The sequence below is a fragment of the Amycolatopsis sp. NPDC026612 genome (assembly GCF_040638285.1).
Classification (GTDB): Bacteria; Actinomycetota; Actinomycetes; order Mycobacteriales; family Pseudonocardiaceae; genus Amycolatopsis.
Window position 1 is genome coordinate 1 of sequence record NZ_JBEZYB010000033.1, and the last position, 56,275, is coordinate 56,275.

Below are 56,275 nucleotides of genomic sequence, written 5' to 3' on the forward strand. Positions count from 1 at the left end.
CTCCCCTCCCGCACCCCCCCCGCCCCCCCTGGCGCCCCCCCGGCCCCCCGCTCCATCCCCCCCCCGCCCCCCCCCCGCCGCCCCGGCCCCCCCCATTGGGCCATTGGGGGCGCTCGGGGCCAGGGTAACCGGGTGTCTGGGATACCGGACAGAACCACTCGGTGGGGTGCCCCACCAGCGATTCCGAGGGGGTCCAATGGGTCCATGCCGGAAAAAGTGCTCCTGGGCTCCGAACCACTGACCGCCGCCCAGGTCGTCGACGTCGCCCGCGGCCACGCGCCCGTCGGGCTCACGGACGCGGCCGAAAAGACCCTCGCCGCGACCCGCCGGCACATCGAGGACCTCGCCCACGCCGTCATGCCGACCTACGGCGTCTCGACCGGCTTCGGCGCGCTCGCCACCCGGCACATCCCGGTCGAGAGCCGGACCGCGCTGCAGCGGAGCCTGATCCGCTCGCACGCCGCCGGTGCCGGGCCCGCCGTCGAGCCCGAGGTCGTCCGCGCGCTCATGCTGCTGCGGCTGCGGACCCTCGCCAGCGGCTACACCGGCGTCCGGCCGGGCACCGCGCAAGCGCTTGCGGCCCTGCTCAACGCCGATATCACGCCGATCGTGCACGAGTACGGCTCGCTCGGCTGCTCCGGCGACCTGGCGCCGCTGGCGGCCGTGGCGCTGGCGATGATGGGCGAGGGCGAAGTGCTTCACGCCGGTCAGCTGAAGCCCGCCGCGGAGGCGCTGAAGCAGGCCGGGATCGAGCCGGTCGTCCTCGCCGAGAAGGAGGGCCTCGCGCTCACCAACGGCACCGACGGCATGCTCGGCATGCTCCTGCTCGCGGCGGCCGACCTGCACCGGCTCTTCGACATCGCGGACCTCACCGCCGCGATGAGCGTCGAAGCCCTGCTCGGCACCGACCGCGCGTTCGCCGCCGACCTCCAGGCCCTGCGCCCGCACCCCGGCCAGGCGCTGAGCGCCGCCCGGATGTTCGAGGCGCTGCAGGGGTCGAAGATCGTCGAGAGCCACCGCGGCCCGGACTGCAACCGCGTCCAGGACGCCTACTCGCTGCGCTGCGCCCCGCAGGTCCACGGCGCCGCGCGCGACAGCCTCGCCCACGCCGAGCTGGTCGGCGCGCGCGAACTGATGTCCGCTGTGGACAATCCGGTCGTCCTCGCCGACGGCCGCGTCGAGTCCAACGGCAACTTCCACGGCGCGCCCGTCGCCTACGTGCTCGACTTCCTGGCCATCCCGGTCGCCGACGTCGCCAGCATCGCCGAGCGCCGCACCGACCGGATGCTCGACAAGGCGCGTTCGCACGGCCTGCCGCCGTTCCTCGCCGACGACCCCGGCGTCGACTCCGGCCACATGATCGCCCAGTACACGCAGGCCGCCATCGTCAGCGAGCTCAAGCGGCTCGCCGTGCCCGCGTCCGTCGACTCCATCCCGAGCAGCGCGATGCAGGAGGACCACGTCTCCATGGGCTGGTCGGCCGCGCGGAAGCTGCGCAAGGCCGTCGACGGCCTGACCACCGTCCTGGCCGTCGAGCTGCTGACGGCGGCCCGGGCGCTGGACTTCCGCGCGCCGCTCGAGCCGTCCCCTGTCACCGGCGCGGTCCGCGCCCTGCTCCGCACGAAGGTCGCGGGCCCCGGTCCCGACCGGCACCTGGCGCCCGAAATCGCGGCCGCCGAAGAACTCGTCCGCTCCGGCGCCGTCCTCGACGCCGCCCGTCTGGAGGTCTGATGTCCCGCGTCGTCCGTGCCGCCCGCGGCACCCAGCTCACCGCGAAGTCGTGGCAGACCGAAGCCGCGCTGCGGATGTTCCACAACAACCTGGACCCCGACGTCGCCGAGCGGCCCGAGGACCTGGTCGTCTACGGCGGCACCGGCAAGGCCGCCCGCAACTGGGCCAGCTTCGACGCGATCACCCGCGAACTGACCACTTTGGACATCGACGAGACGCTGCTGGTGCAGTCGGGCAAGCCGGTCGGCGTGTTCCGCACGCACGAGTGGGCGCCCCGCGTGCTCATCGCGAACTCGAACCTGGTCGGCGACTGGGCGACCTGGCCCGAGTTCCGCCGGCTCGAGCAGCAGGGCCTCACGATGTACGGCCAGATGACCGCGGGTTCGTGGATCTACATCGGCACCCAGGGCATCCTCCAGGGCACGTACGAGACGTTCGCCGCGGTCGCCAAGAAGAAGTTCGGCGGGACGCTGAAAGGCACCCTCACCGTCACCGCGGGCCTCGGCGGTATGGGTGGCGCGCAGCCCCTCGCGGTGACCATGAACGACGGCGTCGCGCTGGTCATCGAGTGCGACCCGCAGCGCGCGCACCGGCGCGTCGAAACCCGCTACCTCGACGAGGTGGCCGACGACCTCGACGACGCCATCGCCCGTGTGACCAAGGCCAAGCAGGAGAAGCGTGCCCTGTCGGTCGGGGTCGTCGGCAACGCCGCCGAGGTGCTGCCGGAGCTGCTGCGCCGCGGCGTCGAGGTCGACATCGTCACCGACCAGACGTCGGCGCACGACCCGCTTTCCTACCTGCCCAAGGGCGTCAGCGTCGACGACTGGCACGACTACGCGGCGAAGAAGCCCGACGAGTTCACCGACCGTTCGCGCGAGTCGATGGCCGACCACGTCGAGGCCATGCTCGGTTTCCTCGACAAGGGCGCCGAGGTCTTCGACTACGGCAACTCCCTGCGCGGCGAGGCCAAGCTCGGCGGCTGCGAGCGCGCGTTCGACTTCCCCGGCTTCGTGCCCGCCTACATCCGGCCGCTGTTCTGCGAGGGCAACGGCCCGTTCCGCTGGGCGGCGCTCTCGGGCGACCCCGCGGACATCGCCGCCACCGACCGCGCGATGCTCGAGCTGTTCCCGGAGAACGAATCCCTCGCCCGCTGGATCAAGCTGGCCGGCGAGCGCGTGGCGTTCCAGGGCCTGCCCGCCCGGATCTGCTGGCTCGGCTACGGCGAACGGCACCTGGCCGGCCTGCGGTTCAACGAGATGGTGGCCAGCGGCGAACTGAAGGCCCCGGTCGTCATCGGCCGCGACCACCTCGACTCCGGCAGCGTCGCTTCGCCGTACCGCGAGACCGAAGGCATGGCCGACGGCTCGGACGCGATCGCCGACTGGCCACTGCTCAACGCTCTGGTCAACACGTCCTCGGGCGCCAGCTGGGTGTCGATCCACCACGGCGGCGGCGTCGGCATGGGCCGGTCGATCCACGCGGGCCAGGTCAGCGTCGCCGACGGGACGCCGCTCGCCGCGCAGAAGCTGGAACGGGTGCTCACCAACGACCCGGGCATGGGCGTCATCCGGCACGTCGACGCCGGTTACGATCGCGCGGCCGACGTCGCCGGCGAGCGTGGCGTGCGGGTGCCGATGCGGGAGGACACGTGACCGCTTCTTCGCTGCTGGACGAGATCGCCGACGTCGGGCGCGACCCGAAGCGCGGCGGCTATTCGCGGCACGCCTTCGACGCACCCGAGCATGACCTGCGCGAGTGGTTCGTCGAGCGCGCGCTGAACCTCGGACTGGACGTCGAGACCGACCGCAACGGCAACATCTGGGCGTGGTGGGGGCCGCCGGGGCGCAACGCCGTCGTCACCGGCAGCCACCTCGACTCGGTTCCCGGCGGCGGCGCCTTCGACGGCCCGCTCGGGGTCGTGAGCGGGCTCGCCGCGGTCGAGGCCTTACAAGCCAACGGGTTCCAGCCGCGCCGGCCGCTCGCCGTCGTCGTGTTCGCCGAGGAGGAGGGTGGCCGGTTCGGCGTTCCCTGCCTGGGCTCGCGGCTGCTCACCGGCACCATCGACGCCGACAAGGCGCGCGGGCTGCGGGACGCCGACGGCGTGACGTTCGCCGAGGCGGCCAAGAAGGCGGGCGTCGACCCGGCGCGGATGGGCCGGGACACCGAGCGGCTCGATCGGATCGGGCAGTTCCTCGAACTGCACGTCGAGCAGGGGCGCGGGTTGATCGACCTCGGTGCGCCGGTGGCCGTGGGCAGCACGGTGATCGCGCACGGGCGGTGGCGGTTCTCCTTCGTGGGACAGGGGAACCACGCCGGAGCGACGCTGCTCGCCGACCGCGCGGATCCGATGCTGCCCGCCGCGGCGACGGTCACGGCCGTGCGGCGGCTGGCCGCGCAGGTGCCGGACGCGCGGGCGACCGTCGGCCGGCTCGTGCCGACGCCCGGCGGGACCAACGTCATCGCGTCCATTGTGGACCTGTGGCTGGACGCGCGGGTGCCCGGCCAAGGCACGCCGGGGCTGGTCGCCGAGATCAGCCGGGCGGCCTCGGACGCAGCGCGGGAGGAAGGCTGCCGGGTCGAGGTGACGCGCGAGTCCTACTCCGGCGATGTCGTCTTCGCCGACGCTCTCCGGCGTGACCTCGGTGGGTGGCTCGGCGGGCCGCCGGAGCTGCCGACCGGCGCCGGGCACGATGCGGCCATCCTGGCGGGGTTCGTCCCCGCCGGGATGCTCTACGTGCGCAACCCGACCGGGATCAGCCACTCGCCGGAGGAGTTCGCCGAGGCGGACGACGTCGAAGCCGGGGCCGCGGCGCTGGCCACCGTGCTGGAGCGGCTGGCGCGATGACCCTCGGCCCGCGGGGGCGCCCCCCGTTTCCAGCCTATCGCTCGGCACCGACAGTTTTCTGGTGCGAACAGGCCTGGCTGCCGGGCGGGATCGCGTCGGCGGTGCGGATCGACGTCGCCGGCGGCCGGATCACCGCGGTGACGGCGGGTGCGCCCCGCGGCGGCGTGGTGCTCCCCGGACTGACGCTGCCGGGCTTCGCGAACGCGCACTCGCACGCCTTCCACCGGGCCCTGCGGGGACGGACGCACCACGAGCGCGGCACCTTCTGGACGTGGCGCGAACGCATGTACACGCTGGCGTCCCGGCTCGATCCCGACACCTATTACCGGCTGGCCCGCGGGGTCTACGCCGAAATGGTGCTCGGCGGGTACACGAGCGTCGGGGAGTTCCACTACCTGCACCACGCGCCCGGCGGGAAGCCCTACGCCGATCCGAACGCGATGGGCGCGGCCCTCCGGCAGGCCGCGGCGGACGCCGGGATCCGGTTGACGCTGCTCGACGCGTGCTACCTGGCGGGCGGGATCGGTGTCAAACCCGACGAGGTCCAGCGGCGGTTCTCCGATGGCTCGGCTTCGGCGTGGGCTTCGCGGGTGGCCCTGCTGAAGGAAGACGAGCTGTTCCGGGTCGGCGGGGCGATCCACTCCGTGCGTGCGGTACCCGAGGACGACTTGTCCGAAGTGGACTCCGGAACGCCGGGGAACCGCCCGCTGCACATCCACCTGTCCGAGCAGCGCGCCGAGAACGAGCAGTGCGAAGCGGCCACCGGGTTCACCCCGACCGGGCTGCTGTGGGACAACGGCGTGCTCGAGGACCGGCTCACCGTCGTGCACGCGACCCACCTCACCGACCGGGACGTGCGGTGGCTCGGCGAGTTCCGGGTCGGGGCGTGCTTCTGCCCGACCACCGAACGCGACCTCGGCGACGGCATCGGCCCGGCCCGCGCCCTGCGGGACGCCGGGGTGCGGCTGAGCATCGGCAGTGACAGCAACGCCGTCGTCGACGCGTTCGAAGAGATCCGCGCGCTGGAACTGAACGACCGGCTGGCCAGCGAGGAACGTGGCCGGTTCAGCGCCGAAGAACTCCTCGAGGCGGGTACGCACCACGCGACGATCGGGTGGGGCGAGGTCGGCGCACTCGCCGTGGGAGCGGGGGCGGACTTCGTCACCGTGACCCTGGATTCGGTGCGGACGGCCGGGATCGAGCCGTCGGGGGTGCTGTTCGCGGCGTCCGGCTCGGACGTCCGGCACGTCGTCGTCGCCGGCCGCGAGGTCGTGCGGGACGGCGCGCACCTGCTCATCGACCGACCGGAAACCGTTCTGGCGAAGGAGATCGAGGCACTGTGGCGGTCCTGATCACGGGCATCGGCGAGCTCACCACCAACGACCCGGCGCTGGGACGGCTGACCGATGCCGCCCTGGTCGTCGACGGCGAAAAGGTCGCCTGGGTCGGGCCGGCCGCGCAGGCGCCGGACGCCGACGAGCACGTCGACGTCGAAGGCCGTGCGGTGCTGCCCGGCTGGGTCGACAGCCACACGCACCTCGTCTTCGCCGGGGACCGCACCGCCGAGTTCGAGGCGCGGATGGCCGGAAAGCCGTACACGGCAGGCGGGATCGCGACTACGGTCGGGGCCACGCGGGAGGCGTCCGACGAGCAGCTGGCGGCCAACCTGCGTCGCCACGTCGGCGAGGCGGCTCGTCAGGGCACGACGTGCCTGGAGACCAAGACGGGCTACGGGCTCACGGTGGCCGACGAAGCCCGGAGCGCCCGGATCGCGGGTGAAGTGGCCGACGAGGTCACGTTCCTCGGCGCGCACCTCGTGCCGCCCGGCGCCGACGCCGAGTCCTATGTGGACCTCGTCTGCGGTGAGATGCTCGACGCGGTGGCGGAAAGCGTGCGCTGGGCGGACGTGTTCTGCGAGACGGGCGCGTTCGACGAGGCCCAGTCCGCGCGGGTGCTGAAGGCCGCCGCCGGGCGCGGGCTCGGCCTGCGGGTGCACGGCAACCAGCTCGGCGAAGGCCCCGGTGTCCGGCTGGCGGTCGAGCTGGGCGCGGCGAGCGTCGACCACTGCACTCATCTCGCGGACGCGGACGTCGAAGCGCTGGCGGCTGCCGAGACGGTCGCGACTTTGCTGCCCGCCTGCGACCTGTCGACCCGCCAGCCGCTGGCCCCGGCTCGGCGGCTGCTCGACGCGGGGGCGACCGTGGCGCTGGCCAGCAACGCGAACCCGGGCAGCTCGTACACGACGTCGATGGCGTTCTGCGTCGCGACGGCGGTGCTGCAGATGCGCATGACGATCGAGGAGGCGGTCTGGGCCGCCACGGCCGGTGGCGCGAAGGCGCTGCGCCGCGAGGACGTGGGGGTGCTGCGCCCGGGAGCCCGGGCGGACGTCCACGTCCTCGACGCGCCTTCGGTGACGCACCTGGCTTACCGGCCCGGCGTGCCGCTGACGAACATGGTGTGGCGCGCCGGGGAGCGCGTGCGCTAACGTCGAAAGCGAGGACGCGCGAAGACACAGTCCGGTATGGGTTAGTCCGGGCGGCTTACGCAGGCTTACCTGTGCGTCCCTTCCTCATCCGTGACGAAGGGACAGCTGTGTCCGTGATCATCATCGGTGCCGGTCTGGGTGGCCTGAGCCTCGCGCACGGTCTGCGCCGCGCCGGAATCCCTTGCCGGGTCTACGAACGCGACGAGTCGGCGGGCGCGCGCAAGCAGGGGTACCGGCTGCACATCAGCGGTGTCGGCGACGCGGCGTTGCGCGAGGTGCTGCCGCCGGAGCTGCACGAACTCTTCCGCGCCACCGCCGGCCGCGCGTTGCCGCACACGAACGTCTACGACCACCGGTTGCGGCTGCTCACGCGCCTGGAGGACGAGGGAACGCACCTCAACATCAACCGCTTCACCCTGCGGCAGATCCTGCTGCACGGCCAGGAAGTCTCCTACGGCAAGCGGTTCACCCATTACGAAACCGGTGCGGACGGCGTGACCGCGCACTTCGCCGACGGGACGACCGCGCGGGGCGACCTGCTCGTCGGCGCCGACGGCATCAACTCCGGCGTGCGGCAGCAGTACCTCCCGCACGCCCCGGTCGTCGACGCCGGCCTGGTGCACCTCTACGGCCGGATCCCGCTGACGCCGGAAACCCGCGCGCTGTTCGAGCCGGAGATGTTCGCGGTGTTCTCCATGATGCTCGGGCCGGACCGGACGATGGCCGGGTTCGCGCCGGTCGACTACCCCGAGCCGGTGGCCGCCGCGTGCGCGCGGCTGGTGCCCGACCTGCGGTTGCGCGACGACCAGCCGTACATGACCTGCTCGGTGGGTGCGCGCTGGGAGATCGTCGTCCACTCCGAAGCCGAGCTCGCCGCGATGGCGCCGGAGGACCTGCAGAAGGTGGCGCTCCGCCTGGTCGACGGCTGGCACCCCCTGGCCCGCGCGATGGTCGAGCACTGGGACGTCCCGGCGACGTTCCCGCAACCCATCCGGACGAGCATCCCGATCGGGCCGTGGGAACCGTCGCGCGTGACGTTCGTCGGCGACGCGATCCACGCGATGAGCCCGGCCGCCGGCGCGGGCGCCAACACCGCGTTGCGCGACGGTGCGGCGTTGGCGTCCGCGCTGGCCGGGGCTCCGCCGCTCGAGGCGGTGGCGGCGTACGAGACCGCGATGGTGGACTACGGGTTTGCCGCGGTGCGGGAGTCCGCCGAAAACGGGCGCCGGTACCTCGGGCAGAACCCGCTCACAACGGCAGGGTGAAGGGGGTGCACGCCGGCGCGTAGCCCGCGTCGAGCGCGTGCAGGATCAGGCCGGTGACGTTCGGGTCGATCGCCTGGCTCAGGTGCCCGGACGCGTCTCCCGCGCAGAAGTCCTGCAGGACGACGTCCGTGGTGCCGGGTTCACCGAGGATTCCGCTGGTGTAGGGCGTGACGACCTCGTCGTAGCGGCTCACGATGCTCGTGTAGGTGGGGCCGGGGACGTGGACGCCGCCGCGGGCGAGGTCGTCCAGGAAGGCCGACGGCGCGAGGTACTCGGTGCACGCGCCGCACGCCGTGCGCAGGACCGCGCCGAGCCCGGGCACGGACGTGAGCAGGGCCTTGGCGAGCGCGTCGAGGCCGCCGAGCGTCGTCCCGCGGTAGTTGGCGCCGAAGCCGACGAAGTGGGCGACCTTGGCGGCCCCGCCGTACTTCAGGTAGTACGCGGGCATCGTGCTGCCTTCGGAGTGCCCGACGATGTCGACCTTCGCCGCTCCGGTCGTGGACCGGACCCGGTCGACGAACCGGCCGAGCTGCGCGGCGCTGTCGCGCATGGACGCGAGCCCGCCGACGCCGGGGCCGAGGATGCCGGTGCCGTACGTCAGCGAGAAGACGCAGTAGCCATGGGCGGCGATCTTCGGCGCGTGGAAGAACCAGTTGACGGTGTCGTTCGCGCCGAGACCGTGCACGAGCACGACGGGCTCCGCGTGCGCGGCCGACGGACGGCAGCCCCAGTCGTTCCAGCCGCTGCTCGGTGCCGCTTCGGCGATCGACGGCGCGACCGCGCCGAAGGTGAGCGCCGCGGCGAGCACGGCCAGGATTCGCTTGGCACCGCCGTTGGTGACCCGCATTCCGTTGCCTCCAGTTACCCGTCAGTACGTGACTCGGATCATGATCGGTCACAGACCACTGGAGGCGACCTGGGGAAACGCTCAGAGTTGCCCGGCGTGCGTTGTGACGGGTGACAACGACGGCCTGCGGGCCGCGGTGACGATCCCGGCCAGCGCGACCAGCCCGCAGAGCCAGGTGAACCAGTCGCCGAAGCGGGCGTAGGGGGTCTTCCCCGGACCGAGCGGGACGTCGGCGACGACCACCGAGAACGGGTGGTCACCGGTGCGGGTTTCGGCCAGCACGTGTCCCTGGGCGTCGGCCAGCATCGGCGTGCCGCGCGCGGCGCTCCACGCCACCGAGAAGCCGTTCTCGACGCCGCGGATCAGCGCGGTGCGGCTGTGGGCCCAGCCGTCGACGTCTTCGTCGGACGCCGGGATGAGGACCAGACCGGTGCCTGCCTTGCCGTACTCGCCGCTGGGGTCGGCGAAGTTGACGTCCATGCACACCATGAGCCCGATCCCGGCGAGGTGTGCGAGCTGGGTGCCGGAGGCGAGGTTCGGCGCATCCCCGTTGTGCCACTTGCGGTACTCCACCGGCGGGCCGGACGGCGGAATCGCCAGCGCGGCGTTGAACCGGCCGTCCGGGGTCGTGTCGATGACGCCGGTGACGACGTCGAGGTTCCGCTTGCGGGCCACGTCCGCGAAGGCCTCGACCAGCCGCGGACGGCTGACCTGGTCCACCGCGAAGGTGCCTTCGGGGAGCACGGCCACCTGGACGCCGTCCGGCAGCCGGCCGATTTCGTCCACATAGGACTGGAGGCGGGTGCGGCCCTCGACCGTGGCGACGTCCAGCCCCCAGCGGCTCTGTCCCATGGCGAGCAGGGCGATCCGCGTCGGCGGCCCGGTGAGCGGCGGCGTGGTCCAGAAGGCGAGCCCGGCCAGCGCCGCGGCGGTGACGACCAGGCCGGCGAGCCGGGTCCGGCCGCGGACGCCCGGCGCGAGCGCGGCGGCCACGGCGGCCGGGACGAACAGCACCAGGAACTCCACGCCCCAGCCGCCCGTCACCGTGGCGAGCCGCAGCACGGACGGCCGGTCGGCCTGGGTCGTCATCAGGGTGCCCACCACGCCGGTCGGGTTGAGCAGCGAAACGACGTAGAGCACGGCGGTCCACAACGCCGGTGCGGCGAGTGCCGCCAGGAGGCCGTGCCCGCGCCGGACCAGCAGCCGGAAGAGCCCGGCCGACACCGCGAACAGCAGCGCGCTGCCGCCGAGGATCCCGATCGCCGCGGGGCGGGGGACCGAAAGCGAATGCCAGAAGTAACTCCAGCTGCCGGTGCTCCCCACGAGGTAGGCGGCGAAGGCGCAGGCCATCGCCGCGGCGCCGGCGACGCGCGGCGCGAGCAGCAGGATCGGCAGCGGTGCCACCCAGGCCAGTTCGGGGACCGGGGCCAAGCCCGTGCCGAAGAAGAACAACACCGCCGACAAGCTCGTCGCGCCGAGCGCCCACCCCAGCTTGGTCATCGTGGCCCCTTTCGCCCGGTTCCGATCGTTCCGGGCGACGCGGGCGGACACACTGGGCTGAACCACCCGGTGCGGGTGGGGTTTACCCCACCCCGGTTCATGCAGAGTTCGGTAAGCCGTCACCCGGCAGGGATCGGAGCGGTCCCTGCCGATCAGTAGCGTTGGCAACGAACAGCAACGAAAGTGGGCCGCCCATGGACTTCTCGCTGATCGTGCTGGTGGTGATCGTCGCCGCGCTGGCCTTCGACTTCACCAACGGCTTCCACGACACCGCCAACGCGATGGCCACCTCCATCGCCACCGGGGCGCTCAAGCCGAAGGTCGCGGTCGCCGTTTCGGCCGTGCTGAACCTCGTCGGCGCGTTCCTCTCGGTCGAGGTCGCGAAGACGATCTCCGGCGGGATCGTCGACGACACCAAGGTGACACCGGTGATCATCTTCGCCGGGCTCGTCGGTGCCATCGTCTGGAACCTGGTGACCTGGCTGATCGGGCTGCCCTCGAGCTCCTCGCACGCCCTGTTCGGCGGGTTGATCGGTGCCACCTGGATCGCCTCCGGCTCGGACGCCGTCCACTTCGGGAAGGTCGTCGAGAAGGTCCTCATCCCGGCGCTCGCCTCGCCGATCGTCGCCGGGGTCGTCGCGACGCTCGGCACCTTCCTCGTCTACCGGATCACCGCCCGGGCGAAGCAGGACACGGTGGGCCGGACGTTCAAGGCCGGTCAGATCGCCTCCGCTTCGCTGGTGTCGCTCGCGCACGGCACGAACGACGCGCAGAAGACGATGGGCGTCATCACGCTGACGCTGATCGCGTCCGGCTCGCTCGCGCCGAACTCGGGGCCGCCGATCTGGGTGATCCTGACCGCGGGCACCGCGATCGCGCTCGGCACCTACCTCGGCGGCTGGCGGATCATCCAGACCATGGGCAAGAAGCTCACGGAGATCCAGACGCCGCAGGGCTTCGCGGCGGAGACGAGCGCCGCGGCGGTCATCCTCACCTCGGCGCACCTCGGGTTCGCGCTGTCGACCACGCACGTCTGCTCGGGCGGCATCATCGGTTCCGGGCTCGGCCGCAAGCTCGCCGAAGTCCGCTGGGGCGTCGCGGGCAAGATGGTCCTCGCCTGGGCGTTGACGCTCCCCGCCGCCGCGATCGTCGGTGCGCTCGCCGCCGAGGTCTCGACGCTCGGGACCTGGGGCACGGTGCTGGTGGGCCTGGCCGGGGTCGTCGTCGCGCTGGGCATCTACCTCGCGTCGAAGCGGAACCCGGTCAACGCCGGCTCCATCCACGAGTCCGGACCCGGCGTTCCGCAGCCGGCCAACGCCTGAGGAGCGCCGTGCACATCAACTGGGGTTCCCTCGGTCTCGTCCTGGTCGTCGCGCTCGCTTCGGTCGTCGTGCTGACGAGCCTCTTCTCCTTCGGGGTGGTCGGGCTCTCGCAGCGCGACTCGGCCCGGGAGACGGGCGGTTCGGGCACCGGCCCGCTGGCCGGCGCGGTCGTCTGCTTCGCCGCCTGCGCGGCGATCGTCGGCTACGGGATCTACCTGATCGTCGCCTGAACGCGTTCCCGGAACCCCGTGGGCAGCCCGCCGAGCATCGGTTTCAGCGTGGCGCGCCGCGCGTCGCCCACGTGGTGCAGCAGGTCGAGCGCCGGCGTCCAGAGGTCCTCGTCGGCACTCGCCGCGGTGAGCAGGCTGCCGAGCCGGTGGGCCGGGAGCAGGCCGACGACGTGGTCGATGCGGTACTTGTCGTCCAGGACGAACGCGATCCGCAGCAGGCCGGGGTCGTCGATCTCCGCCAGTGCCCGCCGCACCGTGGGGTCGGGCAGGTGCCCGACGAACCGGCCGAGGGTGATCCAGTTCTCCTTGCGCGCCAGTTCGGCGGCGACCGCGAGCACGGTGTCCAACGGGATGCGGCTGATGATCGCGCTCGCGCGCCGCGGGTCGAGTTCCGCCGCCACCTCGGCCAGGAACCGGGGGCTGAGCCGCTTGGCGACGTCGACGCCGCGCCCGACGTCGACCAGCCCGGCGATCCGGGCGCACAGCAGCGGGCCGAACACCTTCTCGGCGATCTTGGCGAGCACCCCGACGGGCACGACCCTGGCCGCCAGTGCCATCCGCTGCAGCGCGGCCGCGTTGGCGTCGAACAGCGTGTCGGTGACCTGCTCGCGGAACGCCCGCAGGTCGTCGGCGTCGACACGCACGAGGTACTCGAGCCGTCCGGGCTCGACGTCGAGGACGCGGGCCAGCTTCAGGATCTCCGCGCGCGCCGCGTAGCCGTCGCTCACCGGGTCCTCGCTCACAGGCCGACCGCCTTCCGGACCGCGCCGCGCAGCAGCGCGGGAACGTACCGGAGGCCTTCTTCGCCCGCCTCGGCGAGCGCTTTCGCCTGCCGTCTGCGCGCGTCACGCAGCGCGGCGGCGAGGTCCTGCCGCTCGTGCTCGTCGAGGGCCTCGATGCCTTCGGGGAGGTAGCCGCCCAGCTGGTCGGCGAGTGTGCGCTCGGCCATGGTGGATCATCATGCAGCACCTCGGGCGCTACCGTGCGGATATGCGCATCGAGACGTCCACCGTCCGTGTCGGCGAACTCTCCGCCTACCTGGCCCGGCCGGACGGCGGGTCGGCGTCCGGGCTGCTCCTCCTGCCGATGATCACCGGGATCGGGGAGCAGGTGCGGGCGTGGGCGGGCGAGCTCGCCGGCCGCGGGTTCACGGCGCTGGTCTGGGACGTCTTCCACGGCGCCAGCACCGACAACACCTCCCGAGAAGACCTCGGCGCGAAGCTCGGCGACCTGCGCGACGAAGCCGCGCTCGCGGAGCAGACGACGTTGCTCGACCACCTGCTCGGCGACCTCGGCTGCCGGTCGGCGGGGGTGCTGGGCTGGTGCCTCGGCGGCCGGTTCGCGCTCCTGCTCGCCGCCCGGGACCAGCGGCTTTCGGGCGTGGTGGCCTACCACCCGACGGTCCGCGACCCGGCGCCGCCGAACCACGACCTCGACGCTGTCGCTTTGTCGACAGCGATCACCGCGCCGGTGCTGGTCGCCTACCCGGAAGCCGACGTCGTCGTCTCGCCCGAGACCTTCGCCCGGCTCCAGACGGCGTTGCAGTCGCGGCCGCGAGGCGCGACGTTCACCCAGCACTTCCCCGGTGCCGAGCACGGCTTCAGCGACTCCTCGCGGCACGGCACCGAGGTCAACGCCGAGGCGTTCGCGCTGTCCTGGCCGCAGACGCTGGCGTTCGTGGACGCCCTGAAGGGTTGACGCTGAAGGGTTGACTTTCGGCAGTGGTCGGCCGCCGGGCGGCCTTGTAGCTTCGAACCCGTGCGAGAGGTGACGAAGCGCCGGCTCGGTGGCGACGGCCCGCCGGTTCCCCGGCGTCTCGCTCGGCATTGCGCTGGCCGGGAGGCTGGCCGTGCCGTTCCCCTACGGCGACCGCGTGGCGGCGTGGGCGGTCTTCGTGCGGGTCGCGACGAGCTACCAGGCCGGGCTGCGGATGCCGCGCGCCCGCCCCGGGATCCTGCTCGGGGTGGCCTTCGCGATCCTGAGCCTCGGCGCGGGCGGGTTCCTGCTGAAGTCGGGCGACCCGCGCGAACTGCTGGCCGGTATCCACGCCGTCGCCGGCGGGGCCGCGTTCCTCTCGCCGAAGGTGGCGCAGCGGGTGATCGCCCGGCTTTCCGGCGGGCAGCTGGCGCGCGCCGCCGCGGCCCGGGAGCGGATCGCCGAGTCGACCCCGCGGGAGCGTGATCATGCGTCCTTTCGGCAATGTCTCAGTAGCCGGTGCGGCGGCGGGTGTGCCGGGTCGGGACGGCGCCGGCCGGGTCCTCCGGCCAGGAGTGCTTCGGGTAGCGGCCGCGCAGGTCGGCGCGCACGGCCGGGTAGCCGCTGGTCCAGAACCCCGCGAGGTCGGCGGTGATCGCCGCGGGGCGGCCGGCCGGGGAGAGCAGGTGCAGCACCACCGGGACCCCGGCGAGCACGGGCGTCCCGGTCCAGCCGAAGGTCTCCTGGAGCTTCACGGCCAGGACCGGCTGGTCGCCGGTGTAGTCGACGCGCAGACGTGAACCCGACGGCACTTCGAGGCGGTCCGGGGCCAGGTCGTCGAGCTTCGCGGCTTCGGGCCAGGGGAGGAGGGCCTTCAGGGCGGTGCCCGCGTCGACGTTCGCGAGGTCCGCCTTCCGGCGGGCGGTGCCGAGGTTCAGCCACGAGTCCACATCGGACAGCAGGGTGGCGTCGTCCACCGCGGGCCACGGTTCGCCGAGCACGCGGTGCAGGAAGGCGATCCGCTCGCGGAGGCGGGTCGCGTCCTGGCTCCACTTCAGCAGGCCGAGTCCTTCGGACTTCAGGCCGGCGATCAGGGCACCGCGGACGTCGGCGTTCTTCAGCGGCTTTTGGGACAGGACGATGGCGCCGAGCCTGCGGACCCGCCGGGCGACGACGTCACCGTCCCAGGCGATTTCGTCCACTTCGGACACTTCGCCGGCGCGGACGGCGAGGGCTTCGTCGGCGGCCGCGGCGAGGCGGATGGTGCCGTGGACGCGGCCGGGATCGCGGGTGGCTTCGGCGATGGCCAGCCATTCGGAGTCGAGGCCGCTGCCGGGCGGGAGTTCGGCGGCGGTGCCGCCGGCCATGAGGTAGACGGGCGCCCCGCCGGGACGCCGCTTGGCGAGCCGTTCGGGGTGGGCGAGGGCGACGACCAGCGCGGGATCCGGCTTTCCTGCCCCGGTGACCAACTTGGCGAGCCGCTGGACCTCCCGCTTCCAGCGCCGCGCCGGTTCGTCGGTGGCCGAGCGCAGGCGGCGCAGCTCCGCGTCGATGTCCGTCAGCGTCGCGCCCGCGTCCAGGAGCGCCACCACTTCCGCCGCGTTCCGGGCGCCGACCGCCGAAGAACCGTCCAGCAGCGCGCGAGCCAGCCGCGGGTGCAACCCCAGCTCGGCCATCCGCCGTCCGCGCGGGGTCACCGTGCCCGCGGCGTCCGTCGCGCCGAGCGTCACCAGCAGCGCCCGGCCCGCCGCCAGTGCGCCCTCGCCGGGCGGGTCCCACCAGGTCAGCCCGCTGCCGTCGGGCGTCGACCAGCACGCCAGCTCCAACGCCAGCCGGGCCAGCTCGGCCGTGCGGATCTCCGGTTCGGGGTACGCCGGCAGCGTCGCCTGCTCGTGCTCGGCCCAGCAGCGGTACGCCCGCCCCGGCGCCTCGCGGCCCGCGCGGCCGGAACGCTGGGTCGCCACCGCCGCCGACACCCGGACCGTCGCCAGGCCCGGCAGCCCGCGCCGGTGGTCGACCCGCGGCACGCGCGCCAGCCCCGAGTCCACGACCGCGCGCACGCCCGGCACCGTCAGGCTCGACTCCGCCACCGCCGTGGCCAGCACGACCCGGCGCCGGCCGCGCGGCCGCAGCGCGTCGTCCTGGTGCGCCGCCGACAAGCGCCCGTGCAGGGGCAAAACGTCCACAGTGTCCAATTCGGACAGTTTCAGCAGCCCCGACGTCCGCGCGATTTCGCCCGCGCCGGGCAGGAAAGCCAGGACGTCGCCGTCCCCCTCGGCCAGCGCCGTGCGCACCGCCCTGGCCACCGCGGCCTCGGGCCGTTCACCACGAGCAGGCGGGACGTACGAGAAGGTCACCGGGTAAGTGCGCGCCGAAGCCGTCACCACCGGGGCGTCGCCGAGGAGGGCCGCGAGCCGGCCCGCCGCGACGGTCGCCGACGTCGCCAGCAGGCGCAGGTCTTCGCGCAGCCCGGCGCGGACGTCCAGGAGCAGGGCGAGCAGCAGGTCCGCGTCCAGGTGCCGTTCGTGGCACTCGTCGAGCAGCACCGTCGAGACGCCGGGCAGCTCCGGGTCACCCTGCACGCGCCGCACCAGCAGGCCCGACGTCACGACCTCGATCCGGGTCCGCGCGGACACCTTCCGGTCGCCGCGCACGGCGTACCCGACGGTCTCGCCGACCGGCTCCCCGAGGATCGCCGCCATCCGCGCCGCCGCGGCCCGCGCCGCGAGCCGGCGCGGCTCGGCGACCACGACCCGGCCCGTGCCGTCCGAAGCCAGCGCCAGCGGGACCAGCGTCGTCTTGCCCGTGCCGGGTGGCGCCACCAGCACCGCGGTGCCGTGCGCCTCGAGCGCGGCGAGGACATCGGGCAGGACGGACCGGACCGGCAGGTCGGGGAGCTTCACTTCTGGGTGACCTCGGGGGGCGGGGGCAGCTGGTAACCGGACGGGCCGATGTTCGCGTTGAGCGAGCGCAGCCAGTCACCGGAGGAAACCATCTTCCGGATCGCGTCGTCGACCGCGGCCACGCCCTGGGTGTCGCCCTTGCGCAGCCCGACGCCGTAGTTCTCCGTCGAGAACGGCTTTCCGACGATCTTCAGCAGCTCCGGGTCGCGCGTGACGTACCCGGCCAGGATCACCGCGTCCGTGGTGACGGCGTCGATCTGCCCGGCGAGCAGCGCGGTCACGCAGTCGGAGTACCGCGGGTACTCGACCAGCTGGACGGCCTGGGCGAACTTGTCCTTCACCTGCTGCGCCGGCGTCGAGCCGCTGACCGAGCACAGCCGCCGCCCGTTGAGCGCCTCCGGCCCGGCGATGTCGGCCGACGTGCGCCGCACCAGCAGGTCCTGGCCGGTGGTGAAGTACGGGCCGGCGAAGGACACCAGCTGCTTGCGCTTGTCGGTGATCGAGTAGGTCGCCACCACCAGGTCGACCGCGCCGGAGGTGAGGTCCGTTTCGCGGGTCGCCGACGTCGTCTCGCGCCACGTGATGTCCTTCGCGGCGACGCCGAGCTCACTCGCGACGAAAGTGGCGACATCGACGTCGAATCCGACGAAGCGGCCGTCCACGGTGTGCTCCGAAAGTCCCGGTGCGTCGAACCGGATGCCGATGGTCAGGTGATCCGTGGCACTCGCCCGGGTGACGAGGGAGTCGGTGGGCGAGACGGCGCGCGGACCGCACGCCGACACCGTGACCAGGAGCAACGCCGAACCGAGGAGCGTGCGCCACCGCATCCAGCCGCTCCCTCCGCCGCTGTCCTGCCTCACGAAGTTCTCAGGTCCTCCCGTTAGCCTAAGCGCGTGGTGCGACCGTCCCAACCCGTGCTGGACACCGTCGGCACGCTCGCCCGGTTCGGGCTGGCGGCCGTCTGGCTCGTTTCCGGTGCGCTGAAGCTGGCGGATCCCGGCCAGACGTTGATCGCCGTGCAGGCGTACGACGTGCTGCCGGACGCCCTTGAAAACGTGGTGGCCCTCGCGCTGCCGCTCGTCGAACTCGTGCTCGGGCTGTTCCTGCTCGCGGGACTGGCCACCCGGTGGGCCGCCGCGGCCGCGCTGGGACTGCTGCTCGTGCTCATCGCCGGAATCGCCCAATCGTGGGCGCGCGGCCTGAGCATCGACTGCGGGTGCTTCGGGGGCGGGGGCCAGGTGGCGGCGGGGCGGACGGAGTACCCGCAGGAGATCCTCCGCGACACGGGATTCGCGCTGCTCGCCGCCTGGCTGCTGGCGCGTCCGCGCACCTGGCTGTCGCTCGACGGCTGGCTGCGGCGAGGTCGCGGGAACTCCACCGGGCCCGGGCACGACTACTCGGGTATCGCGGAAGGGAATTGATACACAGTGGGTGGAGCTGAGCGGACCGCTCGGAAGCGTCGTCAGGCCGCGCAGGCCGGTCCGAAGGTGGTCGCGCAGGCCAGGGGGGCGTCCGGCGACCGGCGGAAGTGGATCATCGGGATCGGGGCCGTGGTCGTCGTGGCCGCGCTCGTGATCGGCGGCGTGCTCTGGACGATCTCGGACCGGAACAAGACCGAGGGCAAGGTCATCAGCGCCGGCGAGACGACGAGCGCGCCGGCAGCGGGTGTCACGCAGAAGCGCGACGGCGTGGTCGTCACCGTGGGCAAGGCCGGCGCCAAGGCGTCGATCGACGTCTACGCCGACTTCCTCTGCCCGATCTGCGGCGAGTTCGAAAAGCAGTACAAGGGCCAGATCGAGCAGGCGGTCGACGACGGCAAGCTGCAGGTGCGCTACCACATGGTGCCGCTGCTCAACGACCGCTCCAGCCCGCCCGGCTACTCGCTGGACTCGGCGAACGCGGCGCTCGCCGCGGCCGACGCCGGCAAGTTCGTCCAGTACCACGACGCGCTGTTCGCCAACCAGCCCGAGGAGGGCAAGCGCGGCTACGACAAGGCGCAGCTGATCGAGCTCGGCAAGAACGTCGGGATCACCGACCCCGCGTTCGCCCAGACCGTCAACGCCGGCACGTACGACCAGCAGATCAACGCCGCGTTCCAGCAGATCGGGAACGACCCGAAGCTGGTGCAGGACTTCGGCGGCGGCCAGCGCGGGTTCGGCACCCCGACGGTCACCGCGAACGGCACGATCGTCTCCTGGCAGGACCAGGACTGGCTCAAGAAGGTCCTCGGCTGACTCCGGGCAATTCGCCCACCCGGGTACGGACCGTGGACTAGGCTGTTTCCCGCAACAGGGAACCGGGGGTGCCGCGCGCACGTCGCACCCCCGGTGACAGGGAGGGCCAGTGGAGGGTTCGGGGTTTCACGTCGACGACGGCGCGTACACGCGGTACGCGCGCGAAGTCGACCCACTCGGTGAAGACGTCAAGGCCGCCGCGGAAACGCACGTCGGCCCGCACGTGACGCTCGGCGGCCACGGCTTTTCGGAGATGGGCGGCGAGTCCGGCTTCTCCGGCGCCTACAGCGGCCGGATGCGCGCGCTGCAGGAGAAGATGCACCGCGTCGGCGGCGGCTGGCAGCAGGTCGGCGAAGCCGCCCGGCAGACCGACCGCAACTACACGGCGGTCGAGGCCGAACACGGCGACGTCGTCCGCCGGCTCGGCGGCGACCTCGGGCAGGACCGCGCGTGACCGAGCACGCCGATCAGCTCGTCCGCCACGGCCTGGACACCACCAACCGGTTCGCGCGCAAGCTGCGCCACGACCCGGCTGCCATCGGCGGCGCCCGTGACGCGCACGTCGCCCTGCAGACGTCGGTCGGCACGACGCGCGACCACGCGTCCGCCCAGCGCGTCCAGCTCGTTTCCGCCAGCTCGGGTTCGACGACCGACCGCGCCACGGCGACGTCGCAGAGCCTGGAGAAGGAAGTCCAGGACCTCCTCGACGAGAGCGCCGAGATCGAGCAGGCCGTTGCGGAGGCGGCCGAGACGCTGCACGTCGGCGAGATCAAGAACGACCAGGTCCGCGACCAGATCATCAAGGAGATCTCGGCGTCGATGAAGGCGCTGGAAGCGGTCAAGACGATCCAGCCGCCGGAGAGCCGCGGCGCCGCCTCGCGCGACATCCTGATGAAGCTGCAGACCAAGATCAGCAGGCTCACCGGTCAGGCCGCGACGTTCAGCGAACAGACCATCAACCAGCTCACCGACATCGGCACCCGGCTCGGCGGCGGGGAACAGTCGACGTCGGCGAGCAGCGCGTCCTCGACGAAGGTCGGTTCGTCGTTCAACAGCAGCAACGGCTACTCCGGCGGCTCCGACGGTGGCGGCGGTGGCGGGGGAGGCGGCGGCGGTGGTGCCGTGCACAAGCCGCGGCTGCCGGTCGCGATCCCGCCGCAGCCCGGCTCCGGCGTCGCGATCAACCTGCCCGGCGGCAAGCAGGTCATGGCGCCGAACGAGACCGCGGCCAAGGCCGTGCGCAACGCCCTTTCGCAGCTCGGCGTCCCGTACGTCTGGGGCGGTACCGCCCGCGGTGTCGGCCTCGACTGCAGCGGGCTGACCATGACGTCGTACCAGGACGCCGGCCTGCAGCTGCCGCGGACGGCGGCCCAGCAGACGGTCGGGGCCGAGGTGCCCTCGATCGACCAGCTGCTGCCCGGCGACCTCGTCGTCTGGTCGGGGCACGTGGCCATGGTGATCGGCGACGGCCAGATGGTCGAGGCCGGCGACCCGGTGCACGTCAGCACGATCCGCACGACGAACGCGGGCCAGTCGTTCATCGGTTTCTACCGGCCCACGGGGTGACTCTTGGCTGACTTCGACATCGACCTGGCCACGGCCCGCGTCGCCGAAGAGGCGTCGCGGGCGGGAGCGGAGGCCGCTGCCCGCATCGCGCGCTCGGGCCCGGTGGCAGGCAAGGCGTCGTCTCCGGACAGCACCATCGAAGTCCAGGTGGCGCCGGGCGGCTTGCTCACGGGGCTCACCATTCACCGGTCGGCGCTGCGGCACGGGTCCGCGGTGCTCGCCGACCGGATCTTCGAGCTGGCCCAGCGTGCGACCCGCCGCGCGGGCGACAAGATGTACCACGCACTGGCACCCGTCGTGGACGCCGCTCAGCTGCAAACCCTCGGCTACGAACCGATCCCGGACGACGACCCGGACGCCGACACCTACTCGTACGGAAGGTGAGTGCGGTGAGCACGACCCGTCAGCTGATCGCCCAGGCGCGGGCGCGGGAAGAGGCGATGGCCCGGGTGGAGGAGCTGCTCGCGTCGGCTTCCGGCACGGCCCACGACCTCGACGGCCAGGTCGAGGTCACCGTCGACGCCCGTGGCAAGCTGCTGCGGCTGTGGCTGGCCCCGTCGGCGGTGAACCTGGGCGAGGGCCTGGGGCCGCGGGTGGTGGAGATCGCGCAGGCGGCCATGCGCGAGGCGACCCAGGACGGCTACAACAAGGTCGCCCTGCTGCTCGGCGAGGACATGACGTTCATGATCGAGCAGATGACGGGCGTGCCGGCGCCGGCCCGCGCGGAGGACGACGACCCGGGCATGACGGTCGAGGAGTTCCAGCGGCAGCGGGCGGAGCGGCTCGGTTCGGCGCCTGCGGAACCGCCTCGCCCGGAGCCTTCGAGCGTCGAGGAGGAAGACGCGTACTGGGAGTCCTTCGACCCGGCCTCGCTGCGCTCGGACCGCTGAACCGTGCGGGCGAGCCGAGTGGTGTCCTGGCCGGGTTTCTTCAACACCAGGGACCTGGGCGGTCTGCCGGTGAAGTCCGGCGGGACGACCCGGTTCGGGGCCTTCTTCCGGGCGGCGGACCTGCGGTTCGTCACCGAGGCCGGGTGGGCCCGGGCGCGCGACGCGGGTGTCCGCACCGTCGTCGACCTCCGGAACGCGGATGAGATCCGGGCCACGGCGGATCCCCGGACCGCGCAGGCGGGTTCGGCGCAGTTCATCGCGGACACCGCGGGGCCGGCCACCCCGGCCGGGATCGACCGGCTCGAAGTTCCGCTCGACGACATCGACGACCTCGCCTTCTGGCAGCACGTCAACCGGGCCGGGCTCAACGGCACCCCGCTCTACTACCCCGTCTTCCTCCGGCAGAAGGCCGGCCGCTGCGCCGCGGTCGTCAAGGCGATCGCCCAAGCCGATTCCGGTGGCGTCCTGTTCCACTGCGGCGCGGGCCGGGACCGGACGGGCCTGATCACGCTCCTGCTGCTCGCGCTGGCCGACGTCGAACCCCGCGCCATCGCCGCGGACTACGCCATGTCGGCCGAAGCCCTCGAAGCCCTCTACGCCGCGATGGGCACCGACGACCAGGGGCCGCTCGTCCGGGCCGTCCTCGCGAAGCACGGCACCACGGCCGAAGCTGCGGTGCTGGCGACCCTCGACGGGTTCGACGCCGGGCAGTACCTGCTTGCTGCCGGTGTCACCGGCGGCGAACTCCGCGCCCTTCGCGGCCGGCTGGTCAACCCAGCCGGGCCGTCGAGTTCGCGCCGTCCAACGACTCCCGGATGATGTCCGCGTGGCCCGCGTGCTGGGCCGTCTCGTGGATCAGGTGCAGCACGATCCGCCGGGCCGACCAGAACTGAGGTTCCGGCGCGACCACGGTGTCGTCGGCAGCTGCACCTCCACGTCCAGCGAAGGCAGCGAAGCCACGCCCGTGGCCAGGTGGCGGATCAGGCCACCCAAGCAAACTAGGTCAGCTACTGGCGGAAGCCGCAATCCCGCTGACCGGCACCCGAGTTCGCGCAGAGGTCTGGACCAACCGGTGAAGGCTATGCATTAATTCAAGGCGTGAATTTTGGTCTCTCGACGAGGAGGACCCGCATGCGCCTCGGACGCAGACTGGGCATCGGCGCGCTGGCCGTGGGGTTGCTGCTGGCGCCGGAAACGCCCGCGCTCGCCGGGAACGGCCCGGCCTACAAGGATTCCTGGCGGCCGGTCAAGGTCCGGGTCGCCGATCTGCTGTCCCGGATGTCCCTCGACGACAAGCTCGGCCAGATGATGCAGGCCGAACGCCTCGGGGTGAAGAGCCCGGCGGACGTCACCACCGGGCGGCTCGGCTCGCTGCTCTCCGGCGGGAGCTCACAGCCGACGCCGAACACGCCTGTCACCTGGGCCGACATGTACGACGGCTTCCAGAAAGCCGCGCTCGCCACGCCGCTGGGCATCCCGCTCGTCTACGGCGTCGACGCCGTCCACGGCCACAACGGCCTCTACGGCGCCACGGTCTTCCCGCACAACATCGGCCTCGGCGCGACGCGCGACCCGCGGCTGGTCGAGCAGATCGGCCGCGCCACCGCCGAAGAGGTCTCCGGTACCGGCATCGACTGGGACTTCGCGCCCTGCCTGTGCGTCGCCCGCAACGATCGCTGGGGCCGCACCTACGAGTCCTTCGGCGAGGTCCCGCAGCTCGCCACCCAGATGACGTCGATCATCACCGGCCTGCAAGGAAAAGCGCTGAACCGGCCCGGCTCGGTCATGGCCACCGCCAAGCACTACGTCGGCGACGGCGGCACGACCGGCGGCGTCAACGAAGGCAACACCGAGCTCGGTGAGCAGGAACTGCGCGCGATCCACCTGCCGCCGTTCAAAGCCGCGGTCCAGCGCGGGGTCGGTTCGGTGATGATCTCCTACAGCAGCTGGAACGGCGTCAAGATGCACGCCGGGTCGTACCTGATCAACGACGTCCTCAAGAAGGAACTCGGGTTCACCGGGATCGTCGTCTCGGACTACAACGGCGTCGACAAGATCGACGGCAAGAGCGGGTTCACCCCCGAAGAGGTCGAGGCCGCCATCAACGCCGGGATCGACATGGTGATGGTGCCCTACGCGTGGCAGAAGTTCATCGACACGCTGCGCACCCTCGTGCAGGACGGCCGCGTGCCGCTGTCCCGGATCGACGACGCGAACCGCCGCATCCTCACCAAGAAGTTCGAGCTCGGCCTGTTCGAGCACCCGCTGACCGACCGGCGGTTCCTGACCACCATCGGCAGCAAGCCGCACCGCGACCTCGCGCGCCAGGCCGTGCGGGAATCGCAGGTGCTGCTGAAGAACGAGAACCACGTCCTCCCGCTCTCGAAGCGCGGCAAGGTCTTCGTGGCCGGCAAGAACGCCGACGACCTCGGCAACCAGTCCGGCGGCTGGACGGTCGGCTGGCAGGGCACGAGCGGGCCGGTCATCCCCGGCACGACCATCCTGCAGGGTATGCGGCAGAAGTCTTCGACGGTCACCTACGCCGAGGACGGCACGGGGATCGACAAGAGCTACGACGTCGCCGTCGCGGTCGTGGGGGAGACGCCGTACGCCGAAGGCAAGGGCGACCGGCCCCAGGGGATGGGGCTGGACGCGACCGACCTCGCGACGCTGCAGAAACTGAAGGACTCCGGCGTGCCGACGGTGGTGGTGCTGGTGTCCGGGCGGCCGCTCGACATCGCGGCGCAGCTGCCGGACTGGGCGGGGCTCGTCGAGTCGTGGCTGCCGGGCAGCGAAGGGCAGGGCGTGGCCGACGTCCTCTTCGGCGACTACCACCCGACCGGCAAGCTGCCGGTGACCTGGATGCGCAGCGCCGACCAGCAGCCGATCAACGCGGGCGACGGCAAACCCGCGCTGTTCCCGTTCGGCTTCGGCCTGCGGTATCCGCACCGCCCCTGGTGATCCCCGTCCCCCACCGGAAAGGTCCGCCCATGAGATCCCGCCGTCCGCTGATCCGGATCGTGGCGTTCTTCGCCGTCTGCCTGGGGCTCGCCCTGGGCAACCCGGCCGTGGAAACCGCGCACGCCGTGACGCCGTTCAAGGTGCTCGCCTTCTACAGCGGCACGTACGACGCCGCGCACATCAGCTTCGAGAAGGAAGCGAACGTCTGGTTCCCGCAGCAGGCGGGCGCCAACGGGTTCACCTACACCGCGACGACCAACTGGAACCAGCTCACCACCCTCACCCCGGACCAGTACCAGGTGGTGCTGTTCCTCGACGACCAGCCGCAGTCGCAGGCGCAGTTCCAGGGCTTCCAGCGGTACGTGCAGGCGGGCGGCGGGTTCTTCGGCTTCCACGTCACCGCCTACAACGACAGCTCGACGCCGTCGTACGCGAACTGGTTCCACAACGACTTCCTCGGCACCGGCCGGTTCACGTCGAACACGTGGGGACCGACGCCGGAGACGCTGAAGATCGAGAACCGCACGCACCCGTCGACGGCGAACCTGCCGTCGACGATCCGGTCGTCGATGTCGGAGTGGTACGCCTGGCAGAACGACCTGCGCCAGAACAGCAACATCACCGTCCTGGCGTCGATGGACCAGTCCACCTTCCCGATCGGCACCGACCCGAACCAGACCTGGTCCAGCGGCTACTACCCGATCGCCTGGACGAACAAGAACTACAAGATGCTCTACGCCAACTTCGGCCACAACGCGATGAACTACGAAACGAACACCGCGCTGTCGTCGACGTTCGAGAGCGCCGACCAGAACCGGTTCGTGCTCGACGGGCTCAAGTGGCTCGGCGGCGGCTCGACCGGGCCGACCGACCCGGGCACGATCGACCCCGCGGCCTTCTACGCCGTGACGAACAAGGCGTCCGGCAAGTGCGTCGACGCCCGCGCGGCCGGCAGCGCCAACGGCACGGTGATCCAGCAGTACACCTGCAACGGCACCGCGGCGCAGCAGTACCAGTTCGCCCCGGCCGGTGGCGGCTTCGACCGGATCGACAACCGGACGAACCCCGCCCAGGTCATCGACGTCACCGGGGTGTCGACGGCCGACAACGCCGGGCTGCAGCTGTGGTCCTACAGCGGCGGCGGCAACCAGCAGTGGCAGCCGGTGCCGGAAGGCGGCGGGTACTACCACTTCGTCGCCCGGCACAGCGGCAAGTGCCTGACCGTGCCGGGATCGTCCACAGCGGACAGTGTCCAGCTGGTCCAGGCGACCTGCAGCGGCAGCACCGCTCAGTCGTTCAAGGTCGCCTAGCGGGTCGTGAGTGGTAATTCGGGTTGGAACCCGAATTACCACTCACGACCGGCTGCGGGAGACCTCAGAACCAGCCGCAGTTGACCGGCGCCGGCAGGCCGGCGAAGCGGCCTTCGAGCCAGGCGAACGCCTCCGGGTAGGCGCGCACCGCGCCGAGCACGTGCGTCGGCACCAGCGACGTGCTGAACTGCACCTGCACGCCCTTGCCGCACCACGTCCGGCCCAGGTCACGGTCCTGCGCGTAAGGCACGATGTCGTCGAGCGCGCTGTGGACGATCAGCACCGGTGCCGTCGGCTTCAGCGACCCGATCTTCTGCTCGGCCACCCGTGACCGGTACGGCTCTTCCCCGAGGTAGGTGGTGAGCGAGCGGCCGTCGGTCGTCAGCGTCGACGACTGCGTGAACGCGTGCGCGGCGATCGCCTCGACCGTGCACTCGGTCCGGACCCGCTCGAACAGCTGCTTCCCGCGGGCGTTGAGCAGCGCCGGGATGTCCAGCTCCGGGTACGCGTAGTTCATGCTCACGAGCGCGAAGGCGAGGAAGCCGACCGCGTAGTGGCCGTCGAGGTTCTTGGCGACCGCGGCGAGGTCCGCCGGCACGGCCCCCGCGTACGCACCCTTCAGCTTCAGCTCGGGGGCGTAGCCCGGTTGCAGTTCCGCCGCCGCGGCCGAAGCGCCGCCGCCCTGGGAGTAGCCCGCGATCGCGACCGGGCCGTCGGCCGGGAGTCCCGCTTCGGGCAGCCGCTGCGCCGCGCGGATCGCGTCGAGCACCGCGTGCCCTTCGGCCGCGCGGTTGACGTAGGTGTGGTCTCCCGGTGTCCCGAGTCCCTCGTAGTCGGTGACGACGACGCCGTAGCCCCGCGCCAGCAGCCCGGCGATGAACGGGCCTTCGTACTCGAAGCCCGCGGCAAGCGCTTTCGACGGCGCGCAGTCGTCGCCCTCGCCCTGGGTGCCGACGGCGTAGGAGACGATCGGGCGCACGCCGGTGCCGTGCCAAGCCGCCCGCGGGGTCAGCACCGTGCCGGTGACGGCGATCGGCGAGCCGTGCGTGTCGGTGCTGCGGTACATGATCCGCTGGACGTCCGCGTCGGCCTTGATCAGCTGGATCGGATCGATGTAGAACGTCGACGCCTCGTGCCGGATGACGTCGCCGTCGCGGCCGGCGGGCAGGGGGGACGGCGGATCGTAGAAGGAGGTGGCGCCGGCCGAAGGGGGACCGAGCGTCACCAGCGCCAGTACGGAAACCGTGGCGACGGCCGCGGAGAGGGCGCGGCGGGGGAAGATACGCATGCTTGCTCCTCGTTGAGCAGGTCGAGTGCGCGGGAACACCTTTTCAGACAGAGGTGTCGGAAAAAGAATCACGTGAGGTGGACCACAATGTCAAGCCCGGCCCCGCGCGGGCGGCCGCGCAAGCTCCCGGTTTCCGAGCAGCGCGCCCGCGTGCTGCGGGCGACCGCGAGGGTCGTCGCGCAGCACGGGATGCAGGGCGCGACGATCGAGCAGATCGCGCGCGAAGCCGGCGTCTCGCGCCAGGCCGTCTACGAGCAGTTCGGTGACCGCGCGACGCTGTTCGCCGAGGTCGTGGCCGACACGGAGGCGCGGGCTTTCACCGCCATCGCCGGGCCGTCGGTGGCCGACGAGCAGCCCGGCCTGCGGGCCTGGGCGCGGGCCAACTACGCCAACATGGTCACCTTCGTCGCCGACCACCCCGAGGGCTACGGCGTGCTCCGCGCGGCCGAGCGTGCGGGCGACCCCGCTCTCACCCGGTTGAGGGAGAGGCTGGCCGTCGTCTACGCCGAAGCCAGCCGCCGTCGGTGGGCCGCGCACGGCATCGACTCCGGCCGGGCGGACCGCGCGCTCGTCACGCTCTTCTTCGCGATGACCGAGTCACTGGTCCAGGCCACCTGGGACGGCGAGCCGCCGGACCAGGACGCCCTGATCGACCTGCTCACCGAGTTCACCGTCGGCGGTGTCGCTCGCCTCCAGACCAAGGCGAGCGACGTCATCGACCGGTTGCGGTAAAGGGCGCTAAGCCGCGGCCAAGGCCGCCGCCGAACCCACCACCCGGTTGCGTCCGCCGTGTTTGGCCGCGTACACGGCCGCGTCGGCGCACGCCATGACCTCCTCGATGGACGAACCGTCGAGAGGGTAGGCGGCGACGCCGATGGACGCCGTCTGCCGTTCGATGTCGACGGCGGCGCCCGCGTTGGTCGTGGTGCTGATGATCAGCTCGCTGACCCGTTGCCGGATCCGCTCCGCCGTGACGATCGCATCCTCTTTGGACGTCGAGGGCAGCAGCGCGACGAACTCCTCGCCGCCGAACCGGCCGACCAGGTCGTGCGCCCTGGTCTCCTGCTTGACCACCGCGGCGACCGCCTTGAGCACGTCGTCGCCCGCGAGGTGCCCGTAGGTGTCGTTGATCCGCTTGAAGTGGTCGAGGTCGATCATCATGGCGCCGAAGCTGCCGTTCTCCCGCTCCGCGCGCGAGATCTCGCGCTGGGCGCCGTCCTGCCAGGTGGTGGCGTTGAGCAGCTGCGTCTTCTGGTCGGTGGTGGCCAGTTCTTCCAGCCGCTTGATCAGCACGGACCGCTGCAGCACGTACAGCGGCAGGATCACCAGCACCGACAGCAGCGGCTCGGTGGTCAGCACCATGACGAGCAGGCCGCCGACGCACAGGGTGGCCAGCTCCAGCAGGTTGTCGTCCATGTTGCCGAGGCAGCCCTCGACGGTCGCCTTCTCCGGGGCGGCCAGGTACAGGCCGAGCCCGGTGAGGGCGGTGTTGGTGGTGAAGAACGCGATCGCGGCCAGTGCGACGGCCACCATCCCGTGTCCGCTGAACAGCTCCGCGACGAGGCCGGCGGCGAAGCCGGACAGGATCATCGTGGTGGCGTTGGCCGCGACGCGGTGGGCCTCACCCGGACGGGTACCGGACCAGCTGCGGAACGCCAGGTAGACGTAGAGCACGGTGCCCAGGACGGCCACCAGCTGCGGCGGCACCAGCAGTCCGGCGGGCAGCAGCCAGACGGACGTCATGTTGATGTGCGGGCCGTTGCTCAAGATCCGGCGCTGGCGCTCGATGCGCCTGCTGACCTCGGTCTGGGTCACCGCCAGGGCGGTGAGCAGCGCGAACGTCCCCACGTTCGCGAGCGTGACCGGAATCGAAAGCGTGGCGGCCGTGGTCCAGGCCAGCATGACGGCGATCGCGGTGAGTGTGACGGCGACCCAGGCTTTTGGCCGGGTCCACAGTGCCCAGTCGGCAACACCACGAACCGAGGCTTGTCCAGACCGTTCCCCCGATGTGACCATTTTTCCCCCAGCCCCTTGCGCAGGTGATCAGTGACAATCTACTCACGGACAGTTTCAGACCGTTTGCGTGCTGTCCACAAGGGCTTTCGGTGTGTACTTTTTGGTTGACACCGGAACGAGAGGTGGCCAGCGATGCGCGGCAAAGATCAGTGACCGCACAGCGCACCGCAAGGTCGCGCAGGTCAAGCCCACGCGCGGGGCATGTCAGGCATGTTCGGCGCGTGCGGCTTCTTTGTCGATCCATCTTTCCGGCTCGCCCGACAGGGCCCGGGTCCACAGTGCCGCCAGCGGCAGGGTGAGGACGAGCCCGGCGACGCCGAAGATCCCGACGGTCCCGTGCGGGGTGAGCTGATCCGCGAGCACGCCGCCGATCAGCGGGCTGACGCCCATCATCGTGGTCAGTCCCGTGTTGGACAGGCCCATCACCTGCGCGCGCTGCTCGTCGGGCACGGCCAGGGTCAGTGACGCGGTCGCCTGCAGCAGGCAGACCGTGCCCAGGCCGCCGGACACGATGAACAGGATGATCGACGAGACCGGCCCGGGGTTCAGGAAGCAGAGCACCAGCGGCACCGCGCACAGCGCGGACAGCGGGCCGATCAGCTTCGGCCGCAGCCGCGCGGGCACCCAGCGCGTGTAGGCGAACGTCGCGATGACGCTGCCGATCGGGTCGGCCGCGAGCAGCAGGCCGATCGCCTGCGGGCCGCCACCCGCCGCCGAGACGTACGGCGCGGCGATGCCCTCGTAGACCGGCAGGAGCCCCATCAGCCAGGTGAAGAGCACCAGTGTCCGCAACGGCGAGTTCGCGAAGGCCGTGCGGCCACCACCGCCGAGCGTCGCGAAGAAGGACTTGCGTTGCTCGCCGGCCGCCGCGGCCGGCCGGGCCCGGACGCCGAAGCGGACGAAAAGGGCCGACAGCACGAACGTGGCGGCGTCGACGAGCAAAGCGACGTGCGGGTCGACGGCGATCAGCAGCGCGCCACCGCCGGCGAAGCCGAGCAGCTGGGCGCTCTGCACGGTCATGCTGCGGATGCCCATCCCGACGACGAAGCGGTCGCCCTCGAGCACCTGCGGCAGCAGCGCCAGCTGGGACGCCTTGAACGGCGGGTTGACCAGCGAGACCCCGCCGACCAGCACGCACATCAGCCAGAACGGCATCCCGGGCACGGCGACCAGCAGGATCAAGGCGGCGCGCAGCAGGTCGACGACCACCATCACGCTGCGGCGGGGGAAGCGGTCGGCCAATCCGGTCAGGAAGATGCCGCCCAGCAGCGACGGCGCGTAGGTCAGGGCGTAGGTCAGGCCGGTGAGCGTCGCGGAGTTCGTCCCGGTGAACACGAGGATGGACAGCGCGACCCTGGCCAGCTGGTCACCGGCGATCGAGAGCAGTTCCCCGAACCACAGGGCGCGGAACTCGGCGACCCCGAACACCTCGCGGAACGTGACGCGATCCGGCGGTGCTGCCATACGTTTCTCCCGACATCTGTGCAGACCGCGTCCCTCGCACGACCGCAGGTGACGAGACGACCAGTCGGTCATGAGGCAGTCACGGTACGTGAGTTACCCCAGCCAGTGTCCCGTGACTGTTGGTAAATCTCTAGGTTCTTTCGCTGGTATCCAGGGTGTCACGGAGCTTTCCCGAACGGGTCAGACGATAGCCCGCAGTGTCTGACCGGTGGCCCAGGAGTCACCAAGCGATCATTCCGTACCGCTTGGTCGGTCGCCAGAGGCAAAAGTAGCCACCTCGCGGGCGCGAGGTGGCCACCGGGGAAACGGGAGCTCAGCCGTCGGTCCGGCCGTGGCTCAGCTCTGGCCGCGCGCGCGTTCGATGACGTCGATCGAGGCGCGGACCTGTTCGAAGCTGGGCGGGACCGCCCGGTTGAACACGACGGTCAGGGACCGGCGCGGGATGACCACGAACTCGACGTCGACCCCGGCCGCCTCCGCGGCGGCCTCGACGACGTCCCGCCAGTGCTTCGGGTCGATCCCGTCCGGGTCGGCCCACTCGTGGGCGAAGATCGCCCAGTTCCCCTGGAGCAGGGTGCCGACCACGTCCTGCGCGGTGGGGACGCGGTGCGGCGAACCGATCTCATCGGCCAAGTCTTCGCCGCCGGGGTGGTGCTGCCGTCGATGCTGCCGAGGCCCGGGCGCCTGCGTGGACGAGGGACAATTCCGCTCCTTTTGCCGGTGTGCCCGGGGGATTCGGAGCCGCGAGGGGGGTGGATGGGTCGCGCCCGGGAGTCCGCTCTGTGGGACGGGCTTCCCGTGCCGGAACCCCGGCGTAGCTTCGGGTTCGTGGCCGATCTGCCGCCGTTCACCCTTGCCGTCGTGGGCGCCGGACCCCGCGGGGTCGGCGTTCTCGAACGGCTCGGCGCGAACGCCGCGGAGCGACCCGGCGGACGGCGGCTCGAGGTGCACCTGATCGACCCGTTCCCGCCGGGGCCCGGCCGGGTGTGGCGGTACGACCAGTCACCGCTGCTGCGGATGAACTCCATGCCCGAGGACGTCACGATGTTCACCGACGACTCGGTGACGATGGCCGGCCCGGTGCGGCCGGGGCCGTCGCTGCTGGAGTGGGCGCGGAAGGTGCGGGACAGCGGGCTCGACGCCGAAGTGCCGCCCGACGTCGTCGCCGAGCTGACCGCGCTCGACCCCTTCGACTTCCCCACCCGGCGCCTGCAGAGCGCCTACCTGACCTGGGTGTACCGGAAGGTCGTCGAGGACCTGCCCGACGGCATCGACGTCGTCGAACACGCGGCCCGGGCGGTCGGGGCGGACGGGCACACCGTCCGCCTTTCCGACGGGTCGGCGATCGCGGCGGACGCCGTCGTGTTCACCGTCGGGCACCTCGACGCGGAGCCCGACGAGCGGGAGCTCGAACTGGTGGAGTTCGCCGCCCGGCACGGGCTGTCGTACTACCCGGCCGGCTACACCGCCGACGTCGACTACGCGGGCGTCGAGCCGGGCGAAACCGTGCTGGTGCGGGGATTCGGGCTGGCGTTCGTCGACCTGATGCTGCTGCTGACCGAGGGCCGCGGCGGCCGGTTCGAGGACTTGCCGTGCGGCGGCCTGCGCTACCACCCGAGCGGCGCCGAGCCGGTGCTGCACGTCGGGTCCCGGCGCGGGGTGCCGTACCACGCGAAGATCGGCTACCGGCTGCGCGGGAAACCGTTGCGGCTGCCCAGGTTCTTCGACGCCTACGCCATGGACGGGCTGACCGGGCCCGCCCTCGACTTCCGCGCGGACGTCTGGCCGCTGATCGCGAAGGAGCTGGCCTGGGGCTACTACAGCGAGCTGTTCACCGGGCACCCCGGCCGCGTCCGGATGGACTTCGCCGTGTTCGCCGACGCCTTCGCCGACCTCGACTGGGATTCGCCGTCCATGCGGGACCTCGTCGCGCGGGCGGTGCCCGCCGACGCCGACCGGCTCGACCTCGACCGGCTGGACCGGCCGATGGCGGGCCGCACCTTCGGCACGGCGGAGGAGTTCGGCAAGGAGCTGCGCAAGTACGTCGAGGCCGACCTGGCGCGCCGGGCGGACCAGGAGTTCAGCGCCGACCTAGGCGCATTCACGGCGCTGCTGTCGGTGTACGGCCAGCTGCCCACTTTGGTCCAAAGAGGACGCTTGGCTGCCGCGTCCCAGGTGTCCGATATGGACGGCTGGTTCCACGGCTTCTTCTCCTACTACGCCAGCGGGCCGCCGCCGCGCCGCCTGGACGAACTGCTGGCGCTGCACGAAGCCGGCGTGGTTTCCTTCGCGGGCGCCGACATGCGGGTGACGGCGGAACGCGGCGTCTTCGTGGCGTCCTCGACGAGCCACCCGGAGACCGTCGAGGCCCGCACGCTCATCGAAGCGCGGTTGCCGGGCCCGAGCGTGACCCGCGCGGCCGACGGCCTGCTCCGGCAGCTGCGCGACGCGGGCGAGCTGGCCGAAGAGACGGTGGCAGATCCCGTCACGGGCGCGCGCCTGCCGTCCGGTCGCATCCACACGCGGGTCTCGGACTCCCGCGTGCTCGACGGCAGCGGACGTCCTCACCCGCACCGGTTCGCGGTGGGCCCGCACACGAGCGCCCGTTCGGCGGCGGCGTTCACGAGGCCGCGGACCAACGCGTTGTCGTTCCGCCAGAACGACGCGGTGGCGCGGGAAATCCTGGCGCTCGTGAGTGGTAATGAGGGTTAGAACGCTCATCACCACTCACGAGGCCCAGGTGACGATCTCGGCCAGCACCCGCGCGGGCGGCGCCATCTCCGCGATCTCGGCGGCGATACCGCGGGCGATGGTCCGCGCTTCCGGGTCCGCCAGGAGTTCCCGGGCGGCGGCTTCGATGGCGGGCATCCGGATCTCGTCGCCGGTCAAGGACCGGGCCGCCCCCAGCGCCGAGAGGCTGTCCGCGTTGGCGAACTGGTCGGCGCCCTGGGGCAGGATCAGCTGGGGCAGCCCGGCGGCGAGCGAAGCGAGCACCGTGCCCGTGCCGCCGTGGTGCACCGCCAGTCCGGCGTGCTTCAGCACCTCGGCCTGCGGCACGAACCCGGCGACCCGCACGTTGGCCGGCACCGGGCCCAGCGCCGCCGGATCGCCCGGCCCGAGCGCGACGAGCACGTCCGTTCCGAGGCGGGCCAGCGCGTGGAGCGCCCCGCGCAGCACCTGCGTCGCGCCGAAGACCACCGTGCCGAGCGTCAGGTAGACGAAGCCGTCGTCCGGCAGGGGCGGCAGCGGAACGTCCGGGTCGAACGGCGTCGGGCGCATCCGGAACACCTTCGGCACGGCGGCGGTGACCGGGTCGCGGACGCTGTCGGGCCAGACGTCGACGCAGGCGTCGCCGAGCATGGCGTCCGCGGGCAGCGTGCCCCAGAGCGGCCGGAGCCGTTCGGCGGCGAGGGCCAGGACATCCGGCGGCAGCGACCGCCCGATCGCGACCGAGACGGCGGGGATGCCCGCGCGGCGGGCCGCCACCCCGGCGCCGACGTCGCTCATCTCGTGGATCACCAGCCCGGGACGCAGGTCCGGGAGCAGCGGCGTCAGGTCGGCGAGCAGCGAGCGCGGCAGCAGTTCGCCGAACATCGTGAGGGCGAGTTCGATGAATCCGGTGTCGTCGCCGTGCCGTCGCCTGGCTTCGGCTTCCGCCTCGGCGATGCCGAGGCCGGCGCGGTGGACCGCGAAACCGAGGTCACGCACCTTGGGCACGAACGTCTCGCCGGTGCCGAACACGACCTCGTGCCCGGCCGCGCGCGCCGCGTTCGCCAAGGGGAGCAGGGGAAAGAGGTGGCCGTACGCCGGGCGGCACGTGAAGAGGATCCGCACCGCCCGAGCGTACCGGCGTCAGCAGCGGTTGAGCATGTCCGTCAGTGCAGTCTTCTCGGCGGAGTTGATCGTCAGCTTGAACTTGGCCTTCACCGCGACCCACATCTTCGCGTAGGTGCACCAGTAGCTGACGAGCGGCGGCTTCCACGCGTCGGGCGACTTGTCGCCCTTCTCCTGGTTGACGTTGTCCGTCACGGCGATCAGCTGCGGGTCGGTGAGGTCGTTCGCGTACGCCTGGCGCTGCGCCGTCGTCCACGACGACGCCCCGGTGCGCCACGCGTCGGCCAGCGGCACCACGTGGTCGATGTCCACATCGGACGCCGCGGTCCAGGTCGCGCCGTCGTACGGGCTGAACCACTTGCCGGAGGTCGCGGCGCAGGCGGAGTCGGTCACCACGCTCGTGCCGTCGCGCTTCAGCACCACTTCGCGGGTGTTGCAGCTGCCGCCCTGGTCGATCCAGTGCGGGAACTTGTCGCGGCTGTAGCCGGTCTGCGAGCCGTCGGCCTTGACGGTCAGCGCCGCGAGCTCGGACTTCGCCGTGGTGGCCGACGGGATGCCCGGCGGGGTGGCGGCCGCGACGCCGGCCAGGGTGCCGGACAGCACCGCGGTGACGGCGAGCACAGTGAACGAATGACGAACAGCAAGCCTGGTTGGCATTTTGCTGCCTCCGGGTCAGTGATGGGGACAGCTAACCCTGAAGCACCGGAGTGGCGAGTACAACACGTATAGGTGACATGTTGCTGCCCGTCGATGAACACCGCGTTGCCGCCGGCTCACCCTACCGTGACGATCAGCTCGCGCCCCGGACCAATCGCAGGTCTTCGGTGTGGCGGTACCAGGTCCACTTGTTGACCGCGCGCTCGTGGACGACGTCGTCGCGCACCGGCCGGGTCGGGATGCAGCCGATCTGGAACGCCCGCGCGTACAGCGTCGTCGGGCGCTTGAAGATCGTGCCCTTCACCACCCGGATGGCGAGGCCGGGCCCGCCCGGATCCGGCGTCACCTCGATCGATGCGGCCGGCCCCCGCAGGGCCACCTGCTCGTCGGCGTAGGCCACGCCACGGACCAGCCGGAGCTGCCCGCGCCCGACGAGCACGCCGCCGACGTCGTCGCGGATCAGCGGCACCGGGTCGACCTCGCCGCGCAACGCCAGCGCGAGCGCCCGCAGCGGCGTCTTCGGCAGGCCCCAGAGCGCGCCGACGACCGAGTCCGGCGACGACGGCACGAACCCGACCGACACGCCGGAGACGGCGTCCTTCCGGAGCAGCCGCTGCACGACCGCGGCGAGGTCCGCATCCGTGCCCGACACGACCAGATGATCGTGTTCGCCCAGCAAGGGATCGATTTCCGCCTTGCCGGGACGGCTCGGCACCCGGATCGACTCGACGTCGTCGACCTCTTCGAAGCCTGCCGATTCGTCGCCACAGGCCACCACTATTCCGCGCACCCGCGGGTCCTCCGTTACGCTCATGCACCGGCATTGAGCAGCGCCACCGGTGTCCGTCCGGGACACTAAACCTCACGTCGTCGAAAACCTGGAGTGTCACATGCCGGCCATCGTGCTCATCGGTGCCCAATGGGGAGACGAAGGCAAGGGCAAGGCCACCGACCTGATGGGTGACCGCGTCCAGTGGGTCGTCCGCTACCAGGGTGGCAACAACGCCGGTCACACGGTCGTCCTGCCGAACGGCGAGAACTTCGCCCTGCACCTCATCCCGTCCGGCATCCTGACGCCGGGCGTGACCAACGTCATCGGCAACGGTGTGGTGGTGGATCCGGGTGTGCTGCTCGAAGAGCTCTCCGGCCTCGAAGCGCGGGACGTCGACACGTCCAAGCTGCTGATCTCGGCCGACGCGCACCTGATCATGCCGTACCACGTGGCCATCGACAAAGTCACCGAGCGGTACCTCGGCAGCCGCAAGATCGGCACCACCGGCCGCGGCATCGGGCCCTGCTACCAGGACAAGATCGCCCGCGTCGGCGTCCGCGTGCAGGACCTGCTCGACGAGAAGATCTTCCGCCAGAAGGTCGAAGCCGCACTGGAGTTCAAGAACCAGGTGCTGGTGAAGGTCTACAACCGCAAGGCCCTCGACGCCGACCAGGTCGCCGACGAGGTGCTGGCCGCGGGCGAGAAGTTCGCGCACCGCATCGCCGACACGCGGCTGCAGCTCAACCAGGCGCTGGAGCGCGGCGAAACCGTGCTGCTGGAGGGCTCACAGGGCACGCTGCTCGACGTCGACCACGGCACGTACCCCTTCGTGACGTCGTCGAACCCGACGTCCGGCGGCGCGAGCGCGGGCTCCGGCATCGGGCCGGGCCGGATCGGCACGGTGCTCGGCATCCTCAAGGCCTACACCACGCGCGTCGGCTCCGGCCCGTTCCCGACCGAGCTGCACGACGAGTCCGGCGAGTACCTGCGCAAGCAGGGCGGCGAGTTCGGCGTGACGACCGGCCGCTCGCGCCGCACCGGCTGGTTCGACGCGGTGATCGCGCGGTACGCGGTGCGCGTCAACGGCATCACCGACTACTTCCTCACGAAGCTGGACGTGCTGTCCGGGCTGGAGAAGGTTCCCGTGTGCGTCGGCTACGAAGTCGACGGATTCCGCACGCAGGACATGCCGATGACGCAGACCGACGTGCACCACGCGATCCCCATCTACGAAGAGCACCCGGGCTGGTTCGAGGACATCTCGGCGTGCCGCACGTTCGAGGAGCTCCCGGCGAACGCCCGCGCGTACGTCGAGCGCCTGGAAGAGCTGTCGGGTGCCCGGATTTCGGCGATCGGCGTCGGCCCGGGCCGCGAGCAGACGATCGTGCGGCACGCGTTCGTGTAAGGCGCTGCCGTCTAGGTCAGCTTCGTGCTGACCGGCGTCTCGTTGCGGAACAGGTCGAGCACGGGGCAGTGCTCGTCGACCTCGCGCTTGAGGTCTTCGTAGCGCTCCCGGCTCGCCGGGCCTTCGAGCTCGACGGACACGCGCACGTCCCCGAAGCCGGGGCGGGTGTTGAACGAGAAGCCGAAGAAGCCGTGCAGGTCGAGGTCGCCGTCGACGGTGACCTTGACGGAGTCGAGCGGAACCCCGCGCTTCGCCGCCCAGAACTGGTAGGTGATGACCTGGCAGGACCCGAGGGCGGCGAGCGCGAACTCGACGGGGTTGGCGGCGTGGTCGGTCCCCCCGAGGGCGGCCGGTTCGTCGACGGTGAAGCTGTGGTCCCGGACCTTGACTTCGACTTCGGTCTTCGTCCCGGGCTTCAGGGCGTTTTCGACGCTGAAGGAAACGGCGGCGTTGTGCGGATCGGCGTCGACGGCCCGGCGGGTGCCTTCGATGACTTCGGTCAGCGACATGGGGCTCTCCTGAGATCGTGATCGGGATCTCGCTCAGCGTGGGGGATGCACGAGCGGCCCGCTCGGGTTCTCACGCGGTGGGAAGCCGGAAATCCGTGGCGCCGCTCGATACCTTGGGATCATGACCATCGGAGTCGCGCTGCCGGCCGGGGACACGGGAACGGCACTGAACCTCGTCGACGAGCTCGTCGCCCAGACCCGCCAGGCCGCCGAGGCCGGGCTGAAGTCCGTCTGGTTCTCCCAGCTGCCGCTCAGCCAGGACGCCATCACCGTCGCCGCGCTCGCCGGGCGGGAAGTTCCCGGGATCGAGGTCGGCACCTCCGTCGTGCCCACCTATCCGCGCCATCCGCTGCTCGTCGCGAGTGCGGCCCAAACCGCGCAGGCGGCCACGGGTGGCCGGTTCACGCTCGGGATCGGGCTCGGCGCGAAGGGCTTTCTCGGCCCGGTCTACGGCGTCGAGTACCCACCGCCGATCCGGCACCTGCGCGAGTACCTGACCGTGCTGCGGCAGGTCTTCGCCGGGGAGGCCGCCGACTTCGACGGCGAGACCGTCCGCGCCCACTCGCCTGGGCCGTCCACTGTGGCCGGTGGCGGGGACGTGCCGGTCATCGTCGCCGCCATGGGGCCGCAGGCGCTGGCCGTCACCGGTGAGCTCGCCGACGGCACGCTGCCCTACCTCGCCGGGCCGAGAGCGCTTTCCGAGCGGATCGTCCCCGCTCTGCCCGAAGGGAAGCGGATCATCGCCGCCGTGCCGGCCGTCGTCACGGACGAACCCGACGCCGTCCGGGCGCTCGCCGCCGAGCAGATGGCCTTCTACGGGCAGATCCCGTCCTACCGGAAGATCCTCGACGCCGAAGGCGTGGACCACCCCGTGGAGCTGGCCCTGATCGGCGACGAGGAGCACGTCCGGCGGGGGATCCAGCGCTACTACGACGCCGGCGCCACCGACGTCGTCCTGACCCAGACCGGGATCCGCTCCGCCGAAGAGCGCCTGCGGACGTGGGAGGCGCTCAGCCCAGCCGGTTCGTGAGGGTCGCCGAGACCGACAGTTCTTCCAGATCCAGCTCCCGCAGCACCTTCCGCAGGACCTCGTCGTCGAGCCGGCCCGCGCGGTTCTCCTCGATCATCGCCTTGCGCTGCGTGATCAGCAGTTCGCGCCGGGCCTTCGCGAACTGCGCCTGCGGGCTGCCGGAGTGCTCCTCGCCGGACAGCGTGATCGCCGCCTTCGCGAACCGGTAGCGCATGTCGATCAGCCGTTCCAGCCGCTCCTTGAGCCGGGTGACCCGCTCCGGGGGCAGGTCCAGGGAAGCCAGCCGCTCGCGGTTGATCTCGCGAAGCCGTTCGTGCGCGGCCTTCTTCGCGACTTCGCGCGCCGCGAGCTCCTCCGCTTCGTCTCGCGATGTTTCCGTCGGGTCCTCGACCTTCAGCACCCGGATCAGCGGCGGCAGCGTCAGCCCCTGGACGAGCACCGTGCCGATGGCCACCGTGAACGCGAACAGCTGGATTTCCGCGCGTCCCGGGGTGTCCGCCGGGACGCCGGCCGCGGCGGCGAGCGTGACCACGCCCCGCATGCCCGTCCACGAGACGACCGCCAGGGTCCGCCACGAAGGCGCCGCGCGGTCGCGGCCGAAGAGCCGCACCGTCTGCGGCAGGTAGGCGGAAACGAACACCGCCGGGATCCGCACGAGCATCGTCACCGCGAGCACGGCCACCGCCACCAGCGCGAGCGTCCCGTTGTCGCGGGCGGCGTGCTGCGCGCCGTCGAGCACGAAGGGCAGCTGCAACCCCATGAGGGCGAACACCAGCGCTTCCAGCAGCACGTCGATGGACGCCCAGACGGATCTGTCCTGCATGCGCGTCGCGGGGGACGCGTACAGCGCGCGGTGGCCCAGCAGGAGGCCCGCCGCGACGACGGCGAGCACGCCGGACCCGCTGAAGTCGTCGCTGAACGGGTGCAGGTGCTCGGCGGTGACGTAGGCGGCGAACGGCACGATGATGCCGAACGCCGACTCCATCAGCGGGTCGTCGAGCTGCCGCCGGATCAGCACGACGAGCGCGCCGATGGCCAGGCCGACCCCGATGCCCAGCACGGTCGCCACGCCGAACACCGCGAACCCGTGCCCGGCCGAGCCCGCCGTGCCCGCGACGGCGGCGAGCGCGACCTTGTACAGCGTCAGCGCGGCGGCGTCGTTGACCAGGCTCTCGCCGGTCAGCACGGTCATCACCCGCCGGGGCAGGCCGAGCTTGCGGCCGATCGCCACCGCGGTCACCGCGTCCGGCGGCGCCACGACCGCCCCGAGGACCAGCGCCGAGGTCAGGGGCACGTCCGGCAGCAGCAGGTGCACGACGAGGGCGACGACCACGGCGGTCACGGCGACCAGCACCACGCCCAGCGCGACGATCGGCCGCAGCGCCCGCTTGAAGTGCGTCAGCGAGCTCTCCAGCGACGTCGAGTAGAGCAACGGCGGGAGCACGGCGGTGAGCACCAGTTCGGGCTCCAGCTCGAACCGCGGCACCCCGGGGATCAGCGCGACGCCGAGCGCGACGACCACCACCAGCAGTGGCGCGGACAGGTTGTAGCGCCGGGCGAGTGCGGTCAGCGCCAGCGAACCGGCGAGCACGCCCATCAGCGTCAGGATCTCCACCCGCCTGATCTTTCCGCAGGTCGTGGGCCCGTGCCCGGCTTCCGGTCAATGGAAGCACCGTGGATTGTGTCGGACCCCTGGTGCATACTTGTGCGCAATCCGCACGGGTGTGCGGAAGACGTGCACCGACGCACATCCGGAGGTTCCCGATGTCCCCTGGCGCCCGCTCCTGGGTCGTGCCCCTGGCCTGGACCGCCGTCCTGCTCGACGGGTTCGACCTGGTCGTGCTCGGCACCGTGCTGCCCGTGCTGCTCCGCGGCCACGTCTGGGGCCTGACGCCCGGCACGGCGTCGGTCGTGTCGACGGTGGGGCTCGCCGGGATGATGCTGGGCGGGCTGGCGATCGGCACGGTCACCGACGTCATCGGCCGCCGGAAGGCGCTGATCATCTCCGTGACGCTGTTCTCGTTGTGCACGCTGCTGTGCGCCTTCGCGCCGTCGACGCTCGTCTTCGGGCTGCTGCGGTTCGTCGCCGGGCTCGGCCTCGGCGGCTGCCTGCCGACGGCCATCACGCTCGTCACGGAGTACGCCCGCGATGGCAAGGCCGGCAGCGCCACCACCACGGTGATGACCGGCTACCACGTCGGCGCGGTGCTGACCGCGTTGCTGGGCATCGTGCTGATCTCCCCGCTCGGCTGGCGCGCGATGTTCGTCGCCGGTGCGCTCCCGGCGGTCGCGCTGGTCCCGCTGATGCTGAAGTTCCTGCCGGAGTCCGAGACGTTCCAGCGGGTCCGCGACACGGAACGGTCGGCCGGGCACGCCGTCGCCGGGCTGTTCCGCGGCGGCCTGCTGCGCGCGACGATCGCGTTCTGGGTCACCTCGTTCATGGGCCTGCTGCTGGTCTACGGGCTCAACACGTGGCTGCCGGAGATCATGCGCCAGGCCGGCTACCCGCTGGGTGCCGCGCTGAGCCTGCTGCTGACCCTGAACGTCGGCGGGATCGCCGGACTGCTCGTCGCGGGCCGGGTCGCCGACCGCGTCGGCATCCGCCCGTCGGCCATCGTCTGGTTCTGCGCCGGTGCGGTGTTCCTCGCGCTGCTGAGCGTGAAGCTGCCCGCGGCCGGGCTGTACGCGGCGGTGTTCTTGACCGGGTGCTTCGTGTTCAGCGCCCAGGTGCTGGTGTACGCCTACATCGGCCGGATCTACCCGGACGCGATCCGCGCGACCGGGCTCGGCTGGTCCGCCGGCATCGGCCGCATCGGCGCGATCTCGGGCCCGATCCTCGGCGGCGCCCTGCTGACGGCGGGCATCGCGTACCCGTGGGGCTTCTACGCCTTCGCCTGTGTCGGCGCACTGGGCGCGGCGGCCGTGACGGTGGTCCGCCCCGGCCGCCGCAGCCCGGCGCCGGACGTCAGCCCAGCTCTTTCAGTTCCTGTTCCACCGCGGCCAGTTCCGCCTCGGAACCCTGGACCTTCGGGCCCGTGAACCACTTCCGCGCCGAGACCACCCACCAGATACCCGCGCCGCCGAGCACCACCAGGAACGCGATCGGCGTGTAGTTGAAGGAGTCCACCGTCACCGGCGACGCCTGCGGGAGCATGAACAGGAAGAAGATCAGCACGACCCACACCGTCGCGACGATGCCGATCGGCTTGCCCCACCTGCCGAGGTTCCACGGACCCGGTTCGAACGAGTCGCCGCGGCGGACGCGCAGGAACACCGGGATCACGTACGCCACGTACAGCCCCACGACCGCGATCGACGTCACCGCCGCGTAGGCCGTCGCGCTCCACAGGTACGGCAGGGCCAGGATCAGCGCGCCGCCCGCGGCGAGCCACACGGCGTTGGTCGGGGTCTGCGTGCGCTTGTTGATCTTGTGCCAGAAGCCCGACCCCGGGATCGCGCCGTCGCGGGCGAAGGCGTAGATCATCCGCGAGTTCGCCGTCACCGACGCCATACCGCAGAACAGCTGGGCGCCGATGCAGATCAGCAGCAGGAACTTGCCGGTGACCGCGCCGGTGGCGTCGATGAAGATCTGCGCGGGCGGCACGCCGGTGGCCGAGCCGACCGCGCCGTCGTAGTCCTGGATCGCGAACGTCAGGCCGATCAGCAGGATCCAGCCGGCGACGAGCGAGACGACGATCGACATCACGATGCCGCGCGGGCCGGCCGTCGCCGCGCTCTTCGTCTCCTCTGTCATGTGCGCCGACGCGTCGTAGCCGGTCAGCGTGTACTGCGCGACCAGCAACCCGAGCGCGAAGACGTAGAACGTCGAGCCCCAGCCCGTCTGGTTCACGAAGCTGCCGAAGACGAAGGACGCGTCCTGGTGCTTGGCCGGCACGAAGATCAGCACGCCGACGATCACCAGCACCCCGATGAGGTGCCACCACACGCTGACGTTGTTGAGGATCGCCACGATCCGGACGCCGAAGGTGTTCAGCAGGCCGTGCACCACGAGGATGATCGCCAGCAGCAGGATCGTGTGCCCCGCTGTCGCTTCGAAGCCCCACTGCAGGTCGAGGAACGCGTTGAGGAACAGCGCCGCGCCGAAGTCGATGCCCGCGGTGACCGCGATCTGCCCGATGAGGTTGAACCACCCGGTGAACCACGACCACGCGGGGCCGGACCGGGCCGGCGCCAGCTTCGCGGCCCAGTAGTACAGCCCGCCGGCGGTCGGGTAGCTGGAGCAGACCTCGGCCATGCCGAGGCCGACGAGGATCACGAAGAACCCGACCAGCGGCCAGCCCCAGATCATCGCGGCCGGGCCGCCGGTCTTCATGCCGAAGCCGTAGAGCGTGAGGCAGCCGGAGAGGATCGAGATGATCGTGAAGGAGACGGCGAAGTTCGAGAACGCCGACATCGTCCGTTTCAGCTCTTGCGCGTACCCCAGCTGGTGCAGGCGCGCGCTGTCGTCGTCGGGGGCGGTCTGCTGGTCGGAGACATCCATCAGGCACCTCTTGAAAGGTATGCGGCCAGACCATTGAATTCGCCGAAGGTAGCCTTGGTCCCGGAGGGTGTCAAGCCTTCGTGAAGAACTCGTCCAGCCACCCCAGCAGGGGGCCGCCACCTCGGTGGTTGTTCGAGATCAGGGTCGCGGCGAGCCCGGACGCCGGCTCGTGTGTGCTCCAGAACGTGACGCCGTGGTCGCCGCCGTTCAGGGTGCACCACACCCGGCCGTGGCAGCCAGAAGCCGAGCCCGTAGCGCTCCGCGTGCGGGCGGAGCATCCGGTCCACCCACTCGCGCGGCAGGATCCGGCCGCCGAGCAGCGCGGGCCAGAACCTCCGGAAGTCCGGTGCGGAGCTGTAGATCCCGCCATCGGCGAAGCCTGCGACGGGGAGGCTGAACACGTTGGTGCGGCTGTCTTCGAGGTAGCCGGTGGCCGTCCGGGCGGGCAACGCGTCCGAGCGGAGGAACGCCGTGTCCGCCAGGCCCGCCGGCTCGGTCACCCGGATCCGGACGAGGTCGGCGAAAGGTATGCCCGCGATCCGTTCGGCGATCAGGCCGAGCACGGCGAAGGCGCCGTTGTTGCACCGGAACTCCGTGCCGGGCGGAGCCACCTGCGGGTACCCGTCGAGGGCGGCGAGGTAGCCGGCCGACGTGGCGAGGAACGGAGTCGGTGGCGGCGGTGGATCCGCCTCTTCGTCGCAGTAGTCGCCGATGCCGGAGGTGTGCGTCAGCAGGTGCTCGACGGTCACCCGGTCGTCGATCAGCGGCAGGGCGTCGCCGAGGACCTCCTTGCCGCGGGTCACCAGCACGACGCCGGAGAAGCCGTGTTCTTCCGCCAACGCCGTGAGGGGCACCTTCACGGACTCAGCGTCCTGAAGGGCCCCCACGGCAAAAGCGATTAACGGCCCAGGAACGCGTGCAGCGACTCCAGCGCCGTGTCCGGCTGGTCGGCGAAGAAGCCGTCGACACCGGCCTTGAAGAACGCCGCCTCCTCGGTGAAGACGTCACCGTAGGCGTCCGGCTCGGCCGACGAGCGCAGGTTCGCCGGCAGGAACGGGTTCTCGTTCCGGAACGTGTACGGCTGCACCTTCAGGCCGGCCCGGTGCGCGTCCGCGACGAGCGCGGTCGGCGTGCCCAGGTTGTCGTTCTTGTCCCGCGGGATGATCTGCGCCTTGTCCGGGCCGAGGTACTTCGCGTACTTCGCGACGTCACGCAGCCCCTGCGGGGTGACCAGGTCGGCGTACGTCCGCTTATCGCCGTTGGCGACGAAGTCCGCGGGGGCGCCGGTCGCCGACGTCAGCTGCAGCAGCGGCGTCCGGACCTGCTTGTGCAGCGCGATCAGGTTCGACACCTCGAACGACTGGATGATCGCCGGCGCGTCCGGCCGGTCGAGGCCGTTGCGCTTGAGGATCGCGACCAGCTTCGGCTCGGTCGGGTTGCCGATGGACTGGAAGAACGTCGAGTGCTTGACCTCGGGGTAGGTGCCCAGCGTCCGGTGCAGCTCGCGGCCGAGGCGCCGGGTCAGGTCGAGCACCTCCTGGTAGGAGGCGATCTGGTAGCGGCCGTTGTACAGCGTGTTGTGCGGCCGGTTCTGCGGGATCCGCTCGACCGCGCGCAGCGTCTTCAGCTCGGCGAGCGTGAAGTCCTGGGTGAACCAGCCGGTCGTGGTGACTCCGTCGAGCACGACGGTCTTCTTCCGGTTCGCGAACTCGGGATGCTTCGCGACGTCGGTCGTGCCGCCGATCTCGGGTTCGTGCCGGGCGACCAGCTGGCCGTCTTTGGTGGGCACGAGGTCGACGTCGACCCAGTCCACGCCCATCCGGTAGGCGAGCTCGTAGGAGGCGAGGGTGTGCTCCGGCCGGTACCCGGGCGCGCCGCGGTGTCCGATGATCACCGGGTCATCGTGGCCCCGCCCGTGCGCGGCCGCAGCGGCGGACCCCTCGCTTTTGCCGGACGCTGCGGCAGCCCAGGCCGACCCGGCCGCGACTCCGGTGACACTCAGCAACGCCAGCCCGGCCAGCGCCAGTACACCCACACGGTTGCGTTTCATCTGGTGACCTCATTTCACAGGGTGTGACCTGACTACTCGCGCCACCTTCGGTGTCGCAAGCGTCTCGCGGTGGTACTTCGGCGGTCAGCGCGGTAAACGGCGCGTGGACTCCTCTTCCCCGGGCCCCGTCCGGCCCTCGGCCGGGCGGCCGGGGGACGGCGCAATGTCCACCGCCGACGCGGCCGGATACGCTGTGCGGCGTGCGCGTACTGGTAATCGGCTCCGGCGCCCGTGAGCATGCACTCGTCCTCGCGGCGTCCGGCGACCCCACCGTCACGGCCCTGGCCTGCGCGCCCGGCAACGCCGGGACGGCGGCGGTGGCCGAGCAGCTCGGCGTCGAGGCGTCCGATCCCGAAGCGGTCGCGGGGCTCGCGAAGAGCTGGCAGGCCGACCTGGTGGTGATCGGGCCGGAGGTGCCGCTCGTCGCCGGCGTCGCCGACGCCGTCCGCAAGGCGGGCATCGCCTGCTTCGGCCCCTCGGCCGCGGCGGCCCGCATCGAAGGCTCGAAGGCGTTCGCGAAGGACGTCATGGCGGCGGCGAACGTGCCGACCGCGCGCTGCGAGGTGGTCGACAACCCGGCCCGCCTCGACGCCGCGCTCGGCCGCTTCGGCCCGACCTGGGTGGTCAAGGACGACGGCCTCGCCGCGGGCAAGGGCGTGGTCGTCACCACCGACTACGACGTCGCGCGCAAGCACGCCATCATGCTGCTCGACGGCGGTCACCCGGTGCTCCTGGAGTCCTTTTTGGACGGCCCGGAGGCATCGCTGTTCTGCTTCGTCGACGGCACCACCGTCGTGCCGCTGCTGCCCGCGCAGGACTTCAAGCGCGTCGGCGACGACGACACGGGCCCGAACACCGGCGGCATGGGTGCGTACGCGCCGCTGCCCTGGGCGCCCGAAAACCTGGTCGACGACCTGGTCGAGAAGGTCGTCCAGCCGGTCGCCGACGAGCTGGTGAACCGCGGTGCCCCGTTCTCCGGCCTGCTCTACGCCGGCCTCGCGCTGACGTCCGAAGGTCCGCAGGTCATCGAGTTCAACTGCCGCTTCGGCGACCCGGAGACGCAGGTGGTGCTGGCGCTGCTGCGCAGCCCGATCGCCGGGCTCATGCACGCCACCGCCACCGGCAGGCTCGCCGAGCACCCGCCGCTGGAGTGGGCCGGCGGTACCGCGGTCACCGTCGTGATCGCCGCCGACGGCTACCCGGGCAAGCCGCGCACCGGCGACGTCATCACCGGGGCGGAGCTGGAAGGCGTCCTGCACGCGGGCACGCGTCGCCGTGACGACGGCGCCGTGGTGTCCACCGGCGGCCGCGTGCTCTCGGTCGTCGGCACCGGCAAGACGCTCAAGTCGGCGCGCAAGCACGCCTACGAGACCGTCGAGAAGGTCCACCTCGCGGGCTCGCACCACCGCACGGACATCGCGCTGAAGGCGGCGAACGGCGAGGTCGGCGCTCCCGCGGTGAAACAGCGCGCCTGATTCCACGGATCGGGGGAACCGGCCGGGCCTGCTCTTCGTCCAAACTCAGGCTGCTGCTACACGCACGTTGGTAGCCTCGACGGGAGCCGGCCGGTCACTGTCCGTATGACGTCAGGGGAGCGCATGTCAGGATCCTCGTACGACAGCGTTGTTCCGGGGCTTCGCCCCGGGCTGGGGGCTCCGCCACCCGGACCCCCGCAAGACCTCAGCTCGGCCGTCCCGGTGGTGCCGGCGGCCGCGGACGTCCTCGTTCACCCGGACAAGCTCCTCGACGTCGCCCGGATCGTCGAAGAGCAGGCCAACGCCCTCGAAGACCAGCTGCTGACCCGGCTCGGCCAGCTGCGGATCGACGCGCCGTCCGCCGACGTGATCAGCACCCAGTCGATCGCGGCCTGGAACTCCCTGATCGCCGACGGCGACCGCTCCTACGCCGGGCAGGTCCGTGAGTACGTCGCCGGGCTCAAGCGCCTGGTTTCGCAGCTGCGCGAAGCCGCGAAGGACTACAAGATCAGCGACGAGGAGAAGGCGGCCGTGTTCGGTGACCGCGGCAGGCACGGTGTGTAACCGGAGAGTGCGGATCATCGGGGGTGCGGTCGCGGCGGTGGCGCTCGCCGGCTGCTCCGCGGGTACCGACGGCACCCCGTACCCGGTCGAGACGGCCGCGACAGCTGCTTCGCAGAGCGCCAAGGCGGCCCAGCTGCCGCAGCGGCCGGCCGACCTGCCGCTGGACGGCGTCCACCTGTGCGAAGTGTTCCCCCAGGTGCAGCTCGACGCGCTGAAGATCACCAGCGCGCCGCGCGAGGCCGCCGCGCCCGCTGACGGCCCGACGTGCGTGTTCGACGCCGACGGCGCCGAGCCGGTGCACTCCTACCACGTGCGGGCGGTGCCGGCGGACCTCGGCGAGTGGATCACCGGAGCCCGCAAGAAGAACAGCATGACCACCGAGCCGAAGACCATCGGTGGGTACCCGGCGCTGACGAACTACCGCGCGGACGGCGACCCGGCCGACTGCGAGACGCTCGTCGGCGTCGCGAAGGGGCAGACGCTGGCCGTCCAGACCTTCGCCATCACCCGCGGCAAGCTCACGCAGCCGCAGCTGTGCGACATGGCGGTCCACGCGGCCGACCTGGCGTTGCAGTCCCTGAAAGCACGCAACTAGGGAGGGCGCGTGGAATTCTCCGAGCTCGCGGACGGGATCCGGAACCACCGGTTCGACGGCTGGACCAACACCGCGATCGCCGACCAGATCACGCGGATGGTCAACGGCGACGGCACCGGCAGCATCGGGACCGCCGTCGACGCGTTGAAGGCCGTCGCGACCGCCCTCGCCCACACCGACGAGACGCTGCGCGCGCAGCTGCTCAAGCTCGGTGTCGAGTGGCAGAGCCAGGCCGGGGGCGCGGCGAGCCAGGTGTTCACCGAGCAGGCCGGTTTCTCCCAGGACGCCACGACGAAGGTCGCGCACGCCGCGGAAATGGTGTTCGAGCAGGGCGAGGCGTTCAACCGGACCAAGTACAAGCTGCCGGATGCCGAGACGGTCCGGAAGGGCGCGGGCGGCTACAGCCTCACCGACGGCCTGCTGCTGAGCCTCATCGGCTTCGAGACCGACCACGCCCGGCAGGTCGAGGCCGCGAACGACGCCAAGGCGCAGGCGACGCAGGCGCTGAACGAATACGCGCAGGACAGCGGCACCAACCTGCTCTCGACGCAGGCGCTGTCCGACCCGGAGTCCCTGAAACTGGCCGCCCCGGGCATCGCGCCGGGGGTGCTGGACGTCGCCGGCGCCGCGGTCGCGGTGACCCCGGACGGCGGCGTGAAGCCGGCGTCGGACAAGGTCCGGTCGGTGCACGTCGACCCGCCGGTGGTGCAGCCGGTTTCCCACACCGTCCACGCCGACCCGCCGACCCCGGTCTACGGCGTCGCGGCGCACCAGCAGCAGCCGTCCCGGCCCGCGCCGCAGCCGCAGCCGCAGCCGCGGCAGACCGGCTCGGTGACCGCCCCGGCCGCCCAGCACACGACGCCGAGCTCGTCGACGACACCGGCGGGTGTGAAGCCGGCGCCGTCGTCGCCCGGGCCCGGCTGGGTCCACGCCCCGGGCCGCGGCCCGTCCGGTGCTCCGCCCGGCCGCTTCACCCCCGGCCCGGGGGCCGAGGGGCACGGCGAACCGTTCGTCCCGCCGGGTGCGCCCGGGGCACTGCCCCCCGGCTCGGCCCCGGCGACGGCGCCGATCAAGTCGCTCGGCGGCAGTGGTGGCGGCACGCCCGGTGGGGCGACCGGCATCGACAGCTCGACCGGCCGCGCTCCCGACGGGTTGCTGGCCAAGGGCCGCACGGTCGGTGCCGCTCCGCAGGCCGCGCTCCCGCCGGGCCAGTTCACGGCCGAACGCGGCTTCGCGGTGAAGCCCGGCGCGTCTCCGGGCGAGCTGGGCGCCGGCGCGGCGGCGATCGGTGCGGGCGCGGCCGGTGGCGCGTTGAGCGGCGACAAGGAGCGGCAGCGGCGGGAGAAGGGCGGCCCGAAGGGCCCGGTGCGGCCATTGCCGGTCGGCGAGCTGCCCGAAGAGGAAGCCGTCGCGCTGCGGAAGTCGGAGCAGATCAGCCCGAAGCAGCAGCCCGGCGAGGCGAAGTTCCTGTCGGAGGCGGCACCGCAGGAGGACGACGCCGAGCACGTCCGCCGCTACGGCGTCGACGACCAGGACCTGTTCGCCGACCAGCGGATGGTTTCCCCCGACGTGCTCGGTGACCACGGCGGGGACGGGCGCTGACCGTGTCGCTCGTGCTGTCGGCCCTCGAGTTCGACGTGCTCTGGGAGTCCTTCGAACTGCCCCGGCGGCACGTCGCGCTGGACGTGCCGAGTGCCGGAACCACCCGCGGCGAGCGGCTGGAGCTGGCGGAGTCGGCGTGGGCGTCGCTGAGCGAGCGGCGCCTGGCCCGCAACCGGCGGGCGGCCGGCGAGCTGGCCGACCTGCTGCACCTGCTGGCGCGTCCCCAGTTCGGGATCGACGTGTGGGTGTGGGCGGAACGCGAGATCCGCGGCCGCGCCGTCAGCCTGCGCAGCCAGGCGGTGCTGGCGGTGGTCGACCACGGTGAGGTCTGGCTGATCCCGGCCACGGAGGACGGCCTGGCGGACGCGGCGGTCTCGGTGGCGGGCGACCTGGCCGCGGGCGTCGGCCAGACGGTGAGCCTCCCGTACGAGACGGTCAAGTCCGCCGACGCGGCAGCGAAAGGCGACCCGAAGGCCCTGGTCACGGCGTTGGAGGACCGCGGGGTGCCGCTGTTCCAGGCCCAGGAGCTGTCGGGCATGCTGCTGGGCCAGGAGGCGCGCGGCCAGTTCGGCGCGGAACGCACCTCGCGGGACGGCGTGGTGCACCGGGCGGACCGGGTGGTGGCGTTCTTCGACACGGACGCGGGCCGTTACCTGTTCCAGGTGGGCCGCGACCGCGACGGCCGCGAGTGGGCCACGGTGACCCCGGCGGACAACGCCCTGCTGGCCACGAGGATCCGCGAACTGATGGCGGAGGCCTGAGCCCCGCTGGGGTGGAGTTGGCGGAGATCCGTACCCGCGCCCCGGGTGAAGTCATAAAGTAGGCGCGGGAACCGTCCTGGTCATGGCGACGTCTGACCGGGCGGAGACAAGTTTCCGAAGGGGATGACGAACCGTGCCTGTCTATGACCCGGACTCGATGGCCATCGCGGCCGGCCAGGTGGAGAAGCTGAAGGACGAGTTCGAAAAGTCCAAGCACAAGGTCACCGGCATGGACCACGAGAAGGAAAGCCCCTTCGGCGGCATGGACGAGACGGGCGACGCGCACGGCGCGGTCGGCAAGTTCAAGGACGGCGTGCACAGCCAGTTCGACGCCGCGGGCAAGCACATGGAAGCGCTGGGGTTCGTCATGCGCAAGGCCGCGGGCCTGATCGCCGAGACCGACCAGGTCGGCGCGAGCGACCTCAAGCTGCACGTCGACAAGTAGAGTTAGCGGGGGCACGAGAGTGGCTTTGAACGGGAAGGGCGCCGGAACGCCGGACAATTGGGACGCCTTCGTGAAGAAGGTCGACCAGGTCGAAAAGGTGGATCTGGAAAAGATCTCGGCGGCGGCGACGCAGTTCCGTGAGGCGGGCAAGAACGCCGGCGACCACAACGCGTCCCTGAAGAATTCGACCGACGCGCTCAACGGCAGCGTGTGGGCCGGTCCGGCGGCGGACCAGTTCTTCCAGTACGTCCGTCAGGTCCGGGACGCCGGGACCAAGGTGCAGACCCACCTCGAGGACGTCGCCAAGGACCTCGACGACCTCGCGAAGTCCCTCGACCAGATCAAGAAGAACGTCGGGGACAAGCAGCTCGCCGCGGAAAAGGCGGTCAATGAGCGCAACGCCACGGCCGAAACCCAGATCAACAACGCCTTGGCCGCGGCGAAGAAGGCGCACGACGAAGGCAAGCCGGGCCCCAGCCCCAGCGCCGACGAGATCCTGGCCACCGCCAAGACGGACATCCACAACATCACCGCCGGCTTCGACGGCGACGTGACCGGCCTGCAAACCCAGGCCGACACCGCGATCAAGGCCTCCCAGAAGCTGATGTCCCAGCAGATCGAGGGCGGTTACGACCAGGTCCCGCTGCCGAGCAGCGCCGCCTCGGCCCCCAAGAGCACCGGCGGCATCCACAGCAACGGCTCGTCCCACGGCGGTGGCGGTGGCGGCGGTGGCGGCGGTGGTGGTGGTGGTGGTGGTGGTGGCCTCGGGCCCAGTGGCGGCCCGCCCTCCTCGCCGCCCCCGGGCAACGTCCAGCAGTGGATCCAGGAAGCCATGAAGGCGCTTCAGGCCGCGGGAATTCCGGTTACGGACGCGGATATCCCCAAAATCTGGGCGATCATTCAGCACGAATCCGGCGGAAATCCAAATGCTATAAACAATTGGGATTCGAACGCCGCTGCCGGGCACCCGTCCAAGGGGCTCATGCAGTGCATCGACTCGACGTTCAACGCCCACAAGCTGCCCGGGCACGACAACATCTACAGCCCGGTCGACAACATCATCGCCGGCGTGCGGTACTCCTTCGACCGGTACGGCGGCCTCGACAACGTGCCGGGCATCAAGGCCATGGCCCATGGTGGCGCCTACCGCGGCTACTAGCCTGGCCGCATGGTCGACCTCGGAGCTTTCGCCGGGCCCGCACTGCGGGCCGGCGTCCCGCCCTTCCACGTCATGGACGTCCTCTCCGCGGCCGGCGCCCGGCAGCGCAGTCACGGCGATCTCGTGTCGCTGGCGGCCGGGCAGCCGTCCGCGCCCGCGCCGAAAGCCGTGCTCGAGGCCGCCCAGGAGGCGCTCCGAAAGAGCACTCTCGGCTACACCGAGCAGCTCGGCGTCCCTGAGCTGCGCGAAGCCGTGGCCGGGCACTACCGTAAGCGGTACGACGTCGACGTCCAAGCGCACGACGTCGTCCTGACCACCGGGTCGTCCGGGGGCTTCCTGCTCGCCTTCCTCAGCGCCTTCGACCCCGGGGCCAAGGTGGCGATGGCGCGGCCCGGGTACCCCGCCTACCGCAACCTGCTCTCCGTCCTGGGCTGCGAGGTCGTCGAGTTCGCCACCACCGCCGAGACGAACTTCCAGCCGACGGTCGCCCTGCTCGACGAGCTCGGCCCGATCGACGGCCTGATCGTCGCCAGCCCGAGCAACCCCACCGGCACCGTGCTGCCGCCCGGGGAGCTCGCCGCGATCACCGGCTGGTGCTCGTCGCACGGTGTGCAGCTGATCAGCGACGAGATCTACCACGGCATCTCCTACGGCGCCGAACTCGACTGCGCGTGGCAGTACGGCCGCGAGCCGATCGTGCTCGGCAGCTTCTCGAAGTACTTCGCGATGACAGGCTGGCGGCTCGGCTGGATGCTCGTGCCCCAGCGCCTGCACCGCGCGGTCGATGTCCTGACCGGGAACTTCACCATCTGCCCGCCCGCGGTTTCGCAGTACGCGGCGCTCGCCGCCTTCACGCCCGAGGCGTACGCGGAAGCCGACGCGCACGTCGAGCGGTACCGCGCCAACCGCGATCGCCTCTTCGCCGGCCTGAAACGCATCGGCCTCGGCAAACTCGCCCCCGCGGACGGCGCCTTCTACGCGTACGCCGACGTCAGCGCCTACACCGAAGACAGCCTGAGCTGGTGCCAGCGGCTGCTCGCCGACACCGGGCTCGCCATCACCCCGGGTGTCGACTTCGACCCGGTCGACGGCGGCAAGTACGTCCGGTTCTCCTTCGCCGGCAGCGCCGAGGACATCGACGAAGGGGTCCGGCGCCTGGGGGCCTGGCTGGCCAGGGGGAACCCTGAATAAACCCCGAACGTTGGCCTTCCGAGGGGAGTTTCACCGCGGCGGGTGGCAGTGTGGAGTCATCGGGCCGGTGGGGCCACGGGGAAGCATCGGAGGAACCATGTTCTGGAAGATCGTCGGCGGCCTGCTCATCGCCTGGGTGGCGTTCATGGTGCTGGGCGCCGTGATCGGCTTCGTGTTCAAGGCCGTCCTGTGGATCGCCATCGTCGGCGGCATCGTCTTCCTCGGCGCGGCCGGCTACCGCGCGATCAGCGGCAAGAAGGACCCTCGGCGCATCAACCGCTACTGAGTCCTGCGGGACAGCGCCTGGGGAATCCGCGCCACGCCGCACAGTGACGTCCGGTTGACGGGCGTCAGCGGCGCCAGGCGCGGCCCGTCCGGCCACCACTCGTGCGGGGCTGTCAAGCCGGGCTCGAGCAGGTCGAGGCCGTCGAAGAACGACGCGATTTCGGCGCGCGAGCGGTAGTGCGTGTCGAGCCCGGTGCGGCCGAACCGGTCCTGCAGGGACGCGGCGACGGTGGCGGCTTCCGTGCCGTCGTCCGGGTTGTGGTGGTGCAGCAGGACCAGGTACGAGCCCGGCGCCAGTGCGCCGACGTAGGACTTGACCACCTGCTGCGCCTGGTGGAGATCCGTGATGTGGTGGACGACCGCGCACAGCACGAGCCCGACGGGCCGCTCCAGGTCGATGAACCGCCGCACGTCGGCGAGGGTCTCTGCGGGCCGCAGCAGGTCGTTGCCCGAAATGTGGGTGTAGTCGTTGTCGACGAGCAGGGCCCGGCCGTGCGCCTGCACCACCGGGTCGTTGTCGACGTAGACGACGCGCGCCTCCGGGTCGTACTTCTGCGCCACCCGGTGGGTGTTCTCCACCGTCGGGAACCCGGAGCCGAGGTCGAGGAACTGGTCGACGCCCAGCCGCTCGGTCAGGTACCGGACGGCGCGGACGAGCCACTGCCGCACCTCCTGGGCCATGGCGGGGGAATCGGGCGCGATGTCCAGGATCTGCTGCAGCACCGCGCGGTCGGCCGCGTAGTGGTCCTGCCCGCCCATCAGCGCGTCGGAGACGCGCGCGATGCTCGGCCGCTCGAAGTCGACGCGGTCCGACGGTCGTTCGCTCGTGGCCATGGGCACCTACCGGGGAAGTCGGGGGAGCACAGCCTAGGTCATGGGGATCACACCCGGTAGGCGACCGTGTGGTGCGGGTGATTTTCAGTCCACCCAGGCGCGGGCCGCGTCGGCGCCGTTCCAGACCTGCGCCCGCATCCCGACCGCCCTCGCACCGTCTACATTGGACTCTCGATCGTCGAAGAACAGGCAGTCGGCCGGTTCGGCGCCGAGCTCGTCGAGCAGGAGGCGGAAGATCTTCGCGTCCGGCTTGACGCACCGGACGTCCCCCGAGAACAGCGTCACGCGGAAGTGCCGCGCCCAGTCCTGCGCGCGGACCCACTCGCCGAACGCGATCGGCGCGTTCGAGAGCAGCGCCAGGTTCGCGCCGGCTTCGGAGAGCGCTTCGAGCAGTGCCGCCGAAGACGGTTCCAGGTGACCCCAGCCCTCGACGTCGATGCGGGTCAGCTCGGCCGACAGCGCCTCGTCGACCGGCGCGCCCACGGCGTCGCCGACCGCCTGCCAGTACTCGAGCGGGGTGCTGCCGGCGTCGTAGGGAATGCGGTACTCCCAATACGCCTTCAGGAACTCCGGCAACGGCGCTCCCATCGCCGTGGCCAGGTCGGGCAGGGCGGCGCTCGGCTTGCTGAGCACGTCGCCGTAGTCGAACACGATCCAGTTCATTCAGTCCCCAGAACTTTCGTCAGACGCCGGTCTTGATCCGGCGCACGGCTTCTTCGACGTCGGTCGCGCTCAGGTCCCGGTGGGTGACGAACCGGACCTTGCCCGCCATCGGCACCACACGGACGCCGAGCGAGTCGAGCCAGGCCAGCGCGGTCGGGATGTCGGGCACCTCGGCCAGCACGATGTTGGTGTCGGGGTCGTTCGTCGGCCAGCCGTGCTCGCGCAGGCCCTCGGCGAGCCGCCGGGCGTTCTCGTGCGACTCGGCGAGCTCCGGGATGCGGTCCAGCGCGATCAGGCAGGCCGCGGCCAGGACGCCGCCCTGCCGGACGCCGCCGCCGAGCATCTGGCGCATCCGGCGCGCCCGCTCGACGAACGCGGTGCTGCCCGCGACGACCGAGCCGACCGGCGCGCCGAGGCCCTTGCTGAAGCAGGCCGACACGGTGTCGACGCCGACGGTGAGCGCCGCGGGCGGCACTTCGAGCGCGACGGCGGCCTGCCAGAGCCGGGCGCCGTCGAGGTGCACGGTCAAGCCGGCTTCCTTGGCGACCGACAGCAGCTGGGCGTGCTCGTCGGGCGGCGTCACCGCGCCCCCGGCCGCGTTGTGGGTGTTCTCGAGGCAGAGCAGGGTTGTCCGTAATGTGAAGTACGGCCCGGGTTGTCCGATCGCGGCTGCGAGGGCGTCGGGCGATGGGCGGCCCGGGCCGCCGTCGTGCTCCAGGATGTCCGGCATGCCGCCGGCCAGCCACGCCGCCGACCCCAGCTCGTTGGTCAGCACGTGCGCACCCCGGGTGGCGAGGAACCGGTCGCCGCGCTGCAGGTGCAGGCTCAGCGCGATCACGTTGGCCATCGTCCCGCTCGGCACCCAGAGGGCGGCCGGCATGCCCAGGACGTGCGCCGCCCGCTCCTCCAGTGCCGCGACCGTCGGATCGCGCTCGAGGACGTTGTCCCCGACCTCCGCGGACGCCATCGCCGCCCGCATCACCTCGTCCGGCCGGGTGACGGTGTCGGAGCGGAAGTCCAGCGAAGGCGGCGTGAAGGTCACAGAGCGATCACATCACACCCACGTCGCGGGGATCAATGAGCCCTTGAGTGGTCGAACCCACTCCGTCCGTGCAACCGTGGACGCCCCTGATTCCGTCCTCCCGGGCGAACGGCAACAGAGCGGAGCACGACTGCGCGTGGACCAGCGCGACGAGCAGGAGTTCGCGGAGTACTTCGCCGCCAGGCGGGACACCGTGCGCCGGACCGCGTACATGCTCTGCGGCGATTGGCACCGGGCGGACGACCTCGCGCAGACGGCGTTCGTCGCACTGCACCGGAGGTGGACGAAGATCAGGGATCGCGCGGCGACCGACGCGTACGTCCGCACGACGCTCGTCCGGGCGTCGATC

Annotated in this window: 55 protein-coding genes and 1 pseudogene (1 of these 56 cut by a window edge); 34 read left to right on the plus strand and 22 right to left on the minus strand. The window is 71.5% G+C overall.

Annotation, left to right across the window (positions count from 1 at the left end; translation table 11 throughout):
* Nucleotides 1-204 precede the first annotated feature (204 nt).
* The 6 genes from hutH to AB0F15_RS26490 all read left to right on the plus strand — a co-directional run bounded on the left by hutH (nt 205) and on the right by AB0F15_RS26490 (nt 8,326).
* Nucleotides 205-1,731 (plus strand): histidine ammonia-lyase, encoded by a 1,527-nt coding sequence (gene hutH / locus AB0F15_RS26465; RefSeq protein ID WP_360275518.1) that lies wholly within the window; start codon nt 205-207, stop codon nt 1,729-1,731.
* Nucleotides 1,731-3,383, plus strand: a complete 1,653-nt coding sequence (gene hutU, locus AB0F15_RS26470) for a urocanate hydratase (RefSeq protein WP_360275520.1) — start codon at nt 1,731-1,733, stop codon at nt 3,381-3,383. The genes hutH and hutU overlap by 1 nt, the downstream gene beginning before the upstream one ends.
* On the plus strand, nt 3,380-4,576 hold the full coding sequence (locus AB0F15_RS26475; protein ID WP_360275523.1) for an allantoate amidohydrolase: 1,197 nt from the start codon (nt 3,380-3,382) through the stop codon (nt 4,574-4,576). Before hutU ends, AB0F15_RS26475 begins: the two co-directional genes overlap by 4 nt.
* A 101-nt stretch (nt 4,577-4,677) precedes the next feature.
* The gene (locus AB0F15_RS26480) at nt 4,678-5,928 is read left to right on the plus strand and encodes a formimidoylglutamate deiminase (RefSeq protein WP_360275525.1); all 1,251 of its coding nucleotides are present in this window, start codon (nt 4,678-4,680) and stop codon (nt 5,926-5,928) included.
* On the plus strand, nt 5,916-7,061 hold the full coding sequence (hutI, locus tag AB0F15_RS26485) for an imidazolonepropionase (RefSeq protein ID WP_360275528.1): 1,146 nt from the start codon (nt 5,916-5,918) through the stop codon (nt 7,059-7,061). Before AB0F15_RS26480 ends, hutI begins: the two co-directional genes overlap by 13 nt.
* Nucleotides 7,062-7,168: 107 nt before the next feature.
* On the plus strand, nt 7,169-8,326 hold the full coding sequence (locus AB0F15_RS26490) for an FAD-dependent monooxygenase (RefSeq protein ID WP_360275531.1): 1,158 nt from the start codon (nt 7,169-7,171) through the stop codon (nt 8,324-8,326).
* Here AB0F15_RS26490 and AB0F15_RS26495 read toward each other — a convergent pair.
* Nucleotides 8,310-9,173, minus strand: coding sequence for a lipase (locus AB0F15_RS26495; protein ID WP_360275533.1), 864 nt, complete (start codon nt 9,171-9,173; stop codon nt 8,310-8,312). The two genes, AB0F15_RS26490 and AB0F15_RS26495, sit on opposite strands and share 17 nt — an antisense overlap.
* A gap of 81 nt (nt 9,174-9,254) precedes the next feature.
* Nucleotides 9,255-10,673, minus strand: a complete 1,419-nt coding sequence (locus AB0F15_RS26500) for an acyltransferase (RefSeq protein ID WP_360275536.1) — start codon at nt 10,671-10,673, stop codon at nt 9,255-9,257.
* A gap of 194 nt (nt 10,674-10,867) precedes the next feature.
* Here AB0F15_RS26500 and AB0F15_RS26505 point away from each other — a divergent pair, with 194 nt between their 5' ends.
* Together AB0F15_RS26505 and AB0F15_RS26510 are read left to right on the plus strand one after the other, a co-directional pair.
* Nucleotides 10,868-11,995: an inorganic phosphate transporter gene (locus tag AB0F15_RS26505; protein ID WP_360275539.1), complete on the plus strand. Its 1,128-nt coding sequence runs from the start codon at nt 10,868-10,870 to the stop codon at nt 11,993-11,995.
* 8 nt (nt 11,996-12,003) lie between these two features.
* Nucleotides 12,004-12,225, plus strand: a complete 222-nt coding sequence (locus AB0F15_RS26510; RefSeq protein WP_360275542.1) for a hypothetical protein — start codon at nt 12,004-12,006, stop codon at nt 12,223-12,225.
* On the opposite strand, the gene AB0F15_RS26515 is transcribed toward AB0F15_RS26510, so the two are convergent.
* A complete protein-coding gene (locus AB0F15_RS26515) occupies nt 12,207-12,953 on the minus strand; it encodes a hypothetical protein (protein WP_360275725.1) in 747 nt (248 codons plus the stop codon). The genes AB0F15_RS26510 and AB0F15_RS26515 overlap by 19 nt on opposite strands.
* A gap of 11 nt (nt 12,954-12,964) precedes the next feature.
* A complete protein-coding gene (locus AB0F15_RS26520) occupies nt 12,965-13,174 on the minus strand; it encodes a hypothetical protein (RefSeq protein WP_360275545.1) in 210 nt (69 codons plus the stop codon).
* 41 nt (nt 13,175-13,215) lie between these two features.
* On the opposite strand from AB0F15_RS26520, the gene AB0F15_RS26525 reads away from it, so the two are divergent.
* Nucleotides 13,216-13,923, plus strand: coding sequence for a dienelactone hydrolase family protein (locus AB0F15_RS26525; protein WP_360275548.1), 708 nt, complete (start codon nt 13,216-13,218; stop codon nt 13,921-13,923).
* 286 nt (nt 13,924-14,209) lie between these two features.
* A pseudogene (locus AB0F15_RS26530) lies at nt 14,210-14,407 on the plus strand (DNA-binding response regulator); the annotation flags it as partial.
* Nucleotides 14,408-14,429: 22 nt separating this feature from the next.
* On the opposite strand, the gene hrpB reads toward AB0F15_RS26530, so the two are convergent.
* On the minus strand, nt 14,430-16,823 hold the full coding sequence (hrpB, locus tag AB0F15_RS26535) for an ATP-dependent helicase HrpB (protein WP_360275551.1): 2,394 nt from the start codon (nt 16,821-16,823) through the stop codon (nt 14,430-14,432).
* Nucleotides 16,820-17,650: a glutamate ABC transporter substrate-binding protein gene (locus AB0F15_RS26540; protein WP_360275554.1), complete on the minus strand. Its 831-nt coding sequence runs from the start codon at nt 17,648-17,650 to the stop codon at nt 16,820-16,822. Before AB0F15_RS26540 ends, hrpB begins: the two co-directional genes overlap by 4 nt.
* A gap of 87 nt (nt 17,651-17,737) precedes the next feature.
* On the opposite strand from AB0F15_RS26540, the gene AB0F15_RS26545 reads away from it, so the two are divergent.
* The 7 genes from AB0F15_RS26545 (at nt 17,738) to AB0F15_RS26575 (ending at nt 22,332) form a co-directional block, all read left to right on the plus strand.
* Entirely contained in the window at nt 17,738-18,244 is a 507-nt protein-coding gene (locus tag AB0F15_RS26545; protein WP_360275728.1) for a MauE/DoxX family redox-associated membrane protein, read from the plus strand.
* A gap of 66 nt (nt 18,245-18,310) precedes the next feature.
* A complete protein-coding gene (locus AB0F15_RS26550) occupies nt 18,311-19,057 on the plus strand; it encodes a thioredoxin domain-containing protein (RefSeq protein WP_360275731.1) in 747 nt (248 codons plus the stop codon).
* 109 nt (nt 19,058-19,166) lie between these two features.
* A complete protein-coding gene (locus AB0F15_RS26555) occupies nt 19,167-19,511 on the plus strand; it encodes a hypothetical protein (protein ID WP_360275557.1) in 345 nt (114 codons plus the stop codon).
* Nucleotides 19,508-20,623: a C40 family peptidase gene (locus tag AB0F15_RS26560; RefSeq protein ID WP_360275560.1), complete on the plus strand. Its 1,116-nt coding sequence runs from the start codon at nt 19,508-19,510 to the stop codon at nt 20,621-20,623. The genes AB0F15_RS26555 and AB0F15_RS26560 overlap by 4 nt, the downstream gene beginning before the upstream one ends.
* Before the next feature lie 3 nt (nt 20,624-20,626).
* The gene (locus AB0F15_RS26565; RefSeq protein WP_360275563.1) at nt 20,627-21,007 is read left to right on the plus strand and encodes a YbaB/EbfC family DNA-binding protein; all 381 of its coding nucleotides are present in this window, start codon (nt 20,627-20,629) and stop codon (nt 21,005-21,007) included.
* Nucleotides 21,008-21,012: 5 nt separating this feature from the next.
* The gene (locus AB0F15_RS26570) at nt 21,013-21,513 is read left to right on the plus strand and encodes a YbaB/EbfC family nucleoid-associated protein (RefSeq protein ID WP_360275566.1); all 501 of its coding nucleotides are present in this window, start codon (nt 21,013-21,015) and stop codon (nt 21,511-21,513) included.
* Nucleotides 21,514-21,534: 21 nt separating this feature from the next.
* Nucleotides 21,535-22,332, plus strand: a complete 798-nt coding sequence (locus AB0F15_RS26575; RefSeq protein ID WP_360275569.1) for a tyrosine-protein phosphatase — start codon at nt 21,535-21,537, stop codon at nt 22,330-22,332.
* Here AB0F15_RS26575 and AB0F15_RS26580 read toward each other — a convergent pair.
* Complete coding sequence (locus AB0F15_RS26580) at nt 22,283-22,423, minus strand: DUF664 domain-containing protein (protein ID WP_360275572.1); 141 nt, start codon at nt 22,421-22,423, stop codon at nt 22,283-22,285. The two genes, AB0F15_RS26575 and AB0F15_RS26580, sit on opposite strands and share 50 nt — an antisense overlap.
* Nucleotides 22,424-22,644: 221 nt before the next feature.
* On the opposite strand from AB0F15_RS26580, the gene AB0F15_RS26585 reads away from it, so the two are divergent.
* The gene (locus tag AB0F15_RS26585; RefSeq protein ID WP_360275575.1) at nt 22,645-24,474 is read left to right on the plus strand and encodes a glycoside hydrolase family 3 N-terminal domain-containing protein; all 1,830 of its coding nucleotides are present in this window, start codon (nt 22,645-22,647) and stop codon (nt 24,472-24,474) included.
* A 29-nt stretch (nt 24,475-24,503) separates the two neighbouring features.
* Nucleotides 24,504-25,784 (plus strand): ThuA domain-containing protein, encoded by a 1,281-nt coding sequence (locus AB0F15_RS26590; protein WP_360275578.1) that lies wholly within the window; start codon nt 24,504-24,506, stop codon nt 25,782-25,784.
* 64 nt (nt 25,785-25,848) lie between these two features.
* Here the strand turns inward: AB0F15_RS26590 and AB0F15_RS26595 are convergent, their stop codons facing one another.
* Nucleotides 25,849-27,072: a lipase family protein gene (locus tag AB0F15_RS26595; RefSeq protein ID WP_360275581.1), complete on the minus strand. Its 1,224-nt coding sequence runs from the start codon at nt 27,070-27,072 to the stop codon at nt 25,849-25,851.
* Between the two features lie 87 nt (nt 27,073-27,159).
* Between AB0F15_RS26595 and AB0F15_RS26600 the strand changes: the two genes are divergently transcribed.
* The gene (locus AB0F15_RS26600; RefSeq protein ID WP_360275584.1) at nt 27,160-27,804 is read left to right on the plus strand and encodes a TetR/AcrR family transcriptional regulator; all 645 of its coding nucleotides are present in this window, start codon (nt 27,160-27,162) and stop codon (nt 27,802-27,804) included.
* 6 nt (nt 27,805-27,810) lie between these two features.
* Here AB0F15_RS26600 and AB0F15_RS26605 read toward each other — a convergent pair whose 3' ends face one another.
* The 3 genes from AB0F15_RS26605 to AB0F15_RS26615 all read right to left on the minus strand — a co-directional run bounded on the left by AB0F15_RS26605 (nt 27,811) and on the right by AB0F15_RS26615 (nt 31,185).
* Entirely contained in the window at nt 27,811-28,971 is a 1,161-nt protein-coding gene (locus tag AB0F15_RS26605) for a GGDEF domain-containing protein (RefSeq protein ID WP_360275734.1), read from the minus strand.
* A 321-nt stretch (nt 28,972-29,292) separates the two neighbouring features.
* Complete coding sequence (locus tag AB0F15_RS26610) at nt 29,293-30,552, minus strand: MFS transporter (RefSeq protein ID WP_360275587.1); 1,260 nt, start codon at nt 30,550-30,552, stop codon at nt 29,293-29,295.
* Between the two features lie 336 nt (nt 30,553-30,888).
* Nucleotides 30,889-31,185: a hypothetical protein gene (locus AB0F15_RS26615; RefSeq protein ID WP_360275590.1), complete on the minus strand. Its 297-nt coding sequence runs from the start codon at nt 31,183-31,185 to the stop codon at nt 30,889-30,891.
* Nucleotides 31,186-31,380: 195 nt separating this feature from the next.
* On the opposite strand from AB0F15_RS26615, the gene AB0F15_RS26620 reads away from it, so the two are divergent.
* Entirely contained in the window at nt 31,381-33,264 is a 1,884-nt protein-coding gene (locus AB0F15_RS26620) for an FAD/NAD(P)-binding protein (protein WP_360275593.1), read from the plus strand.
* Between the two features lie 15 nt (nt 33,265-33,279).
* Here the strand turns inward: AB0F15_RS26620 and AB0F15_RS26625 are convergent, their stop codons facing one another.
* The 3 genes from AB0F15_RS26625 to AB0F15_RS26635 form a co-directional block, all read right to left on the minus strand.
* Complete coding sequence (locus AB0F15_RS26625) at nt 33,280-34,386, minus strand: glycosyltransferase (protein ID WP_360275596.1); 1,107 nt, start codon at nt 34,384-34,386, stop codon at nt 33,280-33,282.
* Nucleotides 34,387-34,404: 18 nt separating this feature from the next.
* Complete coding sequence (locus AB0F15_RS26630) at nt 34,405-35,043, minus strand: HNH endonuclease family protein (RefSeq protein ID WP_360275599.1); 639 nt, start codon at nt 35,041-35,043, stop codon at nt 34,405-34,407.
* A 133-nt stretch (nt 35,044-35,176) separates the two neighbouring features.
* Complete coding sequence (locus tag AB0F15_RS26635; protein WP_360275737.1) at nt 35,177-35,821, minus strand: hypothetical protein; 645 nt, start codon at nt 35,819-35,821, stop codon at nt 35,177-35,179.
* Between the two features lie 112 nt (nt 35,822-35,933).
* Here AB0F15_RS26635 and AB0F15_RS26640 point away from each other — a divergent pair, with 112 nt between their 5' ends.
* Nucleotides 35,934-37,220 (plus strand): adenylosuccinate synthase, encoded by a 1,287-nt coding sequence (locus AB0F15_RS26640; RefSeq protein WP_360275602.1) that lies wholly within the window; start codon nt 35,934-35,936, stop codon nt 37,218-37,220.
* 11 nt (nt 37,221-37,231) lie between these two features.
* Here AB0F15_RS26640 and AB0F15_RS26645 read toward each other — a convergent pair whose 3' ends face one another.
* Nucleotides 37,232-37,729, minus strand: coding sequence for an OsmC family protein (locus tag AB0F15_RS26645; protein ID WP_360275604.1), 498 nt, complete (start codon nt 37,727-37,729; stop codon nt 37,232-37,234).
* Nucleotides 37,730-37,850: 121 nt separating this feature from the next.
* Between AB0F15_RS26645 and AB0F15_RS26650 the strand changes: the two genes are divergently transcribed.
* Complete coding sequence (locus tag AB0F15_RS26650; protein ID WP_360275607.1) at nt 37,851-38,759, plus strand: TIGR03564 family F420-dependent LLM class oxidoreductase; 909 nt, start codon at nt 37,851-37,853, stop codon at nt 38,757-38,759.
* On the opposite strand, the gene AB0F15_RS26655 is transcribed toward AB0F15_RS26650, so the two are convergent.
* Nucleotides 38,740-40,374 (minus strand): Na+/H+ antiporter, encoded by a 1,635-nt coding sequence (locus tag AB0F15_RS26655; RefSeq protein ID WP_360275609.1) that lies wholly within the window; start codon nt 40,372-40,374, stop codon nt 38,740-38,742. The two genes, AB0F15_RS26650 and AB0F15_RS26655, sit on opposite strands and share 20 nt — an antisense overlap.
* A 149-nt stretch (nt 40,375-40,523) precedes the next feature.
* Between AB0F15_RS26655 and AB0F15_RS26660 the strand changes: the two genes are divergently transcribed.
* On the plus strand, nt 40,524-41,798 hold the full coding sequence (locus tag AB0F15_RS26660) for an aromatic acid/H+ symport family MFS transporter (protein ID WP_360275612.1): 1,275 nt from the start codon (nt 40,524-40,526) through the stop codon (nt 41,796-41,798).
* Here AB0F15_RS26660 and AB0F15_RS26665 read toward each other — a convergent pair.
* From AB0F15_RS26665 to AB0F15_RS26675, 3 genes are read right to left on the minus strand one after another with little or no spacing between them, the layout of a single operon-like run.
* Nucleotides 41,725-43,260, minus strand: coding sequence for an amino acid permease (locus tag AB0F15_RS26665; RefSeq protein ID WP_360275615.1), 1,536 nt, complete (start codon nt 43,258-43,260; stop codon nt 41,725-41,727). The two genes, AB0F15_RS26660 and AB0F15_RS26665, sit on opposite strands and share 74 nt — an antisense overlap.
* Nucleotides 43,260-44,120 (minus strand): serine hydrolase domain-containing protein, encoded by an 861-nt coding sequence (locus AB0F15_RS26670; RefSeq protein ID WP_360275618.1) that lies wholly within the window; start codon nt 44,118-44,120, stop codon nt 43,260-43,262. Before AB0F15_RS26670 ends, AB0F15_RS26665 begins: the two co-directional genes overlap by 1 nt.
* Nucleotides 44,121-44,158: 38 nt before the next feature.
* The gene (locus AB0F15_RS26675) at nt 44,159-45,310 is read right to left on the minus strand and encodes a glycerophosphodiester phosphodiesterase (protein ID WP_360275621.1); all 1,152 of its coding nucleotides are present in this window, start codon (nt 45,308-45,310) and stop codon (nt 44,159-44,161) included.
* A gap of 200 nt (nt 45,311-45,510) precedes the next feature.
* Between AB0F15_RS26675 and purD the strand changes: the two genes are divergently transcribed.
* The 9 genes from purD to AB0F15_RS26720 all read left to right on the plus strand — a co-directional run bounded on the left by purD (nt 45,511) and on the right by AB0F15_RS26720 (nt 53,388).
* A complete protein-coding gene (gene purD / locus AB0F15_RS26680; RefSeq protein WP_360275624.1) occupies nt 45,511-46,785 on the plus strand; it encodes a phosphoribosylamine--glycine ligase in 1,275 nt (424 codons plus the stop codon).
* A 222-nt stretch (nt 46,786-47,007) separates the two neighbouring features.
* The gene (locus AB0F15_RS26685) at nt 47,008-47,349 is read left to right on the plus strand and encodes a hypothetical protein (protein WP_360275740.1); all 342 of its coding nucleotides are present in this window, start codon (nt 47,008-47,010) and stop codon (nt 47,347-47,349) included.
* Nucleotides 47,350-47,356: 7 nt separating this feature from the next.
* Nucleotides 47,357-47,944 carry a DUF3558 domain-containing protein gene (locus AB0F15_RS26690; protein WP_360275627.1) on the plus strand — a complete coding sequence of 196 codons (588 nt, stop codon included), beginning with the start codon at nt 47,357-47,359 and terminating at the stop codon, nt 47,942-47,944.
* A 9-nt stretch (nt 47,945-47,953) separates the two neighbouring features.
* The gene (locus tag AB0F15_RS26695; RefSeq protein WP_360275630.1) at nt 47,954-49,546 is read left to right on the plus strand and encodes a hypothetical protein; all 1,593 of its coding nucleotides are present in this window, start codon (nt 47,954-47,956) and stop codon (nt 49,544-49,546) included.
* 2 nt (nt 49,547-49,548) lie between these two features.
* Nucleotides 49,549-50,307, plus strand: coding sequence for an ESX secretion-associated protein EspG (locus AB0F15_RS26700; protein WP_360275633.1), 759 nt, complete (start codon nt 49,549-49,551; stop codon nt 50,305-50,307).
* Between the two features lie 133 nt (nt 50,308-50,440).
* A complete protein-coding gene (locus AB0F15_RS26705) occupies nt 50,441-50,752 on the plus strand; it encodes a hypothetical protein (RefSeq protein ID WP_360275635.1) in 312 nt (103 codons plus the stop codon).
* A 19-nt stretch (nt 50,753-50,771) separates the two neighbouring features.
* The gene (locus tag AB0F15_RS26710) at nt 50,772-51,911 is read left to right on the plus strand and encodes a transglycosylase SLT domain-containing protein (RefSeq protein WP_360275638.1); all 1,140 of its coding nucleotides are present in this window, start codon (nt 50,772-50,774) and stop codon (nt 51,909-51,911) included.
* A 9-nt stretch (nt 51,912-51,920) separates the two neighbouring features.
* Nucleotides 51,921-53,102, plus strand: a complete 1,182-nt coding sequence (locus tag AB0F15_RS26715) for a pyridoxal phosphate-dependent aminotransferase (RefSeq protein ID WP_360275640.1) — start codon at nt 51,921-51,923, stop codon at nt 53,100-53,102.
* Nucleotides 53,103-53,199: 97 nt separating this feature from the next.
* On the plus strand, nt 53,200-53,388 hold the full coding sequence (locus AB0F15_RS26720) for a hypothetical protein (RefSeq protein WP_360275643.1): 189 nt from the start codon (nt 53,200-53,202) through the stop codon (nt 53,386-53,388).
* On the opposite strand, the gene AB0F15_RS26725 is transcribed toward AB0F15_RS26720, so the two are convergent.
* The 3 genes from AB0F15_RS26725 to AB0F15_RS26735 form a co-directional block, all read right to left on the minus strand.
* The gene (locus tag AB0F15_RS26725) at nt 53,382-54,221 is read right to left on the minus strand and encodes an SAM-dependent methyltransferase (RefSeq protein ID WP_360275646.1); all 840 of its coding nucleotides are present in this window, start codon (nt 54,219-54,221) and stop codon (nt 53,382-53,384) included. The two genes, AB0F15_RS26720 and AB0F15_RS26725, sit on opposite strands and share 7 nt — an antisense overlap.
* An 84-nt stretch (nt 54,222-54,305) precedes the next feature.
* On the minus strand, nt 54,306-54,884 hold the full coding sequence (locus AB0F15_RS26730) for an HAD family phosphatase (RefSeq protein ID WP_360275649.1): 579 nt from the start codon (nt 54,882-54,884) through the stop codon (nt 54,306-54,308).
* Between the two features lie 19 nt (nt 54,885-54,903).
* Complete coding sequence (locus AB0F15_RS26735) at nt 54,904-55,926, minus strand: threonine aldolase family protein (RefSeq protein ID WP_360275652.1); 1,023 nt, start codon at nt 55,924-55,926, stop codon at nt 54,904-54,906.
* 136 nt (nt 55,927-56,062) lie between these two features.
* Between AB0F15_RS26735 and AB0F15_RS26740 the strand changes: the two genes are divergently transcribed.
* Nucleotides 56,063-56,275, plus strand: partial view of a SigE family RNA polymerase sigma factor gene (locus AB0F15_RS26740; RefSeq protein ID WP_360275655.1) — the 5' end (the start) only. 297 nt of this gene lie beyond the right edge of the window; only the first 213 of its 510 coding nucleotides appear in the window; the start codon lies at nt 56,063-56,065; its stop codon lies off the right edge, out of view.

Bases quoted from the DNA above. Each gene is read 5' to 3' on its own strand.
- hutH (WP_360275518.1), top strand. From the start codon at position 205: ATGCCGGAAAAAGTGCTCCTGGGCTCCGAACCACTGACCGCCGCCCAG.
- hutU (WP_360275520.1), top strand. From the start codon at position 1,731: ATGTCCCGCGTCGTCCGTGCCGCCCGCGGCACCCAGCTCACCGCGAAG.
- AB0F15_RS26495 (WP_360275533.1), bottom strand. From the start codon at position 9,173: ATGCGGGTCACCAACGGCGGTGCCAAGCGAATCCTGGCCGTGCTCGCC.
- AB0F15_RS26500 (WP_360275536.1), bottom strand. From the start codon at position 10,673: ATGACCAAGCTGGGGTGGGCGCTCGGCGCGACGAGCTTGTCGGCGGTG.
- AB0F15_RS26505 (WP_360275539.1), top strand. From the start codon at position 10,868: ATGGACTTCTCGCTGATCGTGCTGGTGGTGATCGTCGCCGCGCTGGCC.
- AB0F15_RS26520 (WP_360275545.1), bottom strand. From the start codon at position 13,174: ATGGCCGAGCGCACACTCGCCGACCAGCTGGGCGGCTACCTCCCCGAA.
- AB0F15_RS26525 (WP_360275548.1), top strand. From the start codon at position 13,216: ATGCGCATCGAGACGTCCACCGTCCGTGTCGGCGAACTCTCCGCCTAC.
- AB0F15_RS26540 (WP_360275554.1), bottom strand. From the start codon at position 17,650: ATGCGGTGGCGCACGCTCCTCGGTTCGGCGTTGCTCCTGGTCACGGTG.
- AB0F15_RS26585 (WP_360275575.1), top strand. From the start codon at position 22,645: ATGCGCCTCGGACGCAGACTGGGCATCGGCGCGCTGGCCGTGGGGTTG.
- AB0F15_RS26590 (WP_360275578.1), top strand. From the start codon at position 24,504: ATGAGATCCCGCCGTCCGCTGATCCGGATCGTGGCGTTCTTCGCCGTC.
- AB0F15_RS26595 (WP_360275581.1), bottom strand. From the start codon at position 27,072: ATGCGTATCTTCCCCCGCCGCGCCCTCTCCGCGGCCGTCGCCACGGTT.
- AB0F15_RS26600 (WP_360275584.1), top strand. From the start codon at position 27,160: ATGTCAAGCCCGGCCCCGCGCGGGCGGCCGCGCAAGCTCCCGGTTTCC.
- AB0F15_RS26610 (WP_360275587.1), bottom strand. From the start codon at position 30,552: ATGGCAGCACCGCCGGATCGCGTCACGTTCCGCGAGGTGTTCGGGGTC.
- AB0F15_RS26630 (WP_360275599.1), bottom strand. From the start codon at position 35,043: ATGCCAACCAGGCTTGCTGTTCGTCATTCGTTCACTGTGCTCGCCGTC.
- AB0F15_RS26640 (WP_360275602.1), top strand. From the start codon at position 35,934: ATGCCGGCCATCGTGCTCATCGGTGCCCAATGGGGAGACGAAGGCAAG.
- AB0F15_RS26645 (WP_360275604.1), bottom strand. From the start codon at position 37,729: ATGTCGCTGACCGAAGTCATCGAAGGCACCCGCCGGGCCGTCGACGCC.
- AB0F15_RS26650 (WP_360275607.1), top strand. From the start codon at position 37,851: ATGACCATCGGAGTCGCGCTGCCGGCCGGGGACACGGGAACGGCACTG.
- AB0F15_RS26660 (WP_360275612.1), top strand. From the start codon at position 40,524: ATGTCCCCTGGCGCCCGCTCCTGGGTCGTGCCCCTGGCCTGGACCGCC.
- AB0F15_RS26665 (WP_360275615.1), bottom strand. From the start codon at position 43,260: ATGGATGTCTCCGACCAGCAGACCGCCCCCGACGACGACAGCGCGCGC.
- AB0F15_RS26675 (WP_360275621.1), bottom strand. From the start codon at position 45,310: ATGAAACGCAACCGTGTGGGTGTACTGGCGCTGGCCGGGCTGGCGTTG.
- AB0F15_RS26715 (WP_360275640.1), top strand. From the start codon at position 51,921: ATGGTCGACCTCGGAGCTTTCGCCGGGCCCGCACTGCGGGCCGGCGTC.
- AB0F15_RS26720 (WP_360275643.1), top strand. From the start codon at position 53,200: ATGTTCTGGAAGATCGTCGGCGGCCTGCTCATCGCCTGGGTGGCGTTC.
- AB0F15_RS26725 (WP_360275646.1), bottom strand. From the start codon at position 54,221: ATGGCCACGAGCGAACGACCGTCGGACCGCGTCGACTTCGAGCGGCCG.
- AB0F15_RS26730 (WP_360275649.1), bottom strand. From the start codon at position 54,884: ATGAACTGGATCGTGTTCGACTACGGCGACGTGCTCAGCAAGCCGAGC.